The following is a 57,671-nucleotide window of genomic DNA, read 5'->3' on the forward strand; positions in this document are numbered from 1 at the left end:
GGCGCCGGCGACCGCGTCACCGACGACGAGCTGGTGCCGGCGGTGGAGGTCGGCAAGGGCCGCTACGCGCCCAGCCTGCTGGCCGGGATCGACGCGGCGCTGGCGGTCAAGTTCAAGGACCGGCCGCAGTCGATCGCCGACTGGCGCCGCCTGCTCGACGGCGTGTCGCCGTCGCTGTCGGCGACGCCGCTCGCCGCGGCGACGCGCGTGATGGTGGAAGCGCCGCCGCCGGCGGCGGCGGCCGGACATCCGCGGTCGCGGTCGCGCGGCGTGTGGATCGCGGCCGCGGCCGTCGTCGTGGCGATCGTCGGCGGGGGCGGCGCGTGGCTGGCGACGCGGCCGGCGCCGGAACCGGTCGAGGTGGCGCTGCGCCGCGCCGAGGAGGAATCGCGCCGGCAGGCGGCGCTGGCCGCCAAGCTGCGCCAGGAGGAGGACGACCGCCGCGCGGCCGAGACCGCGAAGCGCGCCGCCGAGGAGCGCGCCAAGGCCGAGGCCGCCGCCCGCGAGAAGGAGCGGGCCGAGGCGGAAGCGCGCCGTGTCGCGGCGGAGAAAGCCAAGGCCGACGCGGCGGTCGCCGCCCAAGAGAAGGCCCGGGCCGAAGCCGAGGCCGCCGCGCGGGAACAGGCGCGTCTGGAGGCCGCGAGGCTCCAGGCCGAGGCCGAAGCGCGCCAGGTGGCCGAGGAGAAGGCGAAGGCCGACGCCGCCGCGCGCGAGAAGGAGCGTGCCGAGGCGGCGAAGCGTCAGGCCGAGGAGGAGGCGCGCCGCGTCGCCGCGGAGAAGGCCAAGGCCGAGGCCGCCGCGCGCGAGAAAGCGCGGGCGGAAGCCGAGGCGGCGGCGCGGGAGCAGGCGCGTCTCGACGCGGCGAAGCGTCAGGCCGAGGCGGACGCCCGCCGCGCGACGGAGGAGAAGGCGAAAGCCGAGATCGCCGCGCGGGAGAAGGCGCGGGTGGATGCCGAGACGGCGATCCGCGAGCAGGCTCGCCTCGAGGCGGCCAAGCGTCAGGCCGACGCGGAAGCGCGCCGCGTGGCCGACGAGAAGACGAAGGCCGAGGCGGCGGCGCGGGAGCAGGAGCGGCAGGAAGCCGCGAAACGCCAGGCCGCCGAAGAGGCCCGCCGTGCCGCCGACGAGAAGGCGAAGGCCGAGGCCGCGGCGCGGGAGCAGGAGCGGCAGGAGGCGGCGAAGCGCCAGGCCGCCGAGGAGGCGCGTCGACTGGCCGAGGCGATGGCCAGGGCCGACGCCGCCGCGCGCGAGAAGGCGAAGGCCGACGCGGCGCGCCGCGTCGCGGACGAAAGGGCGAAGGCGGAGGCGGTGGCGCGGGAGAAGGCGAAAGCCGAGGCCGAGGCGGCCGCCCGCGAGCAGGAACGTCTGGCGGCGGCGAAGCGGCAGGCCGAGGAGGAGGCGCGCCGGGCGGCCGAGGAGAAGGCCAAGGCCGAAGCGGCGGCGCGCGAGAAGGCCAAGGCCGAGGCGGAGGCGCTGGCGGGCGCCAAGGCGCGGGCCGAGGCCGACGAGGCCGCGTTGCGCCTGACCGAGCTCGACCGTCGGCGGGTCCAGGTGGCGTTGACGGCGCAGTCTTTCGACACCGGCGGCGCCGACGGCGCGTTCGGCCCGCGCAGCCGGCAGATGATCGCGGCGTGGCAGAAAAGCCGGGGCTTTCCCGAGACCGGCCACCTGACGGGGCCGCAGATGGCCACGCTGGTGAAGGGCGCCGAGGCCGCGCTGGCCAAATGGACCGAGGAGCAGAAGCGCCTCGAGCAGGAGCGCCGCGCCCAGGAGCGGCCGGGGGCGCCCGCGAAACCACCGGCGCAGGGCGGCCGGTCGTTCAGCGACATGTTCAAGAATCCGAACTGACGCGGCGCGGGGCGGACGCGGCGCGGCCGGTCCCGCGGGCGGCCGCGGGACGGGTGGCGCGCCGCGCCGCCGCGCAGGCCTGCGATGAGCGCGGGCGATCTCGACTCCCGGCGCGGCGTGCTCTAGTCAGGCCGGCGTGTTTTTCCGCCGATCCCCGGAGTCCGCCCGATGAAAGTGTCCGACGCGATCATGTCCCGCCGCTCGATGCGCGTGTTCAAGGACACGCCCGTGCCGGAGGAGGTCGTGCGGCGCGTCGTCGAGACCGGCAAGCACGCGGCGTCGAACACCAACTGCCAGCCGTGGCGGCTCTACGTGACCATGGGCGCGGCCCGCAAGCGGCTGAGCGCGGCGATCCAGGCGGCGATCGACGCCGGCCAGAAGCCGGCGCCGGAGTACCGCATCCACGGCGAGCACGTCGAACCCTACCGCGGCCGCCAGGTCGCGCTCGGCAAGGCGCTCTACGGCATGCTCGGCATCGTCAGGGGCGACGCCGCGGGGATGATGCGGCAGACGCGGCGCAACTTCGATTTCTTCGACGCGCCCGTCGGCATGATCCTGACGATGGACCGCCGCCACGGCGAGGGCCAGTGGATCGACATCGGCTGCTTCCTCACCAGCATGATGCTGGTGGCGCGCGAGGAGGGGCTTCACACCTGCCCGCAGGCGGCGTTCGCCAACTACCACACGGTGATCCGCAAGGAGCTCGGCGTGCCCGACGAGGAGATCGTGCTGTGCGGCATGGCGCTGGGCCACGCCGACACCGCCGACACGCCCAACATGCTGGTGCCGGAGCGCGCCGCGCTGGCTGAGTTCTCGACCTGGTTCACGTCCTAGGCGGCGCGGCGCCGGGAAGCGTGGACGCGCGCGGGGAGGCGGCGATGAAGCTGTCCGAGGCGATCGGCTCGCGGCGCTCGATGCGCCTGTTCAAGCCCGATCCGGTGCCGCGCGAAACCCTGGAATGGATGATCCGCACGGCCGGCCGCGCGGCATCGAACGGCAATCTGCAACCGTGGAAACTGCACGTGCTGACCGGCGCGGCGCGGACCCGGCTGAGCGCCGCGATCCAGGCCGCGATCGACGCGGGCGAGCCGGACACGCGCGAGTACAAGGTCTATCCCGACCCGTTCCGGCCGCCCTACGACGCCCGGCGCAAGACCGTCGGCAAGCAGCTCTACACGCTGCTCGGCATCGGCCGCGGCGACACCGCCGGCATGGATCGGCAGCACCGCAAGAACTACGATTTCTTCGACGCGCCCGTCGGCATGATGCTGTGCGTCGACCGCGACATGGGCGGCGGCCAGTGGCTGGATTGCGGCGCCTTCCTCGACCAGCTCATGCTGCTGGCGCGCGAGGCCGGGCTGCACACCTGCCCGCAGGCGGCGTTCAGCCGCTACCAGCGCGTCGTGCGGCGCGAACTCCGGATTCCGGATGAGCAGATCGTGCTGTGCGGTCTGGCGGTCGGCTTCGCCGACCCCGACGCGGTGCCGAACAACCTGGTCGCCGAGCGGGCGCCGATCGGCGAGTTCACGACCTGGCACGAGGATTGACGGCGGGGCCGTTCTACTAGACCACGGAGGCGCGTGGACGAACGGCGCCTTTTCGCGCGGAGGGGGCTCTTGGGTTTTCTGCTGGGGTATTGCCGGGCCGTCGACGGGATGAACGAGAGGATCGGCTGGATCGCCGACGCTATGATCATCCTCTCCTGCTTCGTCAGCTGCATCAACGCCGCCATCCGCTACGCGTTCGACGACAGCTCGAACGCGTGGCTCGAGCTGCAATGGTACATGTTCGCGGTCGCGGTCATGCTGGGCGCGTCCTACACGCTGCGCCGCAACGAGCACGTCCGCGTCGACATCGTCTACATGACCCTGTCCGAACGCCAGCAGCACTGGGTCGACATCCTCGGCGGCGTTCTCTTCCTCCTGCCGGCCTGCGTCGTGATCGGCTGGCTGTCGTGGCCGTTCTTCATGCAGTCCTTCGCGGTCGGTGAGGGCTCGAGCAACGCCGGCGGGCTGCTGCGCTGGCCGATCAAGCTGGCCGTGCCGGTCGGCCTCGCCCTGCTGGCGCTGCAGGGCGTCTCCGAGATCATCAAGCGGTTCGCGGCGCTGCGCGGCTACGTCCAGATCGACTCCAAATACGAGAGGCCGACGCAGTGATCCCCATCGAATGGATGCCGTCGCTGATGTTCGGCGGCCTCGTGGTGTTCATGCTGTTCGGCTATCCGGTGGCGTTCTCGCTGGCGGCCGTCGGCCTGTTCTTCGGCTTCATCTCGATCGAGCTGGGCTTCTTCGGCTTCGAGTTCCTCCAGGCGATCCCCGGCCGCATCTTCGGCAGCATCCTGTCCAACGACCTGCTGCTGGCGATCCCGTTCTTCACCTTCATGGGCGCCGTGCTGGAGAAGTGCGGCCTCGCGGAGGACATGCTCGATTCGATGGGGCAGCTGTTCGGGCCGATCAAGGGCGGCCTGGGCTACTCGGTCATCATCGTCGGCTTCATCCTCGGCGCCATCACCGGCACGGTCGCGGCCCAGGTGATCGCCATGGCGATGATCTCGCTGCCGGTGATGATGCGCTACAAGTACGACATGCGCTACGCGACCGGCGTGCTGGCCGCGTCGGGCACGATCACGCAGCTGGTGCCGCCGTCGCTGGTGCTCGTCGTGCTCGCCGACCAGATGGGCAAGTCGGTCGGCGACATGTACCTCGGCGCGTGGGGGCCGTCGCTGGTCCAGATCGCGCTGTTCGCGGGCTACACCTGGCTGCTGACGCTGGTCCGGCCGAACGCGCTGCCGGGCATCCCGAAGGAGGATCTCACCCTGCGCGGATGGGACCTCTGGAAGAAGTGCCTGTGGGGCATCGTGCCGTCGGCGATCCTGATCTTCGTCGTGCTCGGCACCATGATGCTGGGCCTTGCCACGCCCACCGAGGCCGGCGCCATGGGCGCGGTCGGAGCCATCGTGCTGGCGGTCATCCGGCATCCGGAACTCGGGCGCTCGGGATCGCTGGCGTTCAAGGCCGGGCTCCTGTTCTGCCTGCTCGCGGCGGCGATCGGCTTCAGCGGCCACTTCAAGTCGGTGCCGTTCAAGATCGCGATCGGGCTGATGTACGTGGCGATCGCGTGGCTGTGCGTGCGCGCGGCGGCGATCGCGCCGCTGCGGAACCTGCTCGTGCAGGCGAGCCGGGCGACCATGCGCCTGACGTCGATGGTGGCGTTCATCGTCATCGGCGCCACCTGCTTCTCGATCGTGTTCGCCGGCGTCGACGGCAACCTCTGGATCGAGCACAAGCTGTCGACGCTGCCGGGCGGCGCCTGGGGCTTCCTGATCGCCGTCAACCTCTTCGTGTTCTTCCTCGCGTTCTTCCTCGACTTCTTCGAGATCGCGTTCATCATCGTGCCGATGCTGACGCCGGTGGCGCAGAAGCTGCTGGCGCCGATCGTCGGCGCCGACGCGGCCCTGATCTGGTTCGGCGTCATCCTGTGCGTCAACATGCAGACCTCGTTCATGCACCCGCCGTTCGGCTTCGCGCTGTTCTACCTGCGCGGTGTGGCGCCCAAGGAGGTGAAGAGCTCCGACATCTACTGGGGCGCGATCCCCTGGGTCGTGCTCCAGCTGATCATGGTGGGCCTGGTGGTGGCGTTCCCGTCGATGGTGACGGCGCTGCTCGACAAGCCGGCGGCGCTCGATCTCGACCGGCTCAGGATCGAGCTTCCGGCGACCTTCGAGCCGCCGCCCGTCGAGTTCAAATGACCGGCCGGCGGCGGCCCGGCGGACGCCAGATTCCGCTAGCCGGCTCCGGTCGTTCTGCTAAACACGAGGCTTGGTAAGCGTCCGGAAGACGAGCGACTCAGCGGTCGCCACGCCGCCGAGGGCGGTCGCTCGCGCCGGCCGCGCCATTGAGGGCGGGGGGATATCGATGCGCGCGCTGCTTGGCGTCTCTGGTTGGATCGACCGTGTCAACGAGCAGATCGGCCGGTTGGTCTCGTGGCTGATCCTCGCCTCCGTCGTGGTCAGCACGGTCAACGCGATCATCCGCAAGGTCTTCAGCAACAGCTCGAACGCCTGGCTCGAGCTCCAGTGGTACATGTTCGCCGCCGTGTTCCTGCTGTGCGCGGGCTACGCGCTGCTGCGGAACGAGCACATCCGCATCGACATCGTCTCGCACCGGCTGACGCGCACGACGCGCAACTGGATCGACGTCTTCGGCCACGTCGTGTTCCTCCTGCCGCTGTGCGCCGTGATGCTGATCGAGAGCTGGCCGTACTTCATGGAGTCCTGGAAGATCGGCGAGCAGTCCAGCAACGCCGGCGGGTTGATCCGCTGGCCGGTGAAGCTGCTGATCGTGGCGGGCTTCGCGATGCTCGGCCTCCAGGGGCTGTCGGAGCTCGTCAAGCGGATCGCGTTCATGCGCGGGCTCATACCCGATCCGTACGGCGAGAAGACCGGACCCCACTGAGCGCCTCGGAGATCAGCCGCCATGTTCGTCATTCGTTCGCTGTTCGGGGTCGCTCTGGCGGCCATCGCCGTCATGATCGTCGCCGCGATGTTCCTGCAGGCGCCGTGGGCCGTCGCCTTCCTGAAGGCCGAGATGGCCCCGGTGATGTTCGGGTCGATGGTCCTGCTGCTGCTGCTCGGCTATCCGGTGGCGTTCGCGCTGGCGGCGTGCGGCCTGCTCTACGGCATCGTCGGGATCAATCTCGGGCTGTTCCAGCCGTCGCTGTTCCAGGCCCTGCCTATCCGGATCTTCGGGGTGATCGAGAACGACACGCTGCTGGCGATCCCGTTCTTCACCTTCATGGGGCTGATCCTCGAGCGCAGCGGCATGGCCGAGGATCTGCTCGACACGGTCGGCCAGGTGTTCGGGCCGGTGCCCGGCGGCCTCGCCTACGCGGTGATCTTCGTCGGCGCCCTGCTGGCGGCCACGACCGGCGTGGTCGCCGCGTCGGTCATCTCGATGGGCCTGATCTCGCTGCCGATCATGCTGCGCTACGGCTACGACCGCAAACTGGCCACCGGCGTGATCGCCGCCTCGGGCACGCTGGCGCAGATCATCCCGCCCAGCCTCGTGCTGATCGTGCTCGCCGACCAGCTCGGCAAGTCGGTCGGCGACATGTACAAGGGCGCCTTCATCCCGGGCCTCGTGCTGACCGCGATCTACGCGGGCTACGTGCTCAGCCGCACGATCTTCAATCCGAAATGCGCGCCGGCGCTGCCGTTCGAGGCGATCACCATCCGCGACCCGGACGGCCGTCTCGGCTACACGTCGCTCGCCGTCGTGGTCGCGGCCTGCATCGCCGGAGGTTGGGCCCTGTCGAATTTCCTCGGCTGGGCCGGGATCTGGTCGGCGGCCGCGGTCGGCCTCGCCGCCTATCTGCTCGCGACGGTAAACAAATTCGCGTCGCTCGGCCTGCTCAGCCGGCTGGCCCAGCAGGTGATCATCGTGATGATGCCGCCGCTGGCGCTGATCTTCCTCGTCCTCGGCACCATCTTCATCGGCCTCGCGACGCCGACCGAGGGCGGCGCCATGGGGGCGACCGGCGCGCTGCTGATGGCGCTGGGCTACCGGCGTCTGAGCTGGAGCCTCTTGAAGCAGGCGATGGACAGCACCGCCAAGCTGTCGGCCTTCGTGATCTTCATCCTGGTCGGCGCGCGCGTCTTCAGCCTGACTTTCTACGGCGTGAACGGCGACCAGTGGGTCGAGCATCTGCTGCTCGGGCTGCCGGGCGGCCAGATCGGCTTCCTGATCGTGGTCAACGTCCTGGTGTTCGTACTGGCCTTCTTCCTGGACTTCTTCGAGCTGGCGTTCATCATCGTGCCGCTGCTGGCGAAGCCGGCGGAGAAGCTGGGGATCGACCTGATCTGGTTCGGGATCCTTCTCGGCGTCAACATGCAGACGTCGTTCATGCATCCGCCGTTCGGCTTCGCGCTGTTCTATCTGCGCAGCGTCGCGGCGGAGAATCCGTACATCGACAAGGTCACCGGCAAGATGACCGACGGGATCACGACGGCGCAGATATACTGGGGGGCCGTGCCGTTCGTCTGCATCCAGGTCGTGATGGTGGCGCTCGTCATCGCCTTCCCCGGCATGGTCACGGCCGGGCTCGACAAGGATCTCAAGATCGATCCGAGCAAGGTGAAGATAGAACTAGAGGCGCCGCCCCAATCGCAGGACGAGCCCGCGCCCATTGTGATACCGCCGGCGACCAAGTAGCCGGCGGCCGATCCCTCCACCGACAAAAAGAAACCCCGCCGGTCGCCCGGCGGGGTTTCTCGTCGAAGATGGTGGAGGGGCTAGCGACCCTTCGCCGACATCGAGAAGTTGAAGTTGTCGAACGTGTTCTCGGCGACGCGGAACCACAGGTTCTGGTCGAGACGGAACGCCTTGACGCTGTCGAACACCTTCTTGAACTTCGCGTTCTTGCCCGACAGCTCGTCGTAGAACTTGTAGGCCTCGTCGAAGCAGGCCTCGAGCACCGGACGCGGGAACGGCTTCAGCACGGTGCCGGCGCCGACGAGCCGCTTGAGCGCCGCCGGGTTGCCGGCGTCGTACTTCGGCACCATCCAGGCGGTCACCTGCGCGGCCGCCGTCTCGACCATCTGCTTGTAGGGCTTCGGCAGGCCTTCCCAGGCCTTGTTGTTGATGTAGAGCGAGCCGATCGAGTGGCCCTCCCACCAGCCCGGGTAGTAGTAGTACTTCGCGACCTTGGCGAGGCCGAGCTTCTCGTCGTCGTAGGGGCCGACCCATTCGCAGGCGTCGAGCGTGCCCTTCTCCAGCGCCGGATAGATGTCGCCGCCGGCGATCTGCTGCGGCACGACGCCGAGGCGCTGCAGGATCAGGCCGGCGAAGCCGCCGACCCGGAACTTCAACCCCTTCATGTCGTCCATCGAGTTGATCTCCTTGCGGAACCAACCGCCCATCTGGCAGCCGGTGCCGCCGAACGGGAAGGAGACGATGTTGTAGTCCTTGTAGAACTCCTGCAGCAGCTGGTTGCCGCCGCCGTGGTACTGCCACGCCAGCGCCTGGCGCTGGTTCATCGAGAACGGCAGGCCGGTCTCGAACACGAAGGTCGGATCCTTGCCGAAGTAGTAGTAGGCCGCCGTCTGTCCCATCTCGACGGTGGAGTTCTGGACGGCGTCCGCGACCTGCAGGCCGGGCACGATCTCGCCGGCGGCGAAGGTGCGGATCTGGAACTTGTTGTCGGACATGTCCGCGATCGCCTTGGCGAACAGCTCCGCGCCGCCGTACAGCGTGTCGAGGGACTTCGGAAAGCTCGACGTCAGGCGCCACTTCACCTCGGGCATCGATTGCGCGATGGCCGGCGCGGCGACAGCCGTTGCGGCCGCGGCCGCGGCGCCGACGCCGGCGCGCTTGACGAATTTACGACGATCCATGACGTGTAACCTCCCGTTGCGACTTTCGAACCGGCGGCCGGCCACCTGCCGACCTTGAATACCCGGATGGTCGACTGTGGCACGGCTGGGAGGAAATTCAAACGCTCAACGCGGCCGGCGCCGGCCCGCCACGAAAAAGCCCCGCCGGAGGCTCTCCGGCGGGGCTGTTCGAGGCGTCGGCGGCGCCGTCTACAGACGGTTCTGCGCCGAGGCCTGGGCGAGGAACGCGTCGAAGCCGCGCTCGGCGACGCGGAACCACAGCACGGAGTCCTTACGGAACTCCTTCCAGCTGTCGTAGATCTTCTTGAAGTTCGGGCTCTTGGCGTTGGTCTCGGCGTAGACCTCCTCGGCCGCCTTGAAGCACGCCTCGAGCACCGGCTGCGGGAACGCCGACAGCTTGGTGCCGGCGCCGACGAGCTCCTTGAGCGCCTTGGGGCTGAAGGCGTCGTAGCGCGACACCATCCAGGTGTTGGCCTGCGCGCAGGCGGCGCGCAGCACCGCCTGGTACGATTTCGGCAGCTCGTTCCACTTCGCCAGGTTGATGAAGGCGTGCAGCACGGCGCCGCCCTCCCACCAGCCGGGGTAGTAGTAGTAAGGCGCCACCTTGTTGAAGCCGAGCTTCTGGTCGTCGTACGGTCCGACCCATTCGGCGGCGTCGATCGTGCCCTTCTCCAGCGACGGATAGATGTCGCCGCCGGCGATCTGCTGCGGCACCACGCCGACCTTGGACATGACCAGGCCGGCGAAGCCGCCGATCCGCATCTTGAGGCCCTTCATGTCGTCGACGGAGTTGATCTCCTTGCGGAACCAGCCGCCCATCTGGGCGCCGGTGTTGCCGGCGGCCATCGCGAAGATGTTGTAGTTCTTGTAGAAGTCGTTGAGCAGCTGCTCGCCGCCGGCCTGGGTCATCCAGGCGTCCTGCTGCCGCGTGTTCAGGCCGAACGGCACGGCGGTGCCGAAGGCGAACGCCGGATCCTTGCCGAAATAGTAGTACGACGCCGTGTGGCCCATCTCGACGGTCGAGTTCTGCACGGCGTCGGCGACCTGCAGGCCGGGGACGATCTCGCCCGCCGCGAACGGCCGGATCTGGAACCGGTTGTCGGTGGCCTCGGCGCACACCTTGGCGATGATCTCGGCGGCGCCGAACAGCGCGTCGAGCGACTTCGGGAAGCTCGAGGTGAGACGCCATTTCAGTTCCGGCATCGACTGCGCGATCGCGGGCGCTGCCAGGGCCGCGGCGCCGGCGGCGGCGGCGCCGACACCCGCGTTACGGACGAATTTGCGACGATCCATCATCTGTCTCCCCGCCGTCGCGGGCACCAACCGACCTCTGACGGCTCCACGGTTTCCCGCCTCCGACGCCGGGGCGGTGTTGGAACGCTTCCTAAGCGCTCCGCCGATGTTGGCAAGCGAAATCCAATCCGCGCCGGGAATCGGCGCGGCGGAGCGGCCGGCGGGCTCAGTTGCGGGACGCCAGTCCGGCGTCGACCGTGACGACCACGCCGCTGGTGTAGGCGGACCGGTCCGACGCCAGGAACGCGGCCAGGTCGCCGATCTCCGACGGCTCGCACGGGCGGCCGAACGGCAGGTGCTTGGTCAGCTCCGGCCAGCGCTCGGGGTCGCCGAACTCCTTCTGCGCCTGCGAACGCATCAGTGTCGTCATTCGGTCGGTCTTGGTGGCGGGCGGGTGGATGCCGACGACCCGGACCCCGTGGTCGACGCTGCGCGATCCGACGGTGCGCGTGAAGGCGGCGATCCCGGCGTTGCCCATGCTGCCGGCGACGTAGTCGTAGGTCAGCTTCTCGCCGGCCAGGCCGATGATGTTGACCACCACGCCGGCGCGGCGGGCGTACATCCGCTCCAGCATGGCGCGCGTCATGTTGATGTAGCCGAACACCTTCAGATCCCACGCCGCGCGCCATTTCGGCTCGTCCATCAGCATCAGGTCGCCGCGCGGGATGGCGCCGGCGTTGTTCACCAGGATGTCGCTGTCGCCGCAGGCCGCGACGCGCGCGCGCCTGGTCGCCGACGCTGACGTCGGTCGGGTGGATCTCGACCGGCACGTTGAACCGCGCCCGCAGCTTGTCGCGGGCGGCCTCCAGATTGCCCTTGTCGCGCGACGCGAGGTGCACACGGCAGCCCTCCGACGCGAAGGATTCGGCGCAGGCGTAGCCGATCCCCTTGGATCCGCCCGTGATCAGGACGCTTTTGCCGGCCAGACGCAGGTCCATGTCGTTCCTCCATGGCGCGTGATCGCGCCGATTGATCGATTGACGGGCGGAGAGTGCCCTTCGAAGCGCGGAACGGCCAGTCTTTGCACGATCATGACGAAGGGTGTGCGCCGGTCGCATAGCGGTCTTGTGGAAAGCGAGGTGGCGCTCATGGTGCGGCGCACCATATCGTTTGTGTGCCCGCAGACGATCGTTAGAATCCACGCGCGGCACGGGAGGAGCCGCCCAACCTCGATCCATTGGAGGTTGGAAAGGCTCCGCATCGACACTCTCAGCGAACTCGAAGCCGCCATGCGGGAAGGCCGGCCGGTCGTTCCGACCGCCGAACTGCGCCGCGCCATCGAGGCCCAGGCGCGCATCGCGCGCGCGCGGCTCATCGGCGACGCCTTCAAGGCCGCCTTCAAGGCCATCACCGGTCAGGGCCCTTGGGTCATTCCGGCCGGCCGCGTCGACGTCGTGCGCGGTCATTAGCGCCGCCTAGACGCGCTTCGCGTTCCCTGCCCGATCAACATCAACCGTTCCACGGGTGAGCCCCCATGTCCGCTTCGACCCTGACCTCTCTGTCCGCGGCCTCGCTGTCCGCGCCATCGATGGACCGTGCGGCATCCGCCGCGCGGCCGTCGCTCCGTAGCATCCTCGCGACATGGCGTCGCCGCGTCCGCGAGCGCGACGAGCTGGCGCGGATGGACGCGCGCGAGCGCAGGGACATCGGTGTCACCGACGCCGATGTCGCGATGGAGATTTCCAAGCCGGCCTGGCGCGCCTGAGGCGCGTCTTCCTTGATGTACCGCTGGACCGATCCGACCGGATCGGTCCAGTGGCCACCGCGCCGCGTCAAAAACGGCCACTCACTGCCATCGTTCCCCGCATTCCGCTGATCAATATTTCGCGCGCGCGCTTGAACCGCGCGACGCCCCCAGCGTAAGATTTGCCCAACGAAACGGCGCCGATGGAAGGCGCCGACGGGGAGACGGAACGGCGCGCCGGTCGAAGTTCCGGCATGTGTCGTCAGCGAACGCCTCCTCCGTCGTTGCGAGGGAGTGAACGCATGGGTGTCGTGAATGTCACCCGGCGCGGCTTGTTCAGGATGACCGGAGCCGCCGTCGGCGCTTCGACCCTGACCGCGCTGGGATTCTCGCCCGCCGGGGCGCAGGGCGCGGTGCGCGCCTTCAAGCTCGAACGCACATCCGAGACCCGCAACACCTGCCCGTACTGCTCGGTCGGTTGCGGCGTCATCATGTATTCGACCGGAGACCGGGCGAAGAACGTGAAGGGCGCCATCGTCCACATCGAGGGCGATCCCGACCATCCGACCAACCGCGGCACGCTGTGCCCGAAGGGCGCGGGCCTGCTCGACTTCATCAACGCCAAGACCCGCCTGCAGTACCCCGAGTACCGCGCGCCGGGGTCGAAGGAATGGAAGCGCATCGGCTGGGACGAGGCGATCGACAAGGTCGCGCGCCACGTCAAGGCCGACCGCGACGCCAACTTCGTCGCCAAGAACGCCGACGGCCAGACGGTGAACCGCTGGACGACCACCGGCTTCCTGGCGGCGTCGGCGACCACCAACGAGACGGCGTGGGCGACGTACAAGACAGTCCGCTCGATGGGGATGCTGGTCTTCGATAATCAAGCGAGGGTTTGACACGGTCCGACGGTGTCCAGTTTGGGCCCGACTTTCGGACGCGGCGCGATGACGAACCTCTGGGCGGATATCAAGAACACCGACCTGGTGGTGATCATGGGCGGCAACGCCGCCGAGGCCCATCCCTGCGGCTTCAAGTGGGTGACGGAGGCCAAGCACAACAAGGGCGCCAAGCTGATCGTCGTCGATCCGCGCTTCACGCGCTCGGCGGCGATGTCGGACCTGTTCATCCAGATCCGGCCGGGCAGCGACATCGCGTTCCTGGGCGGCGTCATCAAGTACCTGCTGGACAACGACAAGATCCAGAAGGAGTACGTCCAGAACTACACCAACGTGCCGTACATCGTGCGCGAGGACTTCAAGTTCGAGGACGGGCTGTTCTCGGGTTACGACGCGGCCAAGCGCGACTACAACCGCGCGAGCTGGGAGTACGAGTTCGGCGACGACGGCTTCGTGAAGTCCGACCCGACGCTGCAGCATCCGCGCTGCGTCTACCAGCTCATGAAGGCGCACTACCAGCGCTACACGCCGGCCATGGTCGAGCGCATCACCGGCGCGCCGCAGGACAAGTTCCTCGAGGCGTGCAAGCTGATCGCCGAGACGTCGTCGCCGCAGAAGGTGATGACGTCGATGTACGCGCTGGGCTGGACCCAGCACTCCAAGGGCTCGCAGAACATCCGCGCGATGGCGATGATCCAGCTGCTGCTGGGCAACATCGGCCTCGCCGGCGGCGGCATGAACGCGCTGCGCGGGCACTCCAACATCCAGGGGCTCACCGACATCGGGCTGATGAGCAACCTGATCCCGGGCTACCTCACGCTGCCGAACGAGCGCGAGGGCGACCTGGCGACCTACATGAAGCCGCGCGGCTTCAAACCGCTGCGTCCCGGCCAGACCAGCTTCTGGCAGAACTACGACAAGTTCTTCGTCTCCTTCATGAAGGCGATGTGGGGCGGCGCGGCGACCAAGGAGAACGATTGGGCCTACGACTACCTGCCCAAGCTCGACGTGCCGGCCTACGACGTGCTGCGCGCCTTCGAGCTGATGCACCAGGGCAAGGTGAACGGCTATTTCTGCCAGGGCTTCACCCCCCTGATGTCGTTCCCCAACCGCAAGAAGATCACCACGGCGCTCGCGAAGCTGAAGTTCCTCGTCGTGATGGACCCGCTCGCCACCGAGACGAGCGAGTTCTGGAAGAACTACGGCGAGCACAACGACGTGAAGACCGAGGACATCAAGACCGAGGTGTTCCGTCTGCCGACGACGGTGTTCGCCGAGGAGAACGGCTCGCTGACCAACTCCGGCCGCTGGCTGCAGTGGCACTGGAAGGCCGCCGAGCCGCCGGGCGAGGCGATCGCCGACATCGACATCATGGCGCGCCTGTTCCTCAAGGTGCGCGAGCTCTACGCCAAGGAGGGCGGCGCGTTCGCGGATCCGATCCTCAAGCTCGACTGGGCGTACGCGAACCCGGCCGCGCCGCAGCCGGAGGAGCTGGCGCGCGAGATCAACGGCCGCGCGATCGCCAACATCCCCGATCCGCGCGACGCCACGCGGGTCGCCATGGCCAAGGGCACGCTGCTCAACGGCTTCGGCGAGCTGCGGGCCGACGGCACGACGGCCTGCGGCTGCTGGATCTACTCCGGCTGCTGGACCGAGCGCGGCAACCAGATGGCGCGGCGCGACGCGACGGATCCGGGCGGGCTCGGCGCGACCCCGAACTGGGCGTGGTCGTGGCCGGCCAACCGCCGCATCCTCTACAACCGCGCCTCCGCCGACGTCGCCGGCAAGCCGTGGAACGACAAGCAGAAGCAGGTCTGGTGGAACGGCGAGCGCTGGACCGGCTACGACGTGCCCGACTACGGTCCGCTGGTGAAGCCGGAGGCCGGCGTCGGTCCGTTCATCATGAACCAGGAGGGCACGGCGCGGCTGTTCACGCGCGCCGGGCTGCGCGACGGACCCTTCCCGGAGCACTACGAGCCGTTCGAGGCGCCGGTGAAGAACGCGCTGCACCCGAACGTCGGCCCCAATCCGGTGGCGCGGGTGTTCAAGGGCGACATGGAGGTGTTCGGCAAGGCCGAGGACTTCCCTTACGTCGCCACGACCTACCGCCTGACCGAGCATTTCCACTTCTGGTCGAAGCACACGCGATCCAACGCGGTGACGCAGCCGGAGGAGTTCATCGAGCTCGGCGAGGAGCTGGCCAAGGAGAAGGGGATCGCCAGCGGCGACCTGATCGAGGTCCGCTCCAACCGCGGCCGCGTCAAGGCCGTCGCCGTCGTCACCAAGCGCATCAAGGCGCTGAAGATCGACGGCAAGCCCGTCCACACCGTCGGCATCCCGCTGCACTGGGGGTTCACCGGCGAGACCAAGCGGGGCTTCGGCTGCAACCAGCTGACGCCCTACGTCGGAGACGCGAACATCGAGACGCCGGAGTACAAGGCGTTCCTGGTGGACGTGAAGAAACTCGGCCGGGCCACGGCGTAGGAGGGAGGCGACCATGAGCAGTCTTCAATCCCTCGACCTGCGCCGCCGCTCGGCGACCACCACGCCGCCGCCGGGCCAGCGCGAGTCGACCGAGATCGCCAAGCTGATCGACGTGTCGCGCTGCATCGGCTGCAAGGCCTGCCAGGTGGCGTGCCTGCAGTGGAACGACCTGCGCGAGGAGGTCGGCGTCAACGTCGGCGTCTACGACAACCCGCACGACCTGACGGAGAACACGTGGACGCTGATGCGCTTCACGGAGATCGACGTCGACGGGCGCTTCGAATGGCTGATCCGCAAGGACGGCTGCATGCACTGCGACGATCCGGGCTGCCTCAAGGCCTGCCCGTCGCCGGGCGCGATCGTGCAGTACAAGAACGGCATCGTCGACTTCGTCTCCGAGAACTGCATCGGCTGCGGCTACTGCGTGAAGGGCTGCCCCTTCAACATCCCGCGCATCTCGAAGAAGGACCAGAAGGCGTACAAGTGCACGCTGTGCTCCGACCGCGTCGCGGTCGGGCAGGCGCCGGCATGCGCCAAGGTCTGCCCGACCCAGGCGATCACCTTCGGCACCAAGAAGGACATGGTCGCGTGGGCCGACAAGCGGATCGTCGACCTCAAGTCGCGCGGCTACAAGAACGCGGGGCTCTACGATCCCAAGGGCGTCGGCGGCACGCACGTGATGTACGTGCTCAAGCACGCCGACCAGCCGCAGATCTACGCCAACCTGCCGAAGGATCCGAAGATCAGCCCGCTAGTCGAGCTGTGGAAGGGCGTCGCCAAGCCGGTGGCGCTGGCCGGCGTGGCGATGGCCGCGCTGGTCGGCTTCTTCCACTACGTCACGCACGGACCCAACGAGGTCCAGGCGGAGGACGAGGACGCGGCCCGGGCCGCGCGCGACCGCGAGGCCGCCTGACCGCGGCGCGCGGCGGCCGCCTGCGGGCGGCCCGCCGCGTCCGCCGCGATCCGCGTCCTGAACCACGGGGGAAACGGCTCCATGGCCGACGACCGCAAGAACATCATCGACCGCTACACCGCCGGCGCGCGGCTCAACTACTGGATCAACGCGATCCTCATGATCTGCCTTGCCCTGTCGGTCATGGCGCTGTTCCATCCGTCGCTGTTCTTCCTCACCGAGCTGTTCGGCGGCGGCGTCTGGACGCGCATCCTGCATCCGTGGATGGGCGTGCTGGCGATGCTCAGCTTCCTCGGGCTGTTCGTGCGCTTCTTCAAGTTCAACCTCTGGAACCGCGACGACAGCGCCTGGATGCGCAACGTCAACCACGTCGTCGCCGGCCGCGAGGACAAGGTGCCGGAGGCCGGCAAGTACAACGCCGGCCAGAAGCTGGTGTTCTGGTCGATGTCGGTGCTCACCATCCTGCTGCTGACCAGCGGGCTGGCCCTGTGGGACTCGCAGTTCGGCCACCTGACCACGGTCGACCAGAAGCGCCTCGCCGCCGTCGTGCACGCGCTGTCGGCGGTGGTGCTGATCTCGGTGGTGATCGTCCACGTCTACGCCGCGATCTGGGTGCATGGCACGATCCGCGGCATGACGCGCGGCTCGGTCACCGGCGGCTGGGCGTGGCGCCACCACCGCAAGTGGCTGCGCGAGGAGGTCCGCAAGGCCGATTGACACGGCCGCGCGGCGCCCGATCATCCTCCCATGCAGATTGATCCGTCTCCCGCCGCCGCGCGGGCCGCGACCACGCGTCCCCCGCGCGCAGGCCGGCCGCGATGAGCCTCAAGGGCCGCGTCGTTCCCGAGCCGGTCGATGTCGGCCAGATGGCGCCGCCGATCTACGCGCGCCTGCCGGACGTCGCCGGGCTCTTCGCGGCGCGCGCTGCGCGGCTCGACACGCTCGCGCCGGGCAATCCGCTGGAGCCGTTCCTGCGCTTCGTCGCGGCGGTCGCCCGCGCCCAGCACGCCGCCGCCGGCCGGCTGCCGGCCGGAACGCTCCCCGGCGCCGACCACATCGCGTTCTGCAAGGCGCACGAGTTCGCGCCGCTCGACCGGCTGACCTGGAAGCGCGATCCGTCCTTCCTCGCCGCCGCGCGCGCGGTCGCGCGCGAACTCGACGGCGTGGACATGCCCGCGCCGGCGCGCGCCGCGCTCGACGCCTTCGCGGCGCGCGACGACGCCTCGGTCGAGGCGCTGGCCGACCGCGCGCTGCGCGGCGCCTGCGAGCGCTGGGAGCACGCCGAGACTCCGTTCGTCGGCGCCGCGCTGGAGCTGCACTGGACGCGGATGGCGGCGCTGCTCGACCTCGCCGACGTGGCGCCGCTGGCGGCGCGCAACCTGTGTCCGGTGTGCGGCTCGCATCCCGTGGCCTCGGTGATCGAGACGGCGCAGGGCCGCCAGGGCTCGCGCTTCCTGTGCTGCCCGCTGTGCCAGACGCGCTGGAACTACACGCGCGTGCAATGCGCGCATTGCGAGGGCTCGAAGGGCGTCGCCTACCAGAGCCTCGAGGGCGCCGCCAGGGCGGTGCGCGCGGAGACCTGCGACGAGTGCCGCTCCTACACCAAGATCCTCTACCACGAGGAGGATCCCGCGCTCGATCCGGTGGCCGACGACCTCGCGACCGTGACGCTCGACATCCTCGTCTCGGAGGGCGGCTGGGCGCGCGCCTGCGCCAGTCCCTACCTCTCGCCCGATCCCGACGAGGCCGACGCGGAGCCGCTGTCGCCGGCGTCGCCGTAGGCCCGCCCGTGTCCGCTCGACGTGGTCGCGCGGCGGGCGCGAGTCGCCTCCCGCGGCGGGTCGGTCTAGACTGGGCGTCGACGAGAGAATCCTCCGCGGGCCCGCGCCCGCCGTCTCGCGTGACGAGCGACCGATGACTTCAGAGCCCTCCCGACTGCCCGCCGTGGACCGCGTCCTCAACGACGCCGCGATGCGCGACCCGATCGAGCGCCACGGCCGCGCGCCCGCGACCGACGCCGTGCGCGCCGCGCTGGCCGATCTGCGCGCCGCGCGCGCGACCGCCGACGCCGCCGGCGTGGCGGCGCTGGCGGCGCGCCGGCTCGACGCCGAGATGGCGCCGTCGCAGCGGCCGATGATCAACCTCACCGGCACCGTGCTGCACACCAATCTCGGCCGCGCGGTGCTGGCCGACGAGGCGATCGCGGCGATGGACGCGGTGCTGCGCGCGCCGTCGAACCTCGAGTACGACGTCGCCGGCGGGAAGCGCGGCGAGCGCGACGAGCACGTGCGCGGCTGGTTGCGCCGGCTGACCGGCGCCGAGGACGCGATCGTCGTCAACAACAACGCCGCCGCCGTGGTGCTGGTGCTGAACACGCTGGCGCTGGGCCGCGAGGTGCCGGTGTCGCGCGGCGAGCTGATCGAGATCGGCGGCGCCTTCCGCATGCCCGACATCATGGCGCGCGCCGGCTGCCGGCTGGTCGAGATCGGCACCACCAACCGCACGCATCTACGCGACTACGACGGCGCCGTCGGCGCCGACACCGCGATGTTGATGAAGGTGCATCCCTCGAACTACGCCGTGGTCGGCTTCACGACGGCGGTGCCGGAGCGCGAGATCGCGGCGCTGGCCCGGTCGAAGGGCCTGCCGTTCGTCAACGATCTCGGCAGCGGCCAGCTCGTCGACCTCGGGCGCTGGGGTCTGCCGCGCGAACCGACCGTGCGCGAGGCGATCGCCGACGGCGCCGATCTGGTGACGTTCAGCGGCGACAAGCTGCTGGGCGGGCCGCAATGCGGCCTGATCGTCGGCCGCAAGGACCTCGTGGCGAAGCTGGCGAAGAACCCGCTGAAGCGCGCGCTGCGGCTGGACAAGGGCCGGCTGGCGGCGTTGGAGGCGACGCTGCGCCTCTACGCCGACCCCGACCGGCTGGCCGCGCGCCTGCCGACCCTGCGGATGCTGACGCGTCCGACGGCCGAGATCGAGGCGGTGGCGGCGCGGATAGCGCCGGCCGTCGCGGCGGCGCTGGCGGGAGCGGCCGATGTCGCGATCGACGTCTGCCACAGCCAGATCGGCAGCGGCGCGCTGCCGGTCGACCGGCTGGAGAGCCGCTGCCTGTCGCTGCGGCCGCGCGCCGGCGCGGACGGCAAGCGCGGCGGCGGCGCGGTCGACCGGATCGCGGCGGCGTTCCGCGCCCTGCCGGTGCCGGTGATCGGCCGCGTCGAGGACGGCGCGCTGCGCTTCGACCTGCGCTGCCTCGAGGACGAGGCCGGCTTCACGGCGCAGCTCGCGCATCTGCGGATCGGCGCATGAGCCTGCTGGCGCGCCTGCTGCGGCGTCCCGTCGTCGAGTCGACCGACGCGGCGTTGGAGCGCGCGCGTCTGGCGTTCGAGGCGGGCGACATCGCGGCGGCCTTCGCCGTCTGGCACGAGCTCGCGCACAAGGGCGTGGCGCGCGCGCAGAGCAATCTCGGCGGGCTGTTCGCCACCGGCGCCGGCGTCGAGCGCGACGACGAGGAGGCGGCGCGCTGGTTCCGCATCGCCGCCGAGGCGGGCGACTCCGGCGCGCAGCGGAACCTCGCGCTGATGTACTACGAGGGCCGCGGCACCGATGGCGACCTGGCGCAGGCCGCCCGCTGGTACCGCGCCGCCGCCGAGGCCGGCGACGGCGAGGCGCGCAACATGCTGAGCTGGATGGCCTACGAGGGCGTCGGCATGGACCGCGACTGGATCGAGGCGCGGCGCTGGGCCGAGATCGCCGCGGCCGACGGCAACGCCTCGGCGATGTGCCGGCTCGGGCAGATCCACCACAACGCCCATGGCGTCGAGCGCGACCCCGCGGCGGCGGCCGGCTGGTTCGCCAAGGCGGCGCGTCTTGGCGACGCCGAGGCGCAGGCGATGCTGGGCGCCGCCTACCATCTCGGGCTGGGCGTCGATCGCGACGCCGTCCAGGCGTGGCGCTGGCTGACGCGGGCGCAGCGCCAGGGCAACGAGATCGCCGCCGGCTTCGTCGTGCGGGCGCGGCCTCTCACGCGGGCCGACGAGATGGCGGAGGCCGAGCGGTTGATCGCCGCCGGCGACGACGCATGATCGTCGGCACGGCGGGCCACATCGACCACGGCAAGACGACGCTGGTGCGCGCGCTGACCGGCGTCGACACCGACCGGCTGCCGGAGGAGAAGGCCCGCGGCATCACGATCGACCTCGGCTTCGCCTATCTCCCGCTGGGAGACGGCGGCACGCTGGGCTTCGTCGATGTGCCGGGCCACGAGAAGTTCATCCACAACATGCTGGCCGGGATCGGCGGCGTCGACTACGCGCTGCTCGTGGTGGCGGCCGACGACGGGCCGATGCCGCAGACGCGCGAGCATCTCGCCATCCTGGACCTGCTGGGCGTGGCGCGCGGCGCCGTCGCCATCACCAAGTCGGACCTCGCCGACGCGGCGCGGCTCGACGCCGTCGAGGCCGAGATCCGGAACCTGCTGGCGCCGACCACGCTGCGCGACGCCGAGATCCTGCGCGTCTCGGCGCAGGACGGCGCCGGCATCGCCGATCTGCGCGCGCTGCTGGAGATCGAGACGGCGGCGACGGTGGAGCGCCGCACGCAGGGGCGCTTCCGCATGCCGATCGACCGCTGCTTCACCGTCGCCGGCGCCGGCACGGTCGTCACCGGCACCGTGTTCGCCGGCGAGACGCGGCCCGACGACCACCTGGTGCTGCTGTCGAACGGCGCCGACGCGCGCGTCCGCGGCATCCACGCCCAGAACCGCGCCTCCAAGGTCGGACACGCCGGCCAGCGCTGCGCCCTCAACCTCGCCGGCCCGCGCATCGCCAAGGACTCGATCCACCGCGGCGACTGGCTGGTCGCGCCCGAGCTGCGGCGGCCGACCGACCGCATCGACGTCCGCTTGCGCCTGCTGCCGGACGAGCCGCGGGCGCTGCGCCACTGGACGCCGGCGCATCTGCATCTCGGCGCCGCGCACGTCATGGCGCGGATCGTGCTGCTCGACGTCGAGACCGTCGCGCCGGGCGGCGGGGCGCTGGCCCAGCTCGTGCTCGACAAGCCGGTCGGGGCGCTGCACGGCGACCGTCTGATCCTGCGCGACCAGTCGGCGCGGCGCACGATGGCGGGCGGCGTGGTGCTCGACCCGTGGCCGCCGGCGCGCTTCCGCCGCCGCCCCGAGCGGCTGGCGATCCTCGAGGCGCTGCGCGAGGAGCGGCCGGCCGAGGCGCTGGCGGCGCTGGTGGAGCCGCCGCCGCATGTCGTCGACCTCGGCGCCTTCGCGGTCGCGCGCAACCTGACCCCGGACGCCCGCGACGCCGCCGTCGCGGCCGCCGGGCTGACCGCCTTGGCGACGCCCGACGGCGCCGCCGGCCCGTTCGGCTTCGCGCCGGCGCGGCTGGCGGCGCTCCAGTCGATGGTCGTGGCCGCGCTGGACGCGCAGCACAAGAAGCAGGCGACCAGCGTCGGCCTCGAGCCGGAGAAGCTGCGTCTGGCGTTGCCGGAGAAGATCGCGGCGGCGCCGTTCTCGGCCGTCGCGGCGTCGCTGCTGACGGCGCGGACCATCGAGGCCGAGGGCCCGTGGCTGCGTCTGCCGGGCCATAGCGTCAAACTGTCGGCCGGCGACGAGCGCATCTGGGCGCGGGTGCGGCCGGTTCTGGAGGAGTACCGCTACGGGCCGCCGAGGGTGCGCGACTTCGCCGACGAGTTCGATTTCCCCGAGCCGGCGGTGCGCGAGATGCTCAAGCGGCTGGGCAAGATGGGCGTCGTCTGGCAGGTGGCGCCGGACCATTTCTTCCTGCGCGGCGCGGTGGTCGAGATGGCGCGCATCGTCGACGAGCTGGCCACGGCGTCGCCGACCGGGACGTTCAAGGCGGCGGAGTTCCGCGACCGCATCGGCGGCGGCCGCAAGGTCGCGATCCAGATCCTGGAGTTCTTCGACCGCGGCGGCGTCACCACCCTGCGCGACCAGCAACGGGTGGTGAACCGCGACCGCCACGAACGATTCGTCAAGAGCGCGGGGCCGTCGTAGACTCCGCCCACGGAAGGGAATCGTCCCCGGTGGGGCGGCTGGACTTCAAATCCAGTAAGGGCCGTAAGACGGTCCTTCGTGGGTTCGACTCCCACTCCTTTCCGCCAGGATTTCCGCCACACGCCACGTCGCGCCGCGTCGTCGTCAAGTGGCGCGCGGCAGCGCCAGCCGCGCCCGGAGCCCGGGCGCGTTGTCTTCGAGCGACAGCCGACCGCCGTGCAGGCGGGCGATGGCGGCGACGAGAGACAAGCCGAGCCCGGAGCCGGGCGTCGCGCGCGCCGCCTCGCGGCGATAGAAGCGTTCGACGACCCGCGGCCGCTCGTCGGGCGGAATCCCGGCGCCTCGGTCCGACACGGACAGCGTGACGGTGGAGGCGTCGGCGTCGGCCGACAACGCGATCGGGCCGGCGCCGTGCTTGAGGGCGTTGTCGAGCAGGTTGGCGAGCGCCTGCGCGAGCAGCTGACGGTCGCCGCGCAGCGTCAGGACCGGCGGCGCGTCGACCGCGAGGACGCGCCCGGCCGCCTCGGCGAGCGGTTCGTAGATCTCGGCGACGCCGCGCAGGATTCCCGCGACGTCGACGTCGGCGAACGCGGTGCGCCGGGTGCCGGCGTCGATGGCGGCGATTCTCAGGAGCGACTCGAACGTGCCGAGGATGCCGTCGATGTCGGCCAGCGCGTCGCGCAGCCCGTCGTTCGACGCGCCCGCCTCGCCGCCGTCGGCCAGCCGTTCGAGTCGGCCGCGCAGCGCGGCGAGCGGCGTGCGGAGGTCGTGCGCCACGTCGTTGGACACCTGGCGCATAGCCTCCATCAGCTGCTGGATGCGGTCGAGCATCGTGTTCAGCGTGGCGGCGAGCGCGTCGAAGGCGTCGCCGCTGCCGTCGCGCGGCACGCGGACGGCGAGGTCGCCGGCCATGATGCCGTCGGCCGTCGCCGCGACGCCGGCGACCCGGCGGCGGACGACGCGGCCGAAGAACCATGTCGCGGCCACGGCGCCGCCGGCCGCCAGCGCGAGGCCGAGCGCCAGCGCCTCGACGATGCGGGCGCGCAGCTCGAGGCGCTCGGTGACGTCGCGGCCGACGACGATGACGAAGCCCTCGCGCACGGCGGCGGTGTAGAGGCGCGCCTGCGTCCGCCGGCCGTCGCGCGCAAGCGGCGCCGTCGACCAGCCCGTCGCGCGCGCCGTGTCGGGACCGGCCTCGATGTTGCCCACGACGCGGCGGCCGGCAGAATCGCTCACCAGGTAGAGCGCGTCCGGTTGCGGATCGCGCGCGATCCGGCCGCGGATGGTGTCGACGAGGCCGCCGAGGCCGTCCTGCCGGTACGCCTCCGACAACGCCTGGGCGTCGGCGGCGATCAGCCGGTCGATCGACCGGTCGAGGTAGAGCGCGGTCTGCCAGAAGACGATCCCCAGCACGGCCGCCGTCGCCGCGGTCCACAACGCGGCGAAACCGGCGCTCAGACGGAAGCTGGTCGACAGGCGCATCTCAGACCCGCAGGACGTAGCCCGCGTTGCGGACCGTGTGGATCAGCGGCCGGCTGGATCCCGCGTCAACCTTGCGGCGCAGGCGGCTGATGTGCACGTCGACGACGTTGGACTGCGGCTCGAAGTTGAAATCCCAGACATGCTCGAACAGCATCGTGCGCGTCACCACGTGTCCGGCGTGCCGGACGAGGTACTCGAGCAGGCGGAATTCCTGCGGCAGCAGGTCGATGGCGCGGTCGCCGCGCCGCGCCGTCCGGGCGAGAAGGTCGATCTCGAGGTCCGCGACGCTCAGGCGCGTCCGTTCCTCGGGCGTCGTGGCGCGTCGCGCTATCGCCGACAGGCGCGCCGAGAGTTCGGAGAAGGCGAACGGCTTGGCGAGATAGTCGTCGCCGCCGGCCTTCAGCCCCTTCACGCGCTCGTCGACATCGGCCAGCGCGGACAGGATCAGCACCGGTGTGCGCTTCCCGGCCTGCCGCATGGCCGCGAGGATGCCGAGTCCGTCGATGCCGCCGGGCAGCATGCGGTCGAGCACGACGGCGTCGAAATCCTCCGACAGCGCCAAGGTCGCGCCGGCGCGACCGTCGGCCGCGTGCGCGACGACATGGCCCTCCGCCTTCAGACCGGATTCGATGAAGGAGGCGACTTTGGGATTGTCTTCGACGAGGAGAATGCGCATGGCGGCCCGGCTCGGCCATGCATCGTCCCGTGGACGTGTGGCGTCAAGGGGCATGGGCCGGCCCCCGGGCGGGCGGCGGCCGCCGGGGTCTGACCTGGCGCCGCGCCCGCCGCCGCGCGCGTTCCAAAGAGACCGGCTAGCCCGTCGGCGCGTCGAAGGTCAGGCCGAGATACAGGTTGTGGCCGTTCCGCTCGACCAGCACCGCCGCGGCCGATTTCCTTTGCCCGCGGATCGCGCCCAGCTTCTCGATCGCGTCCGCCGGCGAGTCCACCGCCGCCCGGTCGATCTCGACGATCACGTCGCCCGGGCGGAAGCCCCCCCGGTCGGCGGGGCTGTCCGCCTTCACGTCCACGACAACCGCGCCCGGCCGCCCTTGCGCCGGCGCGAGCGACAGGCCGATGGGCGGTCGGCCGGCCGCTTCACCGGGGCGGTCCTCGGCCGTCGCCCGCTGCTCCTGGGCGCGCCCGATCGACACCGGCAGCGCCTGCCGCTTGCCGTCGCGCCACACCGCCACGTCGACGCGGGTCCCGCGCGGCAGCGCCGCGATGCGGCGCGCCAGCGCGCGGCTGTCGTCGATCGCGCCGCCGTCGACGTTCAGCACGACGTCGCCGCGGCGGATGCCGGCCTTGGCGGCGGGACCGGCCGGGTCGAGATCGACGATCAACGCGCCCTTGGCCTCGGGCAGCCCCAACGCGGTGGCCATCGACGGGCTGACGTCCTGGAGACTGGTCCCCAACCAGCCGCGCTCGACCCGTCCGTGGGCGCGCAGCTCGGCGACGATCTGCCGGACCTGGTTGGACGGGATGGCGAAGCCGACGCCGACGCTGCCGCCGGTCGGCGAGTAGATCGCCGTGTTGACGCCGATGACATTGCCGGCGATGTCGAACGACGGTCCGCCGGAATTGCCCTGGTTGATGGGCGCGTCGATCTGCAGGTAGTCGTCGTAGACGCCGCCGCCGATGGCCCGGCCGCGCGCCGACAGGATCCCCGCGGTGACGGTACCGCCGAGGCCGAATGGATTGCCGACCGCCACGACCCACTGGCCGGTCAGGATCTTGTCGGAATCACCCAGCGCCACGGCGGTCAGCGGCTTGCCCGCATCGACCTTGAGGAGGGCGAGGTCCGTGCGGGCGTCGACGCCGACCACCTTCGCCGGCAGTTCGCGACCGTCGGACAGGACCACCATGACCTCGCGGGCGCGGGCGACGACGTGGTTGTTGGTCACGATGTAGCCGTCGGTGTCGATGATGAACCCGGAGCCGAGCGCGCGGACGCGCTGGGCCGGCGTCTCTCGGCCGTGACGGCCGAAGCGGCGCTCTGGCGGCGTGCCGCGCAGCTCCGGCGGCGCGCCGGCGGACTCGATGTCGGGACGCGGCTCCTGCGTCACGGCGATGGCGACCACCGCCGGCGCGACCTTCGCCACCAACGCCGAGAAATCGGGCGCGCCGACCACGAGCGGCTGGGTCAGCGGCGCCGCGGGGGCGGCCGTGGCCGGCGCGGCCAGCGGGGCGAACGCGAGCGTCAAGGCCACGGCGGCGACGCCGCCGAGCAGGTGCGATGCGAAGGATCTGGATTGCATGGACGGGGACTCCCTTGGGCGCGCGCGTCGGCGCGTCGACGGGGAGATACTGGTCCGGGTCGGCCGACACCGCATTGCGGCCGCATGAATTCGATGTCATGTGGCCGCTCCGCGGTGGAGCGCGCCGCTCCCGGCTATGCGCCGGCGCGCCGCCGCGCGAACAGGAACGCCAGGGGCGCGGCGACGACCGGCACGATCGTCATCAACGCGAAGGCGTTGATGTAGCCGATCATGCTGGCCTGGCGGTGCAGCTCGGCGGCCATGCGCTCGTAGGGCGCGGTGCCGCCGAACGCGCCGTAGGCGGCGGTCCACGGCGCCACCGCCTCGGCCGAGAACACCGTCACCGTCGTCGACAGGTTGACGCCGGCGGCGGCCGTGGTGTGCACCAGCACCAGCAGGGTCATCGAGATGTAGAAGCTGCCGCCGAGCATGCGGATCAGCGCGAACACCGAGTTGCCCTGCGTGAGCTGCTTCACGGGCATGGTCGAGAACGCCAGCACCGCCATCGGCGTGTAGGCCAGCCCGAAGCCGAAGCCGTGCAGCATGTTGGTCCACAGCACGTCGGCCGTGGTCATGTTGATGTCGAGCGCGCACATCCACCAGCCGGCGCCGGCCTGGATCAGCAGCCCGGCGCACAGGCACGCCCTGGGCGCGTGGCGCGTGAGCTGCGCCACGATCAGGAACGACATCAGGTTGCCCAGCCCGCGGGTCGCCAGCAGGTAGCCGATGATCGTCTCGGGATAGCCGCGCAGCTCCTGCAGCAGCGGCGGGAACAGCACCATCGTGGTGTACTGCAGCATCCCCATCACCAGCGCGACCGCCGTGCCGACCGCGAAGTTGCGGTCGGCGAAGACGCCGGCCTCGAACAGCGGATCGCGCGCGGTGTTCATGTGGATGACGAACATCGCCAGGAACACCGCCGCGAGCGCGCACTCGATCACGATCTCCGGCGAGTCGAACCAGTCCTCGCGCTGGCCGCGGTCGAACATCAGCTGGGTGGCGGCGATCGCCACGCCGAGGAACATGTAGCCGGTGAGGTCGAAGCGCCGCGCCGTGCCGCGCTCCTGGTCGTTCAGCGCCGCCATCACCAGCGCGGCGCTGGCGACGCCCAGCGGCAGGATCAGCAGGAAGGTCCAGCGCCAGCCCAGCAGGTCGGTCACCACGCCGCCGAAGGTCGGCCCGAGGATCGGCCCCATCACGCCGCCGACGCCCCACATCATGATGATGAAGGGATGCTGGCGGCGCTCGAAGCTGGCCAGCAGCACGGTCTGGCCCATAGGGAAGATCGGCGCGCCGAACGCGCCCTGCACGACGCGCAGGAACAGCAGCGTGTCGAGCGAGCTCGTCATGCCGCATAGCATCGAGGCGACCGTGAACCCCGTGACCGAGCAGATCATCAGCGTTCGCCAGCCCAGCCGCGCCGCCAGCCAGCCGGTCAGAGGCGTCGCGACCGCCGTGGCCACGAGGTTGAACGTCAGGACCCAGGAGATCTGGTCCTGCGTCGCGGAGAACGCGCCCTTGAGCTGGGGCAGGATGACCGTGACGCTGGTCGCGGTCAGGCCGAACAGGATGGTGGTGAACTGGACCGACAGCAGGATCAGCCACTGGCGCGCGGTGATCGCGTCGCCGGCCGCCGGGGCGGCGGCGGCCGGCGGCGTCGCCACCGCGCCTCGTCCGTCGCTCGCCATGCGCCACCACCTCCCGATGCGTCGCGCCGCCCGTCGTCCGTCATCGGTCCGAAGGGCCGTGCCGTCGCGGGGGCGCGCCGCTACTTCTTCGCGCCCGGGAGGAAGTCGTCGAGCGGGACGCCGAAGCTGTTCAGCGCCCACGACACGAGGTTGTACTGGCCGATGGTGAACACGACGTCCATCATCTGCTCGGTCGAGTAGGTCTTCGACAGCGTCGCCCAGGTGGCGTCGGACACGACCGAGTTCTCGTAGAGGTCGTCGGCGGCCTGCATCAGCGCGGCGTCGTGCGCGTTCCAGTCGGCCGTCGGGCCCTTCTTGACGCGCTCGATGTCGGCGTCGGAGAGGCCGCCGCGCTTGGCGATCAGCTCGTGCTGGGCGAACTCGTACTCCGCCTGGTTCAGCCAGCCGATGCGCAGGATCAGCATCTCGCGGTCGCGGAACGGCAGGCTCTGCTTCGACAGGATGTGGCCCGCGAACGGCGTCCAGCGCTTCACCAGCTTGGGGTGGTTGGCCAGCACCTTGAAGATGTTGAAGACGCGGCCGTTCATCGCGTTCTTCTCGACCGTCTCGCGGTCCTCCGCCGCCATCGTCGACAGGTCGCGCATGGGAATGCGCTGCGTGCGCTTGATCACCGGGTTTCCTCCATATCGGTTCTTTCACGCCGCGCGCCGTCGAGGGCGCGCGGCGGTCTCCGGGCGCCGCGTCGCGACGGCGCCGCCGTCACTCCGCCGCGTCGGCCTTCTTCGCGTCCGGCATCGGGACCGCGCCCGGCCGCCAGCCGCCGCCCTGCGGCGCCAGCGCCATCTGCTTCATGGTCGCCTCGAGCGCCGCCTGGGCGCGGGCGTCGCCCTTGATGGTGGCGCGGATCGATTCGGCGCGGCCGGTCATCAACTCCAGCTGATGGGCCGCGAGGAACTCGGCCGAGGCCTTCTGGTTGCGGGTGTAGCCGTTCAGCTCGGGCACGACGTAGCGCGCGAACAGCTCCCACGAGCGCAGGGTGGCCTCGCGGTTGGCCCAGTCGTGCACGAAGCCGAGCACCACGCCGAAGCCGCCGGTCACCTCCTGCAGGTTGCGGATGGTCGCGACCAGCTCGTCAGGCGTGCCGACGACCGAGGCGCCGACGCCGCTGCCGACCGCGCCCGCCACCTGGTCCATCAGTTTCCAGCGGTCGTCGACCGCCTTGGCGCCGAGCTGCCCGAGCACCCGCACGCGGTACTCGTTGTGCCACCAGAACAGCCCGTCGACGGCCTCCTTGCGGGCCTGCTCCTTCGACTCGGCGAGATGCCACGATAGCAGCACGCGCCAGTTCTTCCGGTCGACGGTCTTGCCGTGTTTCTTCGCCGACTCCTCGGCGAAGCTCCACTGCACCGGCAGCGCCTGGAGGCCCTCGGTCGAGGTCGACGCGATCGACAGCACGCCCATGCCGTACTTGCCGGCGAGCTGCATGCCCGACGGGCTGATCGAGGACGCCGCCGCCATCGGCAGCTTCTCCTGCAGTGGCAGGAGCTGGAGCTGCGCGTCGTTGAGCTGGAACCAGTCGCTCTTGGCGGTGAAGCGCTCGCCCTCGAGCAGACGCACGATCACGCCCAGCGCCTCGTCCTGGCGGTCGCGCAGCAGCACCTGGTCGATGCCGAAAGTGCGGGCGTCCGACGGCAGCGCGCCCGGACCCGTGCCGAACAGCACGCGGCCGCCGGTCATGTGGTCGAGCTGCACGATGCGCTGCGCCACGTTGAACGGATGATGGTAGGGCAGCGACACCACGCCGGTGCCGAGCTTGATCCGCTTGGTGCGCTCGCCGGCGACGGCGAGGAACATCTCCGGCGAGGCGATCATCTCCCAGCCCGAGGAGTGGTGCTCGCCGCACCAGAACTCGTCGTAGCCCAGCCGGTCGAGATGGGCGACGAAGTCGAGGTCGCGCTGGAACTGGAGGGTGGGGTGCTCGCCGACGGGGTGGTGCGGCGCGAGAAAGGCGCCGAACTGGAGACGTTTCACGGAATCTCTCCTGGGTCGCTTCGGATGACCTGCCGGGGCTGAACCTACCGCGGCGCCGGGGCCGGGCCTAGCGGCGGAGCGATGCGCCGATGGCCGGGGAGGGCCGCGGTTGCGGCGGCCCGGTCGGCCGGTAAAGTCGCGACCGGGACCCGGGGGGATGGCCGATGTGCGACACGATGATGGCGACCGCCGACAGATCGCGCGACGGCGCCACGCTGTTCGGCAAGAACAGCGACCGCGAGCGCAACGAGGCGCAGCTCGTCGAGATCCTGCCGCGGCGGCGGTACCGCGCCGGCGCGCGGTTGCGGCTCACCCATGTCGAGATCGACCAGGCGCGCGAGACGCACGCCGTCCTGCTGTCGCGGCCCTACTGGATGTGGGGGGCGGAGATCGGCGCCAACGAGCACGGCGTGGTCATCGGCAACGAGGCGGTGTTCGCCAAGCGGATGCCGTCGCCGTCGCCCGGTGTGCTGGGCATGGACCATCTCCGGCTCGGTCTGGAGCGCGCCGCCAGCGCCGACGAGGCGCTCGACGTGATGACGAAGCTCCTGGAGCGGCACGGGCAGGGCGGCAATTGCGGCCACGCGCTCACCCGCACCTACCACAACTCCTACATCATCGCCGACGCGGCCGGCGGCTGGGTGCTCGAGACCGTCGGCCGCGACTGGGTGGCGGAGCGCGTCCGGGGCGTGCGCACGATCTCCAACGCGCTATCGATCGGCGCCCGCCACGACCGGATCGCGGCGCCGCTGGCGGCGCGGCTGGATGGCGCCCCGGTCGCCGCGACGCTGACGAATCCCCGGCGCGACGGGCTCTCGCAGGGCCACCAGCGCTGCGCCCGGTCGGCGACGATGCTCGGGCGCGCCGGCGACAGCCTCGACATCCACGCCATCATGTCGGCGCTGCGCGACCACGGTCCGAAGACCCGCCGGTGGCATCCGGACCAGACCGAGACCAAGGCGATCTGCATGCACGCCGCGTGGGGCGGCAGCGGCGGACAGACGACGGGCGCGATGGCGAGCTGGCTCAAGCGTGGCCGCCGGCCGGTGCATTGGGTCACGGGTTCGGCGGCGCCGTGCCTGTCGGTGTTCAAGCCGCTGTTCGTCGATCTCGGCCTGCCCGCACGCGAGCGCGCGCCCACCGGGCGTTTCGATCCGCGGACGCGCTGGTGGCGACACGAGCGCCTGCACCGCGCCGTGCTCGAGGACTACGCCGCGCGCGCCGCGGTCGTCGCGGCCGAACGCGACGCGATGGAGGCGGGTTTCGTCGCGCGCGTCGCCGCCGTGGTCGACGCCGACGCGGCGGCGCGGCGCCGCGTCGTGGCCGCGTGCTGGGCCGAGGCCGACGCCGCCGAGGCGCGTTGGCTCGCCGCGGTGTCGGCCATGCCGGTCGCGGCCCGAGCGGCGTTGGGTTACCGGCGGGCCTGGTCGAAGTTCAATCGCGCCGCCGCGTTCCCGGCGCCGGCGGTCACGACGATGGCGGCCAGCTGAATCGGATGTTGTCCTTCGCCAGACCGTCGAGGACGACCTGGATGCCGCCGGATTTGACCATCCATTCAAGCCGGTGGTCGCGGTACTCGCGGCGGAACGTGCCCGACGCCAGCCGGTCGGCGGCGCCGGCCATGCGATCGGCGGCGGCGTCGAACTCCGTGAAGGTCAGCGCCACCGAGGGCCGCTCGCGCGCCCGCGCCAGCCAGCGCGACAGCGGCGAATCGGCGGCCGGCCCGAGGCCGTAGTAGACGGAGCGGTTGAGGTAGGGGGCGACAGAGAGGTCGGCCCAGCCGAACGCGTCGCCGCCGAACCAGTCCTTCGCGCCGAGCCGCTCCGCCAGCCAGCTCTGGACGTGGCGCGTCTGCGCCGCCGCCGCCGCGCGCAGCGTGTCGGCCCGCGCGCCCTCGGCGCGGCGGAACCATTTGATCTCGCCGAGGCCCCAGTTGATCGCCTCGTAGTGCGTGTCGCACATCTCCTCGACCATCCGCGCGCCGGCCCGCGCCACGGGATCCGAGGGCAACAGCGGCGGCGTCGGCCATTTGTCCTCGATGTACTCGAGGATGATGGTCGAATCGAAGATCCGCGCCTCGCCGTCGATCAGGGTCGGCACCTCGACGCGCGGGTTGGCGTCGGTGAAAGCCGACGGCGCCGCGCCGGAACCGAGCGTCGCCGGGGTCTCCGGCGTGAACGGGAGGCCCTTCTCGCGCAGCGCGATCTTCACCTTCTGCGCGTAGGACGACAGGGGGTGTTCGTACAACAGCATGGGACGGCTCCAGCGCGGGGCGTTGGCTGGCGACGTTACGGCACGCCCGCGCGCGCCGCGAGTCGACCGTCCCGCCCTCGTCGCCGGCGGAAACATGCGCTAGCCTGCCGTCCCGCACCGCCGGACCGCTGGAACAAGCGCGCCGCGGTGTCGATGGCGGGGGAAACGCTCGATGTCAGAGACATACGACTACATCATCGTCGGCGCCGGTTCGGCCGGCGCGGCGCTGGCCGCGCGGCTGACGGAGAGCGGCCGCTCCAACGTGCTGCTGATCGAGGCCGGGCGCGCGAGCCATCCCTATTCGCGCTATCCCATCAGCTTCGGCCTGCTGATCGACCATCCCGGCGCCAACTGGCGCTACGAGTCCGACCCCGAGCCGGGCACCGCCAACCGCCGGATCCCGGTGCCGCGCGGCAAGCTGCTGGGCGGTTCCAGCGCCATCAACGGCCTGGTCTGGGTGCGCGGCCAGCAGCTCGATTACGACACCTGGGCGCAGATGGGCGCGCGCGGCTGGAGCTGGCAGGACGTGGCGCCGGTGTTCAAGCGCATCGAGGATTTCGAGCGCGGCGACGACGGCGTGCGGGGCGCCGGCGGGCCGCTGCACGTCTCGGAGGTGCCCGACCAGAACCCGCTCTACGACGCGCTGTTCAAGGCAGCGGTGGCGGCCGGATTCAAGCTCAACAAGGACTATAACGGCGAGGACCAGGAGGGCGTGGTCAAGACCCAGGCCAGCATCCGAGCCGGCCGGCGCATGAGCGTGGCGCACTGCTACCTCGAGCCGGCGATGCGGCGGCCTAACCTGCGCGTGGTGACCGAGGCGTCGACGCGTCGCGTGCTGCTGGAGGGGACGCGCTGCGTCGGCGTCGAGTACGAGGCCGGGGGCCGGATCGTCGAGGCGCGCGCCGGCCGCGACGTGATCCTGTGCGCCGGCGCCGTCGCCACGCCGCAGATCCTCGAGCTGTCCGGCATCGGCCGGCCGGACGTGCTGGGCGCCCACGGTATCGCCGTGAAGCACGCGCTGGGGGCGGTCGGCGAGAATTTCCGCGACCACATCAACGCCCGCATCGTGTGGCGGGTGAAGGATCCCAAGGTCTCGTACAACCACATGGCGCGCGGCATCGGCGCGGTGGGGCAGGCGCTCCGTTACATGACGACCAAAGGCGGCTTCTTCAGCCTGCCGTCGGCGCCGCTGCTGGCCTTCCTCAAGACGCGGCCGGAGCTGGCGACGCCGGACGTGCAGATGCACCTCGTGCCGTACTCGATCAAGGATCCCAAGCGGCGCAAGCTCCAGGACTTCCCGTCGATGACGGTGGCCTGCTACCAGCTGCGGCCGGAGAGCCTGGGGTCGATCCACATCCGCTCGGCCGATCCGCGCGAGCAGCCCGCCATCCGGTTCAACTTCCTGGCCGATTCGATCGACCAGCGGGCGATGGTCGACGGCTTCAACATGATGCGCAGGATCGTCGAGGCGCCGCCGATGGACGCATTGCGCGGCGAGGAGTTCTCGCCCGGCAAGGATGTCGCGAGCGACGAGCAGATCCTGACCTGGATCCGCGAGAACTCGCAGACCGCCTACCACCCGATCGGCACCTGCCGCATGGGCCCGGCGGGCCCGAAGACCGTGGTCGACGACAAGCTGAAGGTGCACGGCATCGAGGGCCTGCGGGTCGCCGACGCCTCGATCTTCCCGACCATGCCCTCGGGCAACACCAACGCGCCCTCGATCATGGTCGGCGAGAAGGCCGCCGACATCCTCCGCGCCGCCGCCTGAGCCGCCGCCGGCCGTCCGGCATGGCTGGCGCGCGCCGGCCCGGCTGGACCGGGCGGCGGACGGACGCCAAGATCGCCGGCAACGGCAATAGGGGAGAGACGACCATGAAGCTGGGCCCGGCGATCGCCGAGATCCTCAAGCGCGAAGGCATCGAGATGGTCATCGGCTATCCGGTGAACCACATCCTCGAGCACGCCGCCGCCGCCGACATCCGGCCGATCATCGTGCGCCAGGAGCGCATCGGCCTGCACATGGCCGACGCCATCTCGCGCCTCACGCGCGGCCGCAAGATGGGCATGTTCGTGATGCAGCACGGCCCCGGCGCCGAGAACGCCTACGGCGCGGTCGCGCAGGCCTACGGCGAGTCGGTGCCGGTGCTGGTCATGCCGATGGGCTACGCGCGGCGCATCGCGCACATCCCGCCGAACTTCAACTCGACCATCGCCATGGCGCACGTGTCCAAGCACGCCGAGCCGATCACGTCGGGCAAGGAGCTGACCAACATCATGCGGCGCGCCTTCGCGCAGCTGCGCAACGGCCGCGGCGGGCCGGTCGTGATCGAGGTTCCGACCGACGCCTTCGCCGACGACGTGCCGGAGCCCCTCGACTACACGCCGGCCTTCACGACGCGCAGCGGTCCTGACCCGGACGCCGTGCGCGAGGCGGCGAAGCTGCTGGTGGCGGCCAAGCGGCCGGTGATCTACGCCGGCCAGGGCGTGCACTGGGCCAACGCCTACGCCGAGCTCAAGGAGCTGGCCGAGCTGCTGGCGATCCCCGTCTGCACCAGCCTCGGCGGCAAGAGCTGTTTCGACGAGACGCATCCGCTGTCGCTGGGCGCCGGCGGCCGCGCCGTGCCCAAGCCGGTGCACCACTTCCTGCAGGAATCCGATCTCATCCTCGGCATGGGGTGCAGCTTCACCGAGACCAGCTTCGGCGTCGCGATGCCGGCGGGCAAGACGATCATCCACGCCACGCTCGATCCGATGTACCTCAACAAGGACGTTAGGGCGACGATGGGCCTGATCGGCGACGCGCAGCTCACGCTGCGGGCGTTGATCGAGGCGTGCAAGGCCCTGGCCGGCGGGACCAAGCGCGACGCCTCCGCGGTGGCGGCCGAGATCAAGGCGGTCGAGGCGGAGTGGATGAAGGAGTGGCTGCCGAAGCTGACCTCCGACTCCGAGCCGCTCAATCCCTACCGCGTGCTGTGGGAGCTGCAGAAGACCGTCGACGTCGCCAACACCATCATCACCCACGACGCCGGCAGCCCGCGCGACCAGCTCTCGCCGTTCTGGAAGACCACGGCGCCGTTCACCTACATCGGCTGGGGCAAGACAACGCAGCTCGGCTACGGCCTCGGCCTGGCGATGGGCGCCAAGCTGGCGTGCCCGGACAAGCTCTGCATCAACGTGTGGGGCGACGCCGCGATCGGCTTCACCGGCATGGATTTCGAGACCGCCGCGCGCGAGCGCATTCCGATCCTGTCGATCCTGATGAACAATTTCTCGATGGCGATCGAGCTGCCTGTGATGAAGGTCTCGACCGAGAAGTACCGCAGCACCGACATCAGCGGCGACTACGCCGCCATGGCGCGCGCCTTTGGCGGCTACGGCGAGCGCGTCACCAAGGTGTCGGAGATCGCCGCCGCGATCCGCCGCGGCATCGAGCAGACCAAGGCCGGCAAGCCGGCGCTGCTGGAGTTCATCACGTCGAAGGAGATCTCGATCTCGACGTTCAAGTGAGGGCGCGCCGCGTGCGCGTGGCGGTGGCTGGCGCCCTGGCGACGGTCCTGACGCTGCTCGCTACGGCGGCGCGAGCCGACACGATCGAGCTGTCGCTGCGCCTGGTCGACGGGAAAGGGGCGCCGAAAGTTTCGACGCCGGTACGGGTGGTGGTCGACGGTGAACGCGATCCGCGTGGTCCGACGGCCGGTGCGACGCTCGTCGCCGACGCCGATGGCCGTGTCGCTCGGGTGGTCGAGGCGCCGGTCGGACGGCGCTGGGTGCCCGGCGCCTACTACCTGCCGAAGCGCGTCGATTCGATCGCCGTCGGCGTGGAACTCGAGCTGGTGGGGCACCTGGCGCTCTACTGGATCACGGTCGACGATCACGGCCGGGACGGGGCGCTGCTCGGTATCGAGGCGTTCGTCCAGGGCCGCGGCGGCGCCTTCGACGCTGCGCTCGTATATGTCGCCCCCGCGTCGTGGCGGTTTCCCGACGCGCCGGGCGGACCGCTGCTCACCGACATCGGCGCGGCCGTGCGCGGCGGGTCGATGGAGTCGAGCGCCGGACCGGACGGCAAGCGCAGATGGCGCGTCGCGGTCGAGATGGAGAAGCGGGAGTTCGCGCGGCGCTGAGGCGTCGACGCGGCGGATCGACGGAGGAGGAAGCGATGCCCGACACCATGGTCTCCCAGGCCGGCGCGATCCGCGTCGTGCGCACCGAGGGTTCGTTCGGCGCGCGGATCGAGGGCTTCGACCGCGAGGCCGCCAGCGACGCCGCGACGCGGGCGCTCCTGGTGGAGGCGTTCCACGACCACCAGCTGCTGGCGTTCCCCGGCGCGCCGATGACGCCGGAGACGATGCGCGCGTTCACGTCGATCTTCGGCGATCCGGTGCCGCAAGTGCTGCGCTACAAGCGCGTCGGCGACGTCCCGGAGGTGTCGCGCATGGTCAGCACGATCAAACCGGACGGCGGCACCGACAAGACCGCGATCCGCTCGGAGACGTGGCACAGCGACGATTCCTACATGGAGACGCCGGCCAAGGCGACGATCCTGCACGCGCACGTGATCCCCAGCCATGGCGGCGCGACGTGGTTCTGCGACATGTACGGCGTCTACGCCGCGCTGCCCGACGCGCTGCGGCGCCGGGTCGACGGCAGGATGGCGGTGCACGGCTACGACACCGTGCGGGCGAAGAACCGCCCCTCGGCGCGCACGCCGCAGGAGATCGCCGAGACGCCGGATGTGATCCATCCGCTGGTGCGCACGCATCCGGAGACCGGCCGCAGGGCGCTCTATCTCAACTTCAACCGCCTCGACCACATCGTCGGGATGCCGCGCGACGAGAGCGACGCGCTGCTCGACGAGCTGGCGGCGTTCGCCGAGCAGCCGCGCTTCCACTACGGCCACCGCTGGACCGTGGGCGACGCCATCCTGTGGGACAACCGCTGCCTGATGCACCGCGTCGTGATCGACTACCCGCCGGGCGAGGAGCGCATCATGCTGCGCACGCTGCTGCGCGGCGACCGCCCGGTCTGAGACGCCTGCGAAACGATTCGCGCGCCAGCGGCGCCGCGCTAGGATGCCGGCCGACCCGACAACGCCCGAGGAAAGCGTCCTATGAAGACCCGCGCCGCCGTCGCCTTCGAAGCCAACAAGCCGCTGGTGGTCGAGGAGCTCGATCTCGACGGGCCGCGCGCCGGCGAGGTGCTGGTCGAGATCAAGGCCACCGGCGTCTGCCACACCGACGAGTTCACGTGGTCCGGCGCCGATCCCGAGGGGTTGTTCCCCGCGGTGCTCGGCCACGAGGGCGCGGGCGTGGTGCTCGAGGTGGGGCCCGGCGTGTCTTCGGTGAAGCCCGGCGACCACGTGATTCCGCTCTACACGCCGGAATGCCGGCAGTGCAAATCCTGCCTCTCCGGCAAGACCAACCTCTGCACCGCGATCCGCTCCACGCAGGGCAAGGGCGTGATGCCGGACGGCACCAGCCGGTTCTCGTACAAGGGCCGGGTGGTGCACCACTACATGGGCTGCTCGACCTTCGCCAACCACACCGTGCTGCCGGAGATCGCGTTGGCGAAGATCCGGCCCGACGCGCCGTTCGACAAGGTCTGCTACATCGGCTGCGGCGTGACCACCGGCATCGGCGCCGTCATCAACACCGCGAAGGTGACGCCGGGCGCCAACGTCGTGGTGTTCGGCCTCGGCGGCATCGGGCTCAACGTCATCCAAGGCGCGCGCATGGTCGGCGCCAACATGATCGTCGGGGTCGACATCAATCCCGGGCGCCGGCCGATGGCCGAGAAGTTCGGCATGACGCATTTCGTCAATCCCAAGGAGATCGGCGGCGACGTCGTGCAGCACCTCGTGGCGCTCACCGACGGCGGCGCCGACTACAGCTTCGAGTGCGTCGGCAACGTCGAGCTGATGCGCCAGGCCCTGGAGTGCTGCCACCGCGGCTGGGGCGTGTCGACGATCATCGGCGTCGCGGGCGCCGGGCAGGAGATCAAGACGCGGCCATTCCAGCTCGTCACCGGCCGGGTGTGGAAGGGCACGGCGTTCGGCGGCGCCAAGGGCCGCACCGACGTGCCGCGCATCGTCGACTGGTACATGGACGGCAAGATCAACATCGACGACCTGATCACGCACGTGCTGCCGCTGGAGCGGATCAACGACGGCTTCGATCTGATGCACAGGGGCGAGTCGATCCGCACCGTCGTCGTCTACTGACGACGCGCGGCGGACCGCCGGTCATCGAGGGGGAGGGGACGCCATGAAGATCGCGCGCATCGAGGATCTGCACTGCGACGCCGGCTGGCGCGTGTTCTCGTTCCTCAAGATCAGCACCGACGACGGCCTGGTCGGCTGGTCCGAGTACAACGAGAGCTACGGCAGCAAGGGGCTCAGCGCCGTGATCCGCAAGCTTGGCGAATTGCTGATCGGAAAGGATCCGCGTCCGGTCGAGCGAATCTCGCAGATGCTCTATTCCATCACGCGCCAGGCGCCCGAGGGGTTGAACCGCCAGGCCATCGCAGCGATCGAGAACGCGCTGCTGGACGTCAAGGCGAAGGCGCTGGGAATTCCCGTCTACGCGCTGTTCGGCGGACCCGTGCGCGACCGTCTGCCGCTCTACTGGTCGCATTGCGGCAGCTACCTGCTGAACCACGCCGACAAGATCGGCGTGCCGCCGGTGCGCGGCCTCGACGACCTCGTCACCCTGGGCAAGCGGGTCAAGGACAGCGGCTTCAAGGCGCTGAAGACCAACATATTCCGCTTCGACGGCAGGCCGCCCTACATGCAGCAGCCCGGATTCGGCCGCACCGCCGGCGGACCGGAACTCAACCACGACGGCGCGACCATCGCGGCGCTGCGCGACGAGCTGTCGGCGTTCCGGCAGGGCGCCGGCCCGGACATGGGAATCCTCGTCGACCTGAATTTCAACTTCAAGACCGAGGGCTTCATCAAGATGGCCCGGGCGCTGGAGCCGTTCGACCTGTTCTGGCTGGAGATGGACACCTACGACGCCGAGGGGCTGCGCCTGATCCGCGACCGCGCGCCGATGCCGGTGGCGTCGTGCGAGTCGCTGCACGGCCGCCGCCAGTTCCGGCCGTTCCTCGAGAACCGCTCGATGGACGTCGCCATCGTCGACGTGCCGTGGAACGGGCTGCAGGAATCCGTGAAGATCGCCGCCATGGCGGAGCCCTACGAGATCAACTGCGCGCCGCACAATTTCTACGGCCACATGTCGACCCTGATGAGCGCGCATTTCTGCGCCGCGATCCCGAACTTCCGCGTCATGGAGATCGACGTCGACGACATCCCGTGGAAGGACGACCTCGTGACGCATCCGCCGGTGATCGAGAACGGCGAGCTGGTCGTGCCGACGCGCCCCGGCTGGGGCGCCGACATCAACGAGGAGGTCGTCCGGGCGCATCCGCCGCGGACGTGACGGCCGGCAGCTCGCGGTAGAACACCGTCGTGTCGCACGGCGCGCCGTCGGGCATGAGCGCGTAGTTCGGGATGACCCCGACCCGCCGCCAGCCCAGCCGCGGGTAGAGGCGCTCGGCGTCGCCGCCGGTCGCGGTGTCGAGCACCAGCACGGTCCGGCCCGCCGCGCGCGCCGCGTCCTCCGCCGCCCGCATCAGCCTCGCGCCCAGGCCGCGGCGTCGCCCGCGGCGGTGGACCAGCATCTTGGCGATGTCGGCGCGGTGCGGCTGGTTCTCCGGTCCCGCGAAGACCAGCTGCACCGTGCCGACGATTCCGCCGGAATCCTCGGCCGCCAGCAGCACGCGGTCGCCGGCGGCCACGCCCGCGACCACGCCGCGCCAGAATCCGACGGCGGTGCCGCGCGCGATCGGCGCCATGAAGCTCACCGACGCGCCGCCCTCGACGCAGTCGATCAGCACGTCCGCGAGCTCCTCGACGCGTCGCGCCGCCTCTTCGCCGGAGAGGGCGCGGATGGCCGGATCGGGGGTGGTCGCGGCGTCAGCCATGGTCTCTCCCCGTCGCGACGGCGACGATGTAGCGCGCGGCCTGGCGGCCGGGGTTGCGGAAGCCGACCGGGCCGGCGACGCGCATGGCCAGGCAGTCGCCGGCGGCGAGATGGTGCGTGGTCCCGTCGTGCGAGATGTCGAGCGATCCGCCGACGACCCAGATCTGCTGGTCGAACGGCGCGCGCGATGGCGCGTCGAGCGTCACCTCGCGGCCGGCCCCGAACATCACCTCGACCAGCTCGATCGCCGAATCGACGCCCGGCGGCGACAGGTTGCGCCGCTCGTAGCCGCTTTCCGGATCGCGCCAGCGCCGCTGGCCGGCGCGGCGGCTCACCGGCGCGGCGGGCGCGGCCGGCGGCTCGAACAGCGCGGAGAGCTTCACGTCGAGCGCCGCCGCCAGCTTCACGAGGACGGCGGCGGTCGGGCTGGCCTCGCCGCGCTCGACCAGCGAGATCATCGAGCGGCTGACGCCGGCGCGCATCGCCAGCGCGTCGAGGCTGTCGCCGCGCGCGGCGCGCAACGCCCGCACGCGCGCGGCGATGGCCGCCTCGACGTCGGGCGTCTCGTCCGCCACTGGGGCTGGTCTGGAACGGGCTGGCATGTCCTCCATTATATTGGAGGCAACGTCCAGCGCAAGAGAGGGAGCTCGCGCCGCGTCCCGTCGCAGGGTACGCACCGCGTCCGGCATGTCATCCCGAGCGGGGGCGCGTAGCGCCGCAGGCGAAGCATCTTTCCGCGGGGCGTGGACGAACAAGGTCCTTCGACTGCGCGCCTGCACAGGACGACGGGAAGAGGTGCCGTGCGGGCGCCGCGGCGTCTACTCGGCGGCGGCCTTGGCGGCGTTGGCCTTGGTCTGCATCGGGCCCATCAGGCCGGTCGGATCGACCAAGGTGCCGTGGTTCAGCATGTTGTGGGCGTGCGCGAGGTGGTGCAGGGCGAAGGACGTCTGCATCGCCGCGCGGCGGCCCTGGACGTCCTGCGCCGTGTTGACCGCCTCCTTGACCAGCTTCAGCGCGAACAGCGGCTTCTTGGCGATGCGCTCCGCCATCGCCAGGCTGAAGGACAGAAGCTCGGCCCGCGGCACGACGTGGTTCACCATGCCCAGGCGGTGCGCCTCGCGCGCCTCGATCCAGTCGGCAGTGAACAGGAACTCCTTGGCCTTGCGCACGCCCATCTCCCAGGGGTGCATGAAGAACTCCGCGCCGCCCACGCCCATCGCCACGGAATGGTCGAGGAACGCCGTGTCGTCGGCGGCGATGATGATGTCGCACGGCCACATCAGCATCAATCCGCCGATGATCAGCTTGCCGTGCACGGCGGCGATCGTCGGTTTGGGGATGTTACGCCAGCGTTCGCAGAAGCCGACATAGACCTCCTTCTCGCGCGCGAACTGGGCCTCGGCGCCGGGCTTGCCGAAGCCGCCCCAGGTCTCGACCGTCTCGTGCTTGCGCATGTTGGCGTGGCCGTCCTTCTCGCGCAGATCGTGGCCGGCGGAGAAGTGCGGACCGTTGGCCGACAGCAGGATGACCTTGATCTCGTCGTCCTGGGCGGCGCGGTCGAACGCGTCGTTCAGAGCGTAGAGGAACGCGGTGTCCTGCGCGTTGCGCGTATCCGGCCGGTTCAGCGTCAGATGCGCCACGTGCGGCAGCGGCGTGTCGTAGAGGATGATGTCGGTGTCGCTCACTGGAGCCTCCATCGCGCAAGAGAATCAGCCGGCGGCCGGCTTGCCCAGGTAGTCGCCGGTCGGCGACGGTGACTCGGACGAGCCGGCGGTGGCGCCGGCGTCGACCGGCAGGATCACGCCGGTGACCCAGCGGGCGGCGTCGCTCGACAGGTAGAGCACGGCGTTGCCGACGTCCCAGCCGCTGCCCTCGACCTCCAGCAGCGAACGCTTGCGGCGCGCCTCGCGCTGCGCGGGCGTCATGCCGCGGGAATAGACCATCGGCGTGTAGACCATGCCCGGCGCGACGCAGTTGACGCGGATGCCCTCGCGGCCGTGGTGCGACGCCATCGCCCGGGTGAGCTGCACCACGGCGCCCTTCGAGGTCGGGTAGAGCAGGCTGGGATGCCCGCCGCGCAGGCCGGCCACCGAGGCGATGTTGACGATCGAGCCGGCGCCGAGCTTGCGCATCTCCGGGATCGCGTATTTCGCCATCAGCACCATCGACGTGACGTTGATCCGCATCGCGTGGTCGAAGGCGGCGATGTCGACGTCGACGGCGTTGCCGACCGGGCCGCCGACGCCGACGTTGTTCACCAGCGCGTCGACCCGGCCCCACGCGCCGGTGGCGGCGTCGATGGCGGCCTTGCAATGCGCCGCGTCGGTGATGTCGGCCTTCGCGACCAGGCAGGTGCCGCCCTCGTCGCGGATCATATTCGCCGTCGCCTCGGCCCAGTCCGGCATGCTGTCGATCAGCAGCACCTTGGCGCCGGCGCGCGCCAGCAGGATCGACGCGGCGCGGCCGTTGCCGATGCCGTCGGCGCGCGAGCCGGCGCCCGTGACGACGGCGACTTTTCCGTCCATGCGGTCGTAGCGGGGGATATCGGCCATGTTCAGACACTCGACCCGACGATGGCGACGGCCTCGATCTCGACGAGAAGCTCGGGCGCCGCCAGGGCCGAGATCTCCACCAGCGTGCTGGTCGGGAAGTCGCCGGTGAAGAACTCCTGCCGCGCCTTCCAGACCTCGGTGTTCCTGGCGATGTCGGTGACGAAGATCGTCAGCTTCACCACATCGTTCATCACGCCGCCGGCCGCCTCCACGAGGTGTTTCATCTTGGCGAAGATCGCCTTGGACTGGGCGTACATGTCGGCGCCGTCGACGCCCGCCGGTCCGCGCGCCGTGAGACCGGACACGTACACCGTGTCGCCGATCTTGAGGCAGGTCGACCAGCGGCCCGGCGGCGGCTCGGTGACGTGCGGACTGATGATTCGCGTGCGCTTGGCCATGGCGTCCTCCGTTTCGTTCGCTTTGGGTGGAGCGTAGCGGGGAATCCGCAGGATCGCGAGCCGGCCGCCGGCCGGCGTTCCGCGCTGCGTACGTGGCGCGGCCGGTCAGAACAGCTCGAAATACTCGCGTTGTTCCCAGTCGGTCACCTCGGACTCGAAGCGGGCGATCTCGGCGTCCTTGATGCGCAGGAAATAGTCGACGAAGGCGCCGCCGAACCCCTCGCGCAGGACGGCGTCGGCGCGCAGCGCCGCCAGCGCCTCGGCCAGGCTGCGCGGCAGCGGCGCCGCCTGGGTCTCGTAGGGCGCGTCGGCCGATTCCGGCGGCTCCAACGTCAGCGCGACGCCATCGAGGCCGGAGATGACCTGCGCGGCGAGATAGAGATAGGGGTTGGCGGCCGGTTCGCCGACGCGGTTTTCAAGCCGCGTCGCCGGGTCGCCTTGGCCGCCCAAGGTACGGATCATCACGCCGCGGTTGTCGCGGCCCCAGATGGCGCGGTCGGGCGCCAACGAGTAGGGGCGGAAGCGCTTGTAGCCGTTGAGCGTCGGCGTCGTGAACGCCGCCGCGCCGCGGGCGTGCGCCAGAAGGCCGGCCAGCCAGCGGCGCGCCAGCGGCGGCAGGTCGCCCTCGCCCGCGGCCGGCACGAAGGCGTTCGCGCCGGTCGCGCGGTCGCGCAGGGACTGATGCAGATGCCAGCCGCTCGACATCACGTTGGGCAGCTTCGGCCGGCACATGAAGCTGGCATGGTAGCCGTGTCGGCGCGCGAGCTGCTTCACGGCGCTGCGGAACAGCGTCATCGAATCGGCCGTCTCCAGCCCGGCGCCGGGGTGGAACGTGAACTCGCACTGGCTCGGGCCGTACTCGACCTCGATGGTGCGCAGCGGCAGGCCGAGCTTGACCACGTCGCGCCGCAGGATCTCGAACACCGCGTCGAACTGGTCGTAGCTCGTCTCGGTCAGGTACTGGTAGCCCTGCGTCAGCAGCTCGACCTCCGGCGGCGTGCCGGGCTGGCCGGAATCGGACGCTCCGAGCTTCGCGTCCTTGAGCTTGAAGACGTGGAACTCGACCTCGAGGCCGGAGACGAAGTCGTAGCCTGCGTCCGCCAGCCTGCCGAGCGCGCGGCGGCAGACGTCGCGGGTCGAGAACGGCACCGGCCGGCCGTCGGCGAAATACAGATCGCACAGCATCCAGCCAGTGTTCGGCGCCCACGGCAGCACGCGGAACGTCGTCGGGTCGGCGATCATCAGCGCGTCGGCGGCGCCCTGCATCTCCGGCATGCCGAAGCCGCCGCCGGCGGTGAAGACGGGGAACACCGTGCGGTGCGCCGTGTCCTTCGCCAGCAGCGTGGTCGTGACTCCGACCCCGGAGCGCATCGCGCCGCCGATGTCGCCGGCCACCACCGACTTGCCGCGCAGCACGCCGTGCTGGTCGGCGAAGGACAGGCGGACCACCTCCAGCCCGTCGGCGTGCGCGCGCCGCTCGACCTCGACCGCGGCTTGCGTCTGCTCCGCCGTCCATAGCCCGTGGCGGTCGACGAGGCTCACGCCGCGCTCACCAGCCAGCTCGCGCCGCCGCGCCGCCGCCGGTCGGTCTCCCGCCAGTACGCCTCCCAGCCCTCGGTCGGGCCGATCGCGTCCATCGTCGCCGGACCGGTGATGCGCTTCGCGGCGGCCGCGTCGAGCGCCATGATCGGCCGTTCGCCGGCGCGCACCTGCTCGATCGCGCGCACCAGCATCAGCCGGTAGGCGGCGATGGCGCGGTCGGTAGTGCCGAGGTGCTCCTTGGTGCGGTCGGCGATGGCGCCCAGCGACTCGCAGGCCCACTGGTCGTGGACGTTGATGTCCATGCCCATGCCCGTGTAGGTCTTGCTCCGCTGCTCGGCCGGATCGTAGCCCCAGTCGTTGTCGCGGTTCAGCCGCGGCTTGTAGTCGGGCAGGCTGTAGAGTTCGAGCCGCTGGCGCCGCATCTCCGCCTTGTCGACCGGCGCGCCGAAGCTGGTGAAGATCGCGAACCAGTAGTTGCGGCCGTCGTCGACCGGCACATGCCATTGCGTGATCGTCATCTCGGCGCTCATCGGAATCACGAAGGCGTGCGGGAACACCAGGTTCGTCACGCGCAGATGCGTGCGCCTCTCGTCGATGCGCCGCCGCGCGAACAGGCGCAGCCCGTGCTCGACCTGCTCGACCTCGATCACCGGCCGCGGATAGTCGCGCATCAGCGTCGTCATCGGGATATTGGAGTCGATCGAGGCGGCGCGGAACTGCCGGCCGTAGCCGGCCGACGGATCCTCGTCCTCGAAATACCGGTGCAGGAAGGAGGCGTGCGCCGGATCGATGCCGACCTCCAGCGCCTGCATCCAGTTGCAGTCCATGAAGCCCTTGAAGGCGAAGCTGTGGGTGGCGGGCGCGATGAAGCAGTCCAGATCGGGAAAGGCCGGCGGCGCGCCGGCGCCGAGGAAGCCCCAGACGATGCCGGCGCGCTCGACGGCGGGATACGATTTCAGCCGTACGCGGTCGCATAGCGTGCTGCCATCCGGCTCGGCCGGCGTCTCGAGGCATCTGCCCGAGGCGTCGAACAGCCAGCCGTGGAACGGGCAGCGCAACCCGCCATGCTCCAGCCTGCCGAACGAGAGATCGGCGCCGCGGTGTGGACAGCCGCGCTCGACCAGCGCCAGGGCGCCGCGCTCGTCGCGGAACAGCACGAGATCCTCGCCCAGCAGCCGCACCGCCTTCAGAGGCCGGGGGCCCTCAAGCTCGTCGACCAGCGCGACCGGCTGCCAGTACTGGCGCATGAGTCCGCCGCACGGCGTGCCGGGGCCGACGCGCGTCACCATCTCGTTGCGTTCGCGGGTCATCATGGCGGCGATCCGTCCCTCGCTGGCATGCGTCGCCGGCGACTGTGGCACCCGCCTCCGGCGGCGCGCAAGGGCCGGTGGCGGTCAGTCCGGCAGGCCGCGCGCGGCGTCGGCGATGGCGGCGCGGATGCGCGGGGGATCGTCGACCTCGCGCATCAGCAGCAAGGCCAACCGGGCGAGGAACAGGTTGGACCGCGTCTCGCCGGCCGCCGTCATGGCGCGGCAGGTCTCGGTGTAGACCTCGTCGAGCTGCTCGTCGGTCATCGCCGTGTCTCCCCGCCGTCGCCGATCCGCGCCATCGCCGCCGCGAGCGCCGCGGCGTCCGGCCGGCGCCAGCGGCCGAGCACGTGGCCGTCGGGCCGTAGCAGATAGATGGTCCCCGCCGTGGCGCCGTACGCGGCCTGGACGCGGCCGTCCGGATCGATGGCGTCGACCGTCGCGACCCCTGCGGCGGGCGCGATCAGCCGCGCGCGCACAGGCAAGGCGCCGCCATCGAGCGCTGTCAGCGCGTCGCGCAGATCGGCCGCCGGCCCGTCGGGATCGACGAAACACAGCGCCGTGAAGCCGGGTCCGCACAGCTCGGTGACGTAGCCGTCGCGCCGCTTGGCGCCGTCGATGATCGTCACGGAGCACTCCACCAGCACGTCGCCTGGCGCCGGACCGGCGGTGAACGCCGGATCGTCCGGCGCGTTGAGCGGCGAGCGCGGAAGGGGAACGGCGGCGGTCTGGCGGGGATTGATCAACGGCCGGATCCAGTGGTGATCCGGTGCCAGCGACAGAACCGCCTCGCGCATCAGCGAGAACGCTGGCGACGGCGGCGCCATGAACTCCGTGCTCTTGGTGGCGTAGCGCAGGTTCTCGCGCGTGGCGTGGACGCGTTCGGCCGAGTAGGTGTCGAGCAGCGCCGGGGTGGCGGCCTCCGACGTCACGGCGGCCAGCTTCCACGCCAGATTGTGCGCGTCCTCGATGCCGGAGTTCAGGCCGCGCACGCCGAAGATCGGCACGAGATGGCCGGCGTCGCCGGCGAACAGCACGCGGCCGTGGCGGTACGACGCCAGGGTCAGCGCGTTGGCCTTGTACATGCCGGCCCACACCATCTTCCAGTCGTCGCGCTCGCCGATCATGCGGAGATGGCTGCGCACGCGCGGCACGATGTTCTCGGGTTTCACCGCCTCGTCGGCGTCCTCGCCGTCGGCGAGCTGGTAGTCGAGGCGCCAGATGCCGCGCGGCTGCTTGTGCATCAGCAGGGTCGAGCCTGGATTGGACGGCGGGTCGAACCAGGCGCGGCGCTCGGTCGGGTAGGCGCTGTCGAGCGCGATGTCGACGATGACGTAGCGTCCCTCGTATTGCGTGCCCTCCAGCCGTAGCCCCAGCGCCTGCCGCACGAAGCTGCGCGCGCCGTCGCAGGCGGCCAGCCAGCCGCAGTCGAGGCTGTAGGCGCCCGACGGCGTCTCGACACCGACCATCACGCCGTCGGCGCGGGAATCAATCGACGCGACGCGCGACCGCCACCGCAGGTCGATCAGATCGGCGCGCCGGGCGCAGAGATCGACGAGATGCTGCTCGATGAAGCATTGCTGCAGGTTGATCATCGGCGGGAAGCGCTGGCCGGAATCGTGCGGCATCTCGAACTGGAACACCTCCTTGTCGCGCCAGTAGGAACGGCCGCCGGTCCACGCCAGCCCGTCGCGCAGCATCGGCGCCGCCGCGTCCACGCCGTCGAGGATCTCGAGGCTGCGGCGCGACACGCACAGCGCGCGGCTGCCTTCGCAGACGGAGTCCTCGGCGTCGAGGATCACCGACGCCACGCCGCGGCGCGCCAGCCCGAGCGCGAGGATCATCCCCACGGCGCCGGCGCCGACGATGGCGACGCGGTGGCGCGCGGGGTCGCGGCCGTCGACCAACGCCGGCAGCCGCGCGGGATACCGCGGAGGCTTGAAATACGACGTCCACTCGATGTCCAAGGCGGCCGCCCCCATACTACGCGGGCGCGCCGAAGCGGCGTCCACCGGCCTCGTAGGCGTAGAGGCCGGCGTTCGCGGCGCGCTGCCGCGCCAGTCCCAGCACCGCCCGCGAATACGGCATCGGCACGCCGAGGCGTTCGCCGATCTCGCACGGCGCGGCGAGGATGGCGTCGAGCTCCAGCGCCTTCCCGGCCTCGAGATCCTGCAGCATCGAGGTCTTGAACGCGCCCAGCTCGCGCGTCACGGCGATGCGGCCGTCGGCGTCCATGTCCATGTCGATGCCCAGCGCGCGGCCGGCGGCGGTGGCCTCGTCCATCATACGTCGCACCAGCTCGACCACCAGGGGATCGTCGAGCATGGCGTCGGCGGTCGAGCCCGTCAGCGCGCTGATCGGGTTCATGTTCATGTTGCCCCACAGCTTCAGCCACACCTCGCGCTGGATGTCGCCGGTCGGGCGCGCGTCGAAGCCGGCGCCGGACAACAGCGCGACGAGCGCGTCGAGACGGGCCGAGGCGCGCCGCGACGGCTCGCCCAGCAGCAGCAACCCGCCGCGGCCGCGCCGGATCACGCCGGGGCCGGCGACGGACGAGGACAGATGGACGACCGCGCCCACGACGCGATCCGACGGAATGGCGCGGGCGATGGCGCCGCCGGGATCGGCCGCCTCGACGGTGCCACCGGCCAGCCGGCCGCCGAACTCGTGCAGGAACCACCACGGCACGCCGTTCATCGCCGGCATGACGACCGTGGACGGCCCGACCAGCGGCGCCAGCGACGCCGCCGCCGCGACCAGCGCCTGGGCCTTCAAGGCCACGATCACGACCGATTGCGGACCCAGCGCGCCCGCGTCGTCGGTGGCGTCCACGCGGACGGTCTCGCGCGCGCCGCCATCGATCAACGTCAGCCCGTCGCGTCGGATCGTGTGGAGATGCGCGCCGCGCGCCAGCACCGAGACATCGGCGCCGGCCTGCGCGAGCTTCACCGCCATCAGGCCGCCGACCGCGCCGGCGCCAACGACGCACACCCGCGCGCCGGTCATCGCATCGCTCCGATGGCGTGCGCGCGGTGGATCAGCGTCATGTCTTGTACCCTGGGTCCCTGGCCTCGATCCGCCGCACCATCGCGGCGAAGTTCAGCTCGCACAGCGCCTTCTCGTCGAACGCCGCCGACGCGCCGGAACGCTCCAGCGCCTCCGGCCGGATGCGCCGTGGCGCGCCGGCCGCCGCCATCGCGATCTGCACGTCGCAGGCGCGTTGCAGGATCCACATCCACATGAACGCCTCGGGCACGGTCGGCGCCCAGGTCAGCAGGCCGTGGTTGCGCAGGATGACGGCGTTGCGGCCGTCGATGCTGGCGATCAGCCGGTCCTTCTCGCCCGGTTCGACCGTGACGCCCTCGAACTCGTGGTAGGCGACCCGGCCGCGCAGCTGCGCGCCGTAGAAATTGTCGACCGACAGGCCGTCCTCGAGCGACGCCACCGCGACGCCGGACGTCGTGTGGGTGTGCATCACGCAGTGGGCTTCGTCGATCGCGCCGTGGATGGCGCTGTGCGGCACGAAGCCGGCGCGGTTCACGGGATAGGGCGTCTCGCGCACCGGATCGCCGTCGATGTCGATGGCGACGAGGTTCGACGCCGTCACCTCATGGTAGAGCAGCCCGAACGGATTGATCAGGAAGATCCGCTCCTCGCCGGGCACGCGCAGCGTGATGTGGTTGAACACCGCCTCGGTCCAGCCCAGCTCGGCGAAGACACGGTAGGCAGCCGCGAGCTGGACTCGCGCCTCCCTCTCGGCCGGCCCGATCGGCAGGTCGCTGTTCCGGCGCACCGCGCGCTTCATGTAGAGGGCCATCATGGTTCCCCGCTCGCCCGGCCCGCACTATCGGAGCCGCGCGCCGGAGGGTCAACGGACGCTGCCTGATCTTGGCGGGGCGATTTGAGTCCGTGCGCCGCTCGTTCGCTTCTCTCCCGTCTCCGGGGGAGAAGGTGCCCGAAGGGCGGATGAGGGGTCTTTCATTCGCGACACGCCGGAGCGTGTGTGCGCCGTGACGTCGACCGCGCACAGCCACGCCACCGCGCCCCTCATTCGGCGCTTCGCGCCACCTTCTCCCCCGAAGACGGGGGAGAAGGGAAGGCAATCGGTCTCGCCGCCGGCCGCGCCCGACGTCAGCGGGCCAGCGCGAGGCGCAGCGATTCGTGGAAGTCGTGCAGGCCGGGCTCGTTGCGGCCGAACACGACATGGTCCTGCGCGCCGCTGTGGAAGCCGGCCTGGATGGTCGCCGCCATCGGAAAATCCTCGGCGCGGACGGTGCCGTAGGTCAGCTCCCAGTTCTTGTCCCAGCGCGCGCGGTCCGCCTCCGACACGGTGCGTTCCGGGCTGATCAGCCACAGCCGCACGACGCAGCGGTCGGGATCGTCGCCGTCGGGCAGCGCCGTCCAGAACTCGACGTGGTCGCGGTTCCAGATGACGATGGCGTTGGGGAACAGCCGGATGACGCGGATCAGGTGCGCGTCGAGGTCGCGCTGCTCCGTCGGCAGGTGTCGCGCCTGCTGCCACGTGTCGCGCGGCAGCAGCAGCTGTCCGTGCGGCGCCAGCGACTCGACCAGGCAGCCGCGGCCGTCGACGTAGCGGCCGACCGTCTTCGCGTGCAGGTGCTTGAGGTGGTAGAGTTCGAGGAAGGTGTCGACCACCAGCTTCCAGTTCAGCGGCTGCGCGAAGCGCTCGAATTTGTAGACGCCGCCCTTCGCGATCTCGAGGTCGGCGAGCGCCTCGGCCGCCGGCCCGAGGAAGGCGTCGATGTCGACCGGATCGCCCGTGATCGGTCCCAGCCACACCAGCCCGTGGCGCTCGGCCACCGGCAGCGGCGTCAGCGCGTGGTCGGCGCGGTCGATGCCGGTGAAGCCCTCGGCCCCGGGTACGTGCCGCAGCCTGCCGTCGGCGCCGTAGACCCACGAATGGAATTTGCAGGTGAAGGTCGGCCGGCATCCCGCGGCGTCGTCGACCACGCGGGTGCCGCGGTGGCGGCAGACGTTGTGGAACGCGCGCAGCGACCCATCGGCCTGGCGCACGACCAGCGCCGAGATTCCGTCGATGTCCATGGTGCGGAAATCGCCGGCCTTCTCCAGCTCGGCCGACGCCGCCACCAGCAGCGGCTGGCGGCGGAACAGCGCGTCGCGTTCGCGCGCCAGATGGGCGCGGTCGATGTAGTCGGCCACCGGCTGGCGGTACTCGCTGTCGGCGAGCTGCGTGGTGTCGCGGTCCAGCAGCGCCGAGATCCGGTCGCCGACCGCCTGTTGCCTCTGGGCGTCCATGCCGCGTCCTCCCTGCCGTCCGTCCGGTTCGTTCAAGCCTCGTTGGCGCTGCGCGCCGGCATCGCCACGATCCCGGCCGCGCCGTCGACCAGCAGCGCGCGCTCGGCCGCGCGCGCCACCGCCTCGATCCAGCCGCGTTCCTCGCGCGGCACCTCGCGGGCGAGGTCCATGCGGATGAAGGTCGGCCGCGCCACCAGCGCGTAGGACAGCGTGCCGAGGAATTGGGCCAGCAGCAGCGCCGGCGGGCCGGTCACGGCGGCGCCGGCGGCCTGCGCCTCGGCGATCAGCGCGCAGAAGCCGGTGGCGTAGCGCGTGAACGGCAGGGCGCGGGCGCGCTCGACCCGGTCGGGGTTGTCGAGCATCTCGCGCAGCAGCAGCCGGTAGCGGCGGGGATGCGCCGCCATCCGCGCCGCCTCGTGGCGCAGCGCCGCCCGCAGCCGCGCGCCGGGCGTGTCGTGCCGGTCGACGATCGCCTGGAGCTCGGATTCGAAGCTGTCGGCGAAGCGGTCGAGCACCGCCTCGTAGAGCTTCTCCTTGCTGGCGAAGTGGTGCAGCGCGCCGGCGTTGCCCAGCCCGCAGGCCCCGGCGATGCCGCTCAAGGTCGCGCCGCTGAAGCCGGACTCCGAGAATTGCCGCTCCGCCTCGTCGATCAACCGCTGCCGCGTGGCCTCGCCGCGCGAACGCGGGACGGTGGTTGGACGGGCGTTCATAGGGGAAATATACAAACCGACCGGTTGGTCGGTCAATGCCATGGCCTTTTGTGCAATGATGCGGTCGTTAGAACCGTCACACCACCATGTGCCGTCTGATCTCGTCGGCGGGGATGTCCTTGGCGAGGCCGGACAGCACGACCTCGCCGCGGTCCATGACGGCGATCCTATCGGCGAGGCGCTGGGCGAAATCGAGATACTGCTCGACCAGCAGGATCGCCATGTCGCCGCGGTCGGCGAGCATGCGGATGACCCGCTCGATGTCCTTGATGATCGACGGCTGGATGCCCTCGGTCGGCTCGTCGAGGATCAGCAGGCCGGGCCGCGTCACCAGCGCGCGGGCGATGGCGAGCTGCTGCTGCTGGCCGCCCGACAGATCGCCGCCGCGCCGGCCCAGCATCTCCTTGAGGACGGGGAACAGCGTGTAGATCTCGTCGGGCACATGGCGCAGCGCCTTGGCGACCGGCGCGAAGCCGGTCTCGAGGTTCTCCAGCACGGTCAGGCGCGGGAAGATCTCGCGGCCCTGCGGCACCAGGGCGAGCCCGCGGCGGGCGCGCTCGTGCGGTTTGAGCGACGTGATGTCCTCGTCGTTCCAGGTGACGCGTCCGGCGCGCACCGACTGCAGGCCGAAGATGGCGCGCAGCAGCGACGACTTGCCGACGCCGTTGCGGCCCAGCACGCACGTCACCTTGCCGACCTCGGCCACGACGCTGACGCCGCGCAGCGCCTGCGAGGCGCCGTAGAACAGATCGATATTGTCGACTTTGAGCATCTGCGCTAGCGCCCGAGATAGACGTCGATGACGCGCTGGTCGGCCTGCACGTGGTCGAGCGAGCCTTCGGCCAGCACCGAGCCCTCGTGCAGCACGGTGACGCGGGCGCCGAGTTCGCGCACGAACTGCATGTCGTGCTCGACCACCACCAGCGTGCGCTCGCCGGCCAGCTCCTTGATGAGCTTCGCGGTCTGCTCGGTCTCGACGTCGGTCATGCCGGCGACCGGCTCGTCGAGCAGGATCAGCCGCGGCTCGGTCAGCAGCAGCATGCCGATCTCCAGCCACTGCTTCTGGCCGTGGCTGAGCGCGCCGGCGGGCCGGCCGCGGCGGTCGGCCAGGCCGACCAGGTCCAGCATGTCGTCGATGCGCTTGCGGGCGGAACCGTCCAGCGCGGCGCGCAGCGTCGCGAAGACGCCGCGGTTGGCGCGCAGCGACAGCTCGAGGTTCTCGAACACGGTCAGATTCTCGAACACCGTCGGCTTCTGGAACTTCCGGCCGATGCCGAGATTGGCGACGGCGGCCTCGTCCAGCCGGGTCAGGTCGATGCCGTCGCCGAACGCGACGCGGCCGGTGTCGGGCCGCGTCTTGCCGGTGATGACGTCCATCATGGTCGTCTTGCCGGCGCCGTTGGGGCCGATGATCGTGCGCAGCTCGCCCTCGCCGATCGCCAGCGACAGCGAGTTCAGCGCCTTGAAACCGTCGAAGCTGACGGTGACGTCCTCGAGGTAGAGCAGCGTCTCGGCGCGCCTCGGCGCGGCGGCGGTCGCGGGCATCACGTCGCCTCCGCCGCGGCGGCGGCGCGGCGCCGCGGCCGAACGTTGCGCCCAGCGCTCCCGCATCTGGCGCGCCAGCCCGACCACGCCGTGCGGCAGGAACAGGGTCACGACGATGAACAGCGCGCCGAGGAAGAACAGCCAGACCTCCGGCAGCGCGCCGGTCAGCCAGGTCTTGGCGATGTTGACGATGAACGCCCCGAGCACCGCGCCGACCAGCGTGCCGCGGCCGCCGACCGCGACCCAGATCGCGATCTCGATCGAGTTGGCGGGCGAGAACTCGCCGGGGTTGATGATGCCGACCTGCGGCACGTAGAGCGCGCCGGCGACGCCGGAGATGATCGCGGCGACCACGAACACGAACAGCTTGGCGTTGGTCGTCGAGTAGCCGAGGAAGCGCACGCGGCTCTCGGCATCGCGCAGCGCGAGGCAGACGCGGCCCAGCTTCGAGCCGACGATCCACTGGCACAGCAGGAAGGCGGCGCCCAGCCCGGCGGCCGAGGCGATCATCAGGCCGACGCGCGTGCCCGGCGTCTGGATCGGGAAGCCGAGGATGTCCTTGAAATCGGTCAGGCCGTTGTTGCCGCCGAAACCCATGTCGTTGCGGAAGAACGCCAGCAGCATGGCATAGGTCAAGGCCTGCGTGAGGATTGAGAGATAGACGCCGGTGACGCGCGACCGGAACGCCAGCCAGCCGACCACGAAGGCCAGCGCCGCCGGCACCAGCACGATCATCAGCGCCGCGAACCACGCCATGTCGAAGCCCTGCCAGTACCATGGCAGCGACTTCCAGTTCAGGAACACCATGAAGTCCGGCAGGTCGGCGTTCTTGTACACGCCGCGGTCGCCGATCTGGCGCATCAGGTGCATGCCCATGCAGTAGCCGCCCAGCGCGAAGAACGCGCCCTGGCCGAGGCTGAGGATGCCGGCGTAGCCCCAGATCAGGTCCATCGCCACCGCCAGCATGGCGTAGCAGCAGTACTTGCCGATCAGCGGCACGAGGTAGTCGGGCAGGTGCAGCAGCGAGCCGGTCGCCGCGAACCGGTTGGCCGCCGGCAGCAGCACGACCAGCACGAAGCCGACGGCGAGGAACACCGCCCATCCGCGCGGCGTCAGCAGGCTGGCGCGCGCGGGCGCGCCGCCGGAGGATGCGCTGGACATGGATCAGGACTCCACGAAGCGGCCCTTGAGCGCGAAGAGCCCGCGCGGCCGCCACTGGATGAAGAGGATGATGAACACCAGCACCGCGACCTTGCCGAGCACGGCGCCGGCCACCGGCTCCAGCAGCTTGTTGACGACGCCCAGCGACAGCGAGGCCACCAGCGTGCCCAGCAGGTTGCCGACGCCGCCGAACACCACGACCATGAAGCTGTCGACGATGTAGATCTGGCCGAGATTGGGGCTGACGTTGCCGATCTGCGACAGCGCGACGCCCGCCATGCCGGCGACGCCGGACCCGAGCCCGAAGGTCATCGCGTCGACCCGCGCCGTGGGGATCCCCATGGCCGAGGCCATCTCGCGGTTTTGCGTGACCGCGCGCATGTGCAGGCCGAAAGCGGTGCGCCGAAGCAGCAGCGCGATGGCCGCCAGCACCATCAGGCAGAACACGATGATGTAGAGCCGGTTCCACGTAACGAAGAATCCGGCCATCAGCTCGAAGCCGCCGGTCATGAACTGCGGGTTGGCGACCTCCTTGTTCTGGGCGTCGAAGATCGAGCGCACGGCCTGCTGCAGCATCAGGCTGATGCCCCAGGTCGCCAGCATGGTCTCGAGCGGCCGGCCGTAGAGGAAGCGGATCACCGTGCGCTCCAGCAGCACGCCGACCGCGCCGGCGACCAGGAAGGCGATCGGCACCGACATCACGAGGTAGAAGCCGACGTACTCCTTCGGCAGCAGCGCCCGGCACACCAGCTGGACCGTGTAGGCGGTGTAGGCGCCGAGCATGATCATCTCGCCGTGCGCCATGTTGATGACGCCCATCACGCCGAAGGTGATGGCGAGGCCGACAGCGGCCAGCAGCAGCACCGATCCCAGGCTGATCCCCTGGAAGATGTTCTCGACCACGCCGACGAAGGCGAGGCGGCGTTCGATGGCCACCAGCGCCGTCGCGACCGCCGCGGCGACCTCCGGCGGGGTCTCCTTGTCGTTGCGCAGGTTGGCGAGCAGGCTGCGGACCTGCGGGTTGGCGGTGGTCGCCAGCGCCTCGACGGCGCGAACGCGCTCCTCGGTGGCGCCGGTGCGCACCTTCGTCGCCACCAGGCTGAAGCGGATCGCGGCGAGGACGTCGGAATCCTTCTCGGTCTTCAGCGCCCGCTCCAGCGCCAGCGCGGTCTCCGGCGTCGGGCTGTTGAAGGCGTCGCGGGCGGCGGCCAGGCGCGTGGCGCGGTCGTCGCTGAACAGCGACAGCTTGGCCAGGGACTCCGACACCACGCCGCGCACGCGGTTGTTGACGCGGGCCTTGTCGACGGAATCGGCCGGCAGCTCGCCCAGCGCCTTGCCCGTGGCGGCCTCGAAATACCGGGTGCCGTCGGAGATCAGCGCCGCGTTGTCGCTCTTGCGCGTGAAGAGCATACCCTCGGTCAGCGCCTTCAACGCCGGCACCGCGCGGGCGTCGCCCAGCGCGCCGAGCTTCTCGGCGGCCTCCAGCTTGGCGCTGAAATCGCCGGCGGCCAGCGCGGTGACCAGCTCCTCGAAGGTCTGCGCGCGCGCCGGAAGCGCCGTCAGGGCCGTCGCGCAGGCCAGTGCCAGGGCGACCAGCGCGCGTCCCAGCGCCGCGAGGCCCGCCCCGATCACCGTCCGCTGGCCGCGCCGCCCGCCCGCCGTCATCGATGAGCCCACCGTGTCAATCCCCGCTGTCCGGCGCGCCGGGCGCGAGCCCCGGCCGGCGTCCGCCGTTTCGATAAGGGAGCGCTGCAATCCGCATGCCGCGGGGGTGGCGGGGCCAAGCGCGGCGCGCACAACGAAAAACCGCGCCGGACGGGGTCCGGCGCGGTCTGTTGGTCGGTTGCCGCGTGCGGCGCGACGGCTAGAACTTCGGCTTCTCGCAGTTGCCGCAGACCCAGGGATAGGTCCAGTCGGCGGTCAGCTTGGCGCTCTCCGGGATGTACTTCGACCAGGCGTCGGCCTTCACCGGACCCTTGGTCTGCCACACGATCTCGAACTGGCCGTTGGCCTGGATCTCGCCGATCAGGACCGGCTTGCTGAGGTGGTGGTTGGTGTTCATCACCGACTCGAAGCCGCCCGGCGCCATCACCTTCTGGCCGTACAGGGCCTGGCGCACGGCGTCGACGTTGGTCGTGCCGGCCTGCTGGACGGCCTGCTCCCACATCTTGAAGCCGATGTACGTCGCCTCCATCGGATCGTTGGTGACGCGCTTGTCGTTCTTGATGAACGTCTTCCACTGCTTGATGAAGGCGTCATTGACCGGGCTCTTCACCGACTGGAAGTAGTTCCACGCCGCGAGATGGCCGACCAGGTTGCGGGTGTCGATGCCCGCGAGCTCCTCCTCGCCGACCGAGAAGGCGACGACGGGGACGTCCTTGGCCTTGATGCCGGCGTTGGCCAGTTCCTTGTAGAACGGCACGTTGGCGTCGCCGTTGATGGTCGACACGACGGCGGTCTTCTTGCCGGCCGACGCGAACTTCTTGATGTCCGCCACGATCGTCTGCCAGTCGGAGTGCCCGAACGGCGTGTAGTTGATCATGATGTCCTCTTTCTTGACGCCCTTCGAAATGAGGTACGCCTCGAGGATCTTGTTGGTCGTGCGCGGATAGACGTAGTCGGTGCCGGCCAGCACCCAGCGCTTGGCCTCGCCGCCGTCCTTGGACATCAGGTAGTCGACCGCCGGGATCGCCTGCTGGTTCGGCGCGGCGCCGGTGTAGAAGATGTTGCGCGAGCTCTCCTCGCCCTCGTACTGCACGGGGTAGAACAGCAGGCCGTTGAGCTCCTCGAACACCGGCAGCACCGACTTGCGGCTGACCGACGTCCAGCAGCCGAACACGACGTCGACCTTCTCCTTCTGGATCAGCTCGCGCGCCTTCTCGGCGAACAGCGGCCAGTTCGAGGCCGGGTCGACCACGACCGCCTCGACCTTGCGGCCGAGCAGGCCGCCGCGCTTGTTGAGGTCGTCGACCATCATCAGGACGGTGT

Annotated in this window: 49 protein-coding genes, 1 tRNA gene and 1 pseudogene (2 of these 51 cut by a window edge); 24 read left to right on the forward strand and 27 right to left on the reverse strand. The window is 70.6% G+C overall.

What is annotated here, in order from left to right; translation table 11 throughout:
• The 7 genes from IPK81_13535 to IPK81_13565 form a co-directional block, all read left to right on the forward strand.
• Nucleotides 1-1,848: the 3' portion of a protein kinase gene (locus IPK81_13535; protein ID QQS10675.1), read on the forward strand. It extends 759 nt beyond the left edge of the window; only the last 1,848 of its 2,607 coding nucleotides appear in the window; its start codon lies off the left edge, out of view; the stop codon is at nt 1,846-1,848.
• A 168-nt stretch (nt 1,849-2,016) separates the two neighbouring features.
• A complete protein-coding gene (locus IPK81_13540; protein QQS10676.1) occupies nt 2,017-2,682 on the forward strand; it encodes a nitroreductase in 666 nt (221 codons plus the stop codon).
• Nucleotides 2,683-2,726: 44 nt separating this feature from the next.
• On the forward strand, nt 2,727-3,395 hold the full coding sequence (locus IPK81_13545) for a nitroreductase (protein ID QQS10677.1): 669 nt from the start codon (nt 2,727-2,729) through the stop codon (nt 3,393-3,395).
• A 108-nt stretch (nt 3,396-3,503) separates the two neighbouring features.
• Complete coding sequence (locus IPK81_13550) at nt 3,504-4,004, forward strand: TRAP transporter small permease subunit (protein ID QQS15100.1); 501 nt, start codon at nt 3,504-3,506, stop codon at nt 4,002-4,004.
• Nucleotides 4,001-5,596, forward strand: coding sequence for a TRAP transporter large permease subunit (locus IPK81_13555; GenBank protein QQS10678.1), 1,596 nt, complete (start codon nt 4,001-4,003; stop codon nt 5,594-5,596). Before IPK81_13550 ends, IPK81_13555 begins: the two co-directional genes overlap by 4 nt.
• 166 nt (nt 5,597-5,762) lie before the next feature.
• On the forward strand, nt 5,763-6,302 hold the full coding sequence (locus IPK81_13560) for a TRAP transporter small permease subunit (protein ID QQS10679.1): 540 nt from the start codon (nt 5,763-5,765) through the stop codon (nt 6,300-6,302).
• Nucleotides 6,303-6,389: 87 nt separating this feature from the next.
• Entirely contained in the window at nt 6,390-8,057 is a 1,668-nt protein-coding gene (locus IPK81_13565) for a TRAP transporter large permease subunit (GenBank protein ID QQS15101.1), read from the forward strand.
• An 80-nt stretch (nt 8,058-8,137) separates the two neighbouring features.
• Here IPK81_13565 and IPK81_13570 read toward each other — a convergent pair whose 3' ends face one another.
• From IPK81_13570 to IPK81_13580, 3 genes and pseudogenes are all read right to left on the reverse strand, one after another.
• Nucleotides 8,138-9,238: a twin-arginine translocation signal domain-containing protein gene (locus IPK81_13570; protein ID QQS10680.1), complete on the reverse strand. Its 1,101-nt coding sequence runs from the start codon at nt 9,236-9,238 to the stop codon at nt 8,138-8,140.
• Nucleotides 9,239-9,427: 189 nt separating this feature from the next.
• Entirely contained in the window at nt 9,428-10,531 is a 1,104-nt protein-coding gene (locus tag IPK81_13575; protein ID QQS10681.1) for a TRAP transporter substrate-binding protein, read from the reverse strand.
• 166 nt (nt 10,532-10,697) lie between these two features.
• Nucleotides 10,698-11,469 (reverse strand): annotated as a pseudogene (locus tag IPK81_13580) (SDR family oxidoreductase).
• A 141-nt stretch (nt 11,470-11,610) separates the two neighbouring features.
• Between IPK81_13580 and IPK81_13585 the strand changes: the two are divergent.
• From IPK81_13585 to IPK81_13630, 10 genes are all read left to right on the forward strand, one after another.
• Nucleotides 11,611-11,940: a hypothetical protein gene (locus IPK81_13585; GenBank protein QQS10682.1), complete on the forward strand. Its 330-nt coding sequence runs from the start codon at nt 11,611-11,613 to the stop codon at nt 11,938-11,940.
• Between the two features lie 119 nt (nt 11,941-12,059).
• Nucleotides 12,060-12,236: a DUF1127 domain-containing protein gene (locus IPK81_13590; GenBank protein QQS15102.1), complete on the forward strand. Its 177-nt coding sequence runs from the start codon at nt 12,060-12,062 to the stop codon at nt 12,234-12,236.
• 290 nt (nt 12,237-12,526) lie between these two features.
• Nucleotides 12,527-15,598: a formate dehydrogenase-N subunit alpha gene (gene fdnG / locus IPK81_13595; protein QQS15103.1), complete on the forward strand. Its 3,072-nt coding sequence runs from the start codon at nt 12,527-12,529 to the stop codon at nt 15,596-15,598.
• Between the two features lie 13 nt (nt 15,599-15,611).
• Entirely contained in the window at nt 15,612-16,511 is a 900-nt protein-coding gene (gene fdxH, locus IPK81_13600; protein ID QQS10683.1) for a formate dehydrogenase subunit beta, read from the forward strand.
• Between the two features lie 81 nt (nt 16,512-16,592).
• Nucleotides 16,593-17,228 (forward strand): formate dehydrogenase subunit gamma, encoded by a 636-nt coding sequence (locus IPK81_13605; protein ID QQS10684.1) that lies wholly within the window; start codon nt 16,593-16,595, stop codon nt 17,226-17,228.
• Between the two features lie 101 nt (nt 17,229-17,329).
• Nucleotides 17,330-18,292, forward strand: a complete 963-nt coding sequence (fdhE, locus tag IPK81_13610) for a formate dehydrogenase accessory protein FdhE (protein ID QQS10685.1) — start codon at nt 17,330-17,332, stop codon at nt 18,290-18,292.
• Between the two features lie 133 nt (nt 18,293-18,425).
• The gene (locus IPK81_13615) at nt 18,426-19,820 is read left to right on the forward strand and encodes an L-seryl-tRNA(Sec) selenium transferase (protein QQS10686.1); all 1,395 of its coding nucleotides are present in this window, start codon (nt 18,426-18,428) and stop codon (nt 19,818-19,820) included.
• Entirely contained in the window at nt 19,817-20,596 is a 780-nt protein-coding gene (locus IPK81_13620; protein ID QQS10687.1) for a sel1 repeat family protein, read from the forward strand. The genes IPK81_13615 and IPK81_13620 overlap by 4 nt, the downstream gene beginning before the upstream one ends.
• Nucleotides 20,593-22,539, forward strand: a complete 1,947-nt coding sequence (gene selB, locus IPK81_13625; GenBank protein ID QQS10688.1) for a selenocysteine-specific translation elongation factor — start codon at nt 20,593-20,595, stop codon at nt 22,537-22,539. Before IPK81_13620 ends, selB begins: the two co-directional genes overlap by 4 nt.
• 11 nt (nt 22,540-22,550) lie before the next feature.
• A tRNA-Sec gene (locus IPK81_13630) sits at nt 22,551-22,646 on the forward strand.
• Nucleotides 22,647-22,683: 37 nt separating this feature from the next.
• Here the strand turns inward: IPK81_13630 and IPK81_13635 are convergent.
• The 6 genes from IPK81_13635 to IPK81_13660 form a co-directional block, all read right to left on the reverse strand.
• A complete protein-coding gene (locus IPK81_13635) occupies nt 22,684-24,021 on the reverse strand; it encodes a HAMP domain-containing histidine kinase (protein QQS10689.1) in 1,338 nt (445 codons plus the stop codon).
• Nucleotide 24,022: 1 nt separating this feature from the next.
• Nucleotides 24,023-24,697, reverse strand: a complete 675-nt coding sequence (locus tag IPK81_13640; protein ID QQS10690.1) for a response regulator transcription factor — start codon at nt 24,695-24,697, stop codon at nt 24,023-24,025.
• Between the two features lie 136 nt (nt 24,698-24,833).
• Nucleotides 24,834-26,276, reverse strand: coding sequence for a Do family serine endopeptidase (locus IPK81_13645; GenBank protein ID QQS10691.1), 1,443 nt, complete (start codon nt 26,274-26,276; stop codon nt 24,834-24,836).
• A 134-nt stretch (nt 26,277-26,410) separates the two neighbouring features.
• Nucleotides 26,411-27,964 carry a DHA2 family efflux MFS transporter permease subunit gene (locus IPK81_13650; protein ID QQS10692.1) on the reverse strand — a complete coding sequence of 518 codons (1,554 nt, stop codon included), beginning with the start codon at nt 27,962-27,964 and terminating at the stop codon, nt 26,411-26,413.
• Between the two features lie 80 nt (nt 27,965-28,044).
• The gene (locus IPK81_13655) at nt 28,045-28,596 is read right to left on the reverse strand and encodes a carboxymuconolactone decarboxylase family protein (protein QQS10693.1); all 552 of its coding nucleotides are present in this window, start codon (nt 28,594-28,596) and stop codon (nt 28,045-28,047) included.
• Between the two features lie 88 nt (nt 28,597-28,684).
• On the reverse strand, nt 28,685-29,956 hold the full coding sequence (locus tag IPK81_13660; protein ID QQS10694.1) for an LLM class flavin-dependent oxidoreductase: 1,272 nt from the start codon (nt 29,954-29,956) through the stop codon (nt 28,685-28,687).
• A gap of 164 nt (nt 29,957-30,120) precedes the next feature.
• Here IPK81_13660 and IPK81_13665 point away from each other — a divergent pair, with 164 nt between their 5' ends.
• Nucleotides 30,121-31,446 (forward strand): C69 family dipeptidase, encoded by a 1,326-nt coding sequence (locus IPK81_13665; protein ID QQS10695.1) that lies wholly within the window; start codon nt 30,121-30,123, stop codon nt 31,444-31,446.
• On the opposite strand, the gene IPK81_13670 is transcribed toward IPK81_13665, so the two are convergent.
• Entirely contained in the window at nt 31,424-32,209 is a 786-nt protein-coding gene (locus IPK81_13670; protein QQS10696.1) for a glutathione S-transferase family protein, read from the reverse strand. The genes IPK81_13665 and IPK81_13670 overlap by 23 nt on opposite strands.
• Before the next feature lie 172 nt (nt 32,210-32,381).
• Between IPK81_13670 and IPK81_13675 the strand changes: the two genes are divergently transcribed.
• From IPK81_13675 to IPK81_13700, 6 genes are all read left to right on the forward strand, one after another.
• Complete coding sequence (locus IPK81_13675) at nt 32,382-33,980, forward strand: GMC family oxidoreductase N-terminal domain-containing protein (protein QQS10697.1); 1,599 nt, start codon at nt 32,382-32,384, stop codon at nt 33,978-33,980.
• A gap of 104 nt (nt 33,981-34,084) precedes the next feature.
• Nucleotides 34,085-35,719, forward strand: a complete 1,635-nt coding sequence (locus IPK81_13680; protein ID QQS10698.1) for a thiamine pyrophosphate-requiring protein — start codon at nt 34,085-34,087, stop codon at nt 35,717-35,719.
• On the forward strand, nt 35,716-36,333 hold the full coding sequence (locus tag IPK81_13685) for a hypothetical protein (GenBank protein ID QQS10699.1): 618 nt from the start codon (nt 35,716-35,718) through the stop codon (nt 36,331-36,333). The genes IPK81_13680 and IPK81_13685 overlap by 4 nt, the downstream gene beginning before the upstream one ends.
• A 35-nt stretch (nt 36,334-36,368) precedes the next feature.
• Nucleotides 36,369-37,238: a TauD/TfdA family dioxygenase gene (locus IPK81_13690; GenBank protein ID QQS10700.1), complete on the forward strand. Its 870-nt coding sequence runs from the start codon at nt 36,369-36,371 to the stop codon at nt 37,236-37,238.
• 81 nt (nt 37,239-37,319) lie between these two features.
• Complete coding sequence (locus tag IPK81_13695) at nt 37,320-38,429, forward strand: S-(hydroxymethyl)glutathione dehydrogenase/class III alcohol dehydrogenase (protein ID QQS10701.1); 1,110 nt, start codon at nt 37,320-37,322, stop codon at nt 38,427-38,429.
• A 43-nt stretch (nt 38,430-38,472) separates the two neighbouring features.
• Nucleotides 38,473-39,648, forward strand: coding sequence for a mandelate racemase/muconate lactonizing enzyme family protein (locus IPK81_13700; protein QQS10702.1), 1,176 nt, complete (start codon nt 38,473-38,475; stop codon nt 39,646-39,648).
• Here IPK81_13700 and IPK81_13705 read toward each other — a convergent pair.
• The 17 genes from IPK81_13705 to urtA all read right to left on the reverse strand — a co-directional run.
• Nucleotides 39,608-40,192 (reverse strand): GNAT family N-acetyltransferase, encoded by a 585-nt coding sequence (locus tag IPK81_13705; GenBank protein ID QQS10703.1) that lies wholly within the window; start codon nt 40,190-40,192, stop codon nt 39,608-39,610. The two genes, IPK81_13700 and IPK81_13705, sit on opposite strands and share 41 nt — an antisense overlap.
• A complete protein-coding gene (locus tag IPK81_13710; GenBank protein ID QQS10704.1) occupies nt 40,185-40,793 on the reverse strand; it encodes a helix-turn-helix domain-containing protein in 609 nt (202 codons plus the stop codon). Before IPK81_13710 ends, IPK81_13705 begins: the two co-directional genes overlap by 8 nt.
• 216 nt (nt 40,794-41,009) lie before the next feature.
• Entirely contained in the window at nt 41,010-41,876 is an 867-nt protein-coding gene (locus IPK81_13715; GenBank protein QQS10705.1) for an enoyl-CoA hydratase, read from the reverse strand.
• 24 nt (nt 41,877-41,900) lie between these two features.
• Entirely contained in the window at nt 41,901-42,743 is an 843-nt protein-coding gene (locus IPK81_13720; GenBank protein QQS10706.1) for an SDR family oxidoreductase, read from the reverse strand.
• Between the two features lie 2 nt (nt 42,744-42,745).
• The gene (locus IPK81_13725; protein ID QQS10707.1) at nt 42,746-43,141 is read right to left on the reverse strand and encodes a RidA family protein; all 396 of its coding nucleotides are present in this window, start codon (nt 43,139-43,141) and stop codon (nt 42,746-42,748) included.
• A gap of 105 nt (nt 43,142-43,246) precedes the next feature.
• On the reverse strand, nt 43,247-44,683 hold the full coding sequence (locus IPK81_13730; protein ID QQS10708.1) for a glutamine synthetase: 1,437 nt from the start codon (nt 44,681-44,683) through the stop codon (nt 43,247-43,249).
• Nucleotides 44,680-45,996, reverse strand: a complete 1,317-nt coding sequence (locus tag IPK81_13735; GenBank protein ID QQS10709.1) for an aromatic ring-hydroxylating dioxygenase subunit alpha — start codon at nt 45,994-45,996, stop codon at nt 44,680-44,682. Before IPK81_13735 ends, IPK81_13730 begins: the two co-directional genes overlap by 4 nt.
• Nucleotides 45,997-46,077: 81 nt before the next feature.
• Complete coding sequence (locus tag IPK81_13740) at nt 46,078-46,257, reverse strand: hypothetical protein (GenBank protein ID QQS10710.1); 180 nt, start codon at nt 46,255-46,257, stop codon at nt 46,078-46,080.
• Complete coding sequence (locus IPK81_13745; GenBank protein ID QQS10711.1) at nt 46,254-47,972, reverse strand: FAD-dependent monooxygenase; 1,719 nt, start codon at nt 47,970-47,972, stop codon at nt 46,254-46,256. Before IPK81_13745 ends, IPK81_13740 begins: the two co-directional genes overlap by 4 nt.
• Before the next feature lies 1 nt (nt 47,973).
• A complete protein-coding gene (locus IPK81_13750) occupies nt 47,974-48,996 on the reverse strand; it encodes a 2-dehydropantoate 2-reductase (GenBank protein QQS10712.1) in 1,023 nt (340 codons plus the stop codon).
• Between the two features lie 37 nt (nt 48,997-49,033).
• Nucleotides 49,034-49,795: a class II aldolase/adducin family protein gene (locus IPK81_13755; GenBank protein ID QQS15104.1), complete on the reverse strand. Its 762-nt coding sequence runs from the start codon at nt 49,793-49,795 to the stop codon at nt 49,034-49,036.
• A 326-nt stretch (nt 49,796-50,121) separates the two neighbouring features.
• Nucleotides 50,122-51,267 carry an aromatic ring-hydroxylating dioxygenase subunit alpha gene (locus IPK81_13760; GenBank protein QQS10713.1) on the reverse strand — a complete coding sequence of 382 codons (1,146 nt, stop codon included), beginning with the start codon at nt 51,265-51,267 and terminating at the stop codon, nt 50,122-50,124.
• A 32-nt stretch (nt 51,268-51,299) separates the two neighbouring features.
• On the reverse strand, nt 51,300-51,977 hold the full coding sequence (locus tag IPK81_13765; GenBank protein ID QQS10714.1) for a TetR family transcriptional regulator: 678 nt from the start codon (nt 51,975-51,977) through the stop codon (nt 51,300-51,302).
• Between the two features lie 76 nt (nt 51,978-52,053).
• Nucleotides 52,054-52,749, reverse strand: a complete 696-nt coding sequence (gene urtE / locus IPK81_13770) for an urea ABC transporter ATP-binding subunit UrtE (protein QQS10715.1) — start codon at nt 52,747-52,749, stop codon at nt 52,054-52,056.
• Between the two features lie 5 nt (nt 52,750-52,754).
• The gene (gene urtC / locus IPK81_13775) at nt 52,755-54,683 is read right to left on the reverse strand and encodes an urea ABC transporter permease subunit UrtC (protein ID QQS10716.1); all 1,929 of its coding nucleotides are present in this window, start codon (nt 54,681-54,683) and stop codon (nt 52,755-52,757) included.
• A gap of 3 nt (nt 54,684-54,686) precedes the next feature.
• A complete protein-coding gene (urtB, locus tag IPK81_13780; protein QQS15105.1) occupies nt 54,687-56,348 on the reverse strand; it encodes an urea ABC transporter permease subunit UrtB in 1,662 nt (553 codons plus the stop codon).
• Nucleotides 56,349-56,547: 199 nt separating this feature from the next.
• Nucleotides 56,548-57,671 carry the 3' portion of an urea ABC transporter substrate-binding protein gene (gene urtA, locus IPK81_13785; GenBank protein QQS15106.1) on the reverse strand. It continues 148 nt past the right edge of the window, so 1,124 of the gene's 1,272 nt are visible here — the last part of the coding sequence; the start codon falls outside the window, past its right edge; the stop codon is at nt 56,548-56,550.

Source organism: Rhodospirillales bacterium (assembly GCA_016699855.1).
Classification (GTDB): domain Bacteria; phylum Pseudomonadota; class Alphaproteobacteria; order Reyranellales; family Reyranellaceae.

What these genes read in the sequence shown, in the direction of transcription:
- IPK81_13540 (QQS10676.1), top strand. Translation starts at nt 2,017, where the DNA reads ATGAAAGTGTCCGACGCGATCATGTCCCGCCGCTCGATGCGCGTGTTC.
- IPK81_13545 (QQS10677.1), top strand. Translation starts at nt 2,727, where the DNA reads ATGAAGCTGTCCGAGGCGATCGGCTCGCGGCGCTCGATGCGCCTGTTC.
- IPK81_13550 (QQS15100.1), top strand. Translation starts at nt 3,504, where the DNA reads ATGAACGAGAGGATCGGCTGGATCGCCGACGCTATGATCATCCTCTCC.
- IPK81_13560 (QQS10679.1), top strand. Translation starts at nt 5,763, where the DNA reads ATGCGCGCGCTGCTTGGCGTCTCTGGTTGGATCGACCGTGTCAACGAG.
- IPK81_13565 (QQS15101.1), top strand. Translation starts at nt 6,390, where the DNA reads ATGTTCCTGCAGGCGCCGTGGGCCGTCGCCTTCCTGAAGGCCGAGATG.
- IPK81_13570 (QQS10680.1), bottom strand. Translation starts at nt 9,238, where the DNA reads ATGGATCGTCGTAAATTCGTCAAGCGCGCCGGCGTCGGCGCCGCGGCC.
- IPK81_13575 (QQS10681.1), bottom strand. Translation starts at nt 10,531, where the DNA reads ATGGATCGTCGCAAATTCGTCCGTAACGCGGGTGTCGGCGCCGCCGCC.
- IPK81_13590 (QQS15102.1), top strand. Translation starts at nt 12,060, where the DNA reads ATGGACCGTGCGGCATCCGCCGCGCGGCCGTCGCTCCGTAGCATCCTC.
- fdxH (QQS10683.1), top strand. Translation starts at nt 15,612, where the DNA reads ATGAGCAGTCTTCAATCCCTCGACCTGCGCCGCCGCTCGGCGACCACC.
- IPK81_13605 (QQS10684.1), top strand. Translation starts at nt 16,593, where the DNA reads ATGGCCGACGACCGCAAGAACATCATCGACCGCTACACCGCCGGCGCG.
- fdhE (QQS10685.1), top strand. Translation starts at nt 17,330, where the DNA reads ATGAGCCTCAAGGGCCGCGTCGTTCCCGAGCCGGTCGATGTCGGCCAG.
- IPK81_13615 (QQS10686.1), top strand. Translation starts at nt 18,426, where the DNA reads ATGACTTCAGAGCCCTCCCGACTGCCCGCCGTGGACCGCGTCCTCAAC.
- IPK81_13620 (QQS10687.1), top strand. Translation starts at nt 19,817, where the DNA reads ATGAGCCTGCTGGCGCGCCTGCTGCGGCGTCCCGTCGTCGAGTCGACC.
- selB (QQS10688.1), top strand. Translation starts at nt 20,593, where the DNA reads ATGATCGTCGGCACGGCGGGCCACATCGACCACGGCAAGACGACGCTG.
- IPK81_13635 (QQS10689.1), bottom strand. Translation starts at nt 24,021, where the DNA reads ATGCGCCTGTCGACCAGCTTCCGTCTGAGCGCCGGTTTCGCCGCGTTG.
- IPK81_13640 (QQS10690.1), bottom strand. Translation starts at nt 24,697, where the DNA reads ATGCGCATTCTCCTCGTCGAAGACAATCCCAAAGTCGCCTCCTTCATC.
- IPK81_13645 (QQS10691.1), bottom strand. Translation starts at nt 26,276, where the DNA reads ATGCAATCCAGATCCTTCGCATCGCACCTGCTCGGCGGCGTCGCCGCC.
- IPK81_13650 (QQS10692.1), bottom strand. Translation starts at nt 27,964, where the DNA reads ATGGCGAGCGACGGACGAGGCGCGGTGGCGACGCCGCCGGCCGCCGCC.
- IPK81_13665 (QQS10695.1), top strand. Translation starts at nt 30,121, where the DNA reads ATGTGCGACACGATGATGGCGACCGCCGACAGATCGCGCGACGGCGCC.
- IPK81_13670 (QQS10696.1), bottom strand. Translation starts at nt 32,209, where the DNA reads ATGCTGTTGTACGAACACCCCCTGTCGTCCTACGCGCAGAAGGTGAAG.
- IPK81_13675 (QQS10697.1), top strand. Translation starts at nt 32,382, where the DNA reads ATGTCAGAGACATACGACTACATCATCGTCGGCGCCGGTTCGGCCGGC.
- IPK81_13680 (QQS10698.1), top strand. Translation starts at nt 34,085, where the DNA reads ATGAAGCTGGGCCCGGCGATCGCCGAGATCCTCAAGCGCGAAGGCATC.
- IPK81_13690 (QQS10700.1), top strand. Translation starts at nt 36,369, where the DNA reads ATGCCCGACACCATGGTCTCCCAGGCCGGCGCGATCCGCGTCGTGCGC.
- IPK81_13695 (QQS10701.1), top strand. Translation starts at nt 37,320, where the DNA reads ATGAAGACCCGCGCCGCCGTCGCCTTCGAAGCCAACAAGCCGCTGGTG.
- IPK81_13700 (QQS10702.1), top strand. Translation starts at nt 38,473, where the DNA reads ATGAAGATCGCGCGCATCGAGGATCTGCACTGCGACGCCGGCTGGCGC.
- IPK81_13705 (QQS10703.1), bottom strand. Translation starts at nt 40,192, where the DNA reads ATGGCTGACGCCGCGACCACCCCCGATCCGGCCATCCGCGCCCTCTCC.
- IPK81_13710 (QQS10704.1), bottom strand. Translation starts at nt 40,793, where the DNA reads ATGCCAGCCCGTTCCAGACCAGCCCCAGTGGCGGACGAGACGCCCGAC.
- IPK81_13720 (QQS10706.1), bottom strand. Translation starts at nt 42,743, where the DNA reads ATGGCCGATATCCCCCGCTACGACCGCATGGACGGAAAAGTCGCCGTC.
- IPK81_13725 (QQS10707.1), bottom strand. Translation starts at nt 43,141, where the DNA reads ATGGCCAAGCGCACGCGAATCATCAGTCCGCACGTCACCGAGCCGCCG.
- IPK81_13735 (QQS10709.1), bottom strand. Translation starts at nt 45,996, where the DNA reads ATGATGACCCGCGAACGCAACGAGATGGTGACGCGCGTCGGCCCCGGC.
- IPK81_13740 (QQS10710.1), bottom strand. Translation starts at nt 46,257, where the DNA reads ATGACCGACGAGCAGCTCGACGAGGTCTACACCGAGACCTGCCGCGCC.
- IPK81_13745 (QQS10711.1), bottom strand. Translation starts at nt 47,972, where the DNA reads ATGGGGGCGGCCGCCTTGGACATCGAGTGGACGTCGTATTTCAAGCCT.
- IPK81_13750 (QQS10712.1), bottom strand. Translation starts at nt 48,996, where the DNA reads ATGACCGGCGCGCGGGTGTGCGTCGTTGGCGCCGGCGCGGTCGGCGGC.
- IPK81_13755 (QQS15104.1), bottom strand. Translation starts at nt 49,795, where the DNA reads ATGAAGCGCGCGGTGCGCCGGAACAGCGACCTGCCGATCGGGCCGGCC.
- IPK81_13760 (QQS10713.1), bottom strand. Translation starts at nt 51,267, where the DNA reads ATGGACGCCCAGAGGCAACAGGCGGTCGGCGACCGGATCTCGGCGCTG.
- IPK81_13765 (QQS10714.1), bottom strand. Translation starts at nt 51,977, where the DNA reads ATGAACGCCCGTCCAACCACCGTCCCGCGTTCGCGCGGCGAGGCCACG.
- urtE (QQS10715.1), bottom strand. Translation starts at nt 52,749, where the DNA reads ATGCTCAAAGTCGACAATATCGATCTGTTCTACGGCGCCTCGCAGGCG.
- urtC (QQS10716.1), bottom strand. Translation starts at nt 54,683, where the DNA reads ATGTCCAGCGCATCCTCCGGCGGCGCGCCCGCGCGCGCCAGCCTGCTG.
- urtB (QQS15105.1), bottom strand. Translation starts at nt 56,348, where the DNA reads ATGACGGCGGGCGGGCGGCGCGGCCAGCGGACGGTGATCGGGGCGGGC.